The following is a 57,671-nucleotide window of genomic DNA, read 5'->3' on the forward strand; positions in this document are numbered from 1 at the left end:
GACATTTGCCAGTATTCTTATTTCCTGGGTCGAGAACTGAACTCGTTAGAGGAAGACATCGGGGCTTACAGTCATATTTTGGAAAATTTTAAGCAAGGCACGACCCTCAACTACTGCCGCATCTTCTGGCAAACAGTTTTGAACTTGCTTGGCAAAGCTGAAAATCCCTGCATTTTAACAGGTGAGGCCCTTAACGAAGCCAAATTTGTGACCCAACTGGTTAATGCCAATGAGTTGACTGGGCTTCACTACTTCTGGCTCCACAAGTTGATTCTCTGTTATCTGTTTGAAAACCTCTCTCAAGCAGTGGAAACAGCCGCTCAAGCTAGAAAATATCTACTTGCAGGCATGGGCTATGCCACTGTGCCGATGTTTTATTTCTATGATTCACTGACGGCTCTGGCAGAGTATTCTACGGCTACAACTTCTTGGCGAGAAACACTGCTGGAACGGGTGACAGACAACCAGGGAAAAATGCAGATTTGGGCGCACCACGCACCCATGAATTATTTGCACAAATTTGAACTGGTAAAAGCCGAACAATGCCGAGTGTTGGGACAAATCGCGCAGGCACTGGATCTCTATGATCGCGCGATCGCTGGGGCAAAAGTAAATGGATACATTCAGGAAGAAGCCCTCGCCAATGAACTGGCTGCCCGATTTTACCTGGAATGGAATAAACAGCCAATCGCTCAAATGTACCTGGCAAATGCCTATTATAATTACCTCAACTGGGGAGCGGTAGCTAAAGTCAAGCAGTTGTCACATCAATATCCTCAATTATTGGCTACGATCCAACAGCCGCAGGAAACTGGTTCTTCAACCCTCACCCAAACTACTACAATCGGATTGGGACACACTACTTCCAGTGGATCTGAAGCGTTAGATTTAGCAACGGTGATCAAAGCCTCTCATGCACTGGCTGGAGAAATTGAATTAGAAAAGCTGTTGACGACCCTGATGCAAGTCGTAATCGAAAATGCCGGAGCTGAAAAATCCGTACTCCTGCTGCTTCAAGAGGATAACTGGGTGGTTGTGGCTCAGAGAACCAGCAACCCGACTGGCAAAATGGCGATGCCGAAGGCAGCAAGCTACACAAATCCAATTCCCCAGTCAGAAGAGCAAGCGGGTGAAAAGCTTGGGATCATGAACCATTGCCCCTTTCCTCTTTCAGCCAGCCAGAATATTCCCAAAGCGGTTGTGAACTATGTCTCACGTACCTCCGAAACTCTGGTACTAGATGATGCTCGCACAGAAACCACCTTCGCCAACGATCCCTACATCATTCAATGGCAACCCAAAAGCTTGCTATGTATGCCCATTCACAATCGTGGCCAGCTCATTGGCATCCTCTACCTGGAAAACAGTTTGACGACTGGAGCCTTCACCCAAAACCGTCTTGAGATTTTGCGGCTGCTCACAGCACAAGCTGCCATCTCCCTGCAAAATGCTATGTTGTATAGCAATCTAGCCGTGGCAAAAGTTCAATTAGAGGACTACAGCCATACCTTGGAAGACAAGGTACAGCAAAGAACTCTTGAGTTGAATGAGAAAAATCAGCATTTGTCGGAAACTTTAGAGGAACTTAAACACACGCAAACCCAACTGATTCAAACTGAAAAAATGTCTTCCTTGGGACAAATGGTGGCAGGTGTTGCCCACGAAATTAATAACCCGATTAACTTTATTTATGGCAACCTCACCTATACCAATGAGTATTGTCAAGAGTTACTGCGCTTGGTTGAGCGCTATCAGCACTACTATCCTCAACCATTCGCTGAGATTCAAGAAGAACTAGAGGCAATAGATTTCAAGTTCCTCAAGTCAGACCTACAAAAATTGCTGCAATCAATGAAAGTGGGAGCGGATCGCATCCGCCAAATTGTCCTTTCTCTCCGCAACTTCTCGCGTCTGGATGAGTCCCAAACGAAACCTGTCAATATTCACGAAGGCATCGACAGCACCTTACTAATTTTACAGCACCGCGTAGAAGAGAAAGCACACCGCCCCGTGATCGATGTGATTAAGGAATATGCACAGTTGCCAGAAGTTAACTGCTATGCCAGCCAAATCAATCAGGTGTTTATGAATATTCTCAGCAATGCTATCGATGCCTTGGATTCATCATTTACAACAAATGAAAGAGCAATCACAACTGAATATGGACAAACAGCAATTCCCACCATCCGAATTCGTACCAACATGACTGATGCCGATACAGTAACCATTCAAATTGCAGATAATGGGTCTGGGATGTCTGAGGAAGTGAAGCAGCGTCTATTTGACCCATTTTTTACAACAAAACCTGTTGGTCGAGGAACAGGCTTGGGATTATCGATTAGCTACTCTATTATGGAAAAACATGGGGGACAACTAAGTGTAATATCGTCACCAGGAAAAGGAGCGGAGTTTTTCCTTTATCTCCCCTTAAATAATACCAATTCTCTGTGAGGCTAGTATCGGCTCAATTAGTCGGCGTAGGCATTGATTCTTGTTGCCATGACCAACCAAAAAGATTGAGAGAAGATTTATCCCGAATAATAGTGGCGATTGGGATTATTCCCCTATGAGAAATCCAATCACGCACATACTCAAAAAAGCTGATTCCCAACTGACGAGTAGTGGCAAAAAGAGACTTAAAAGTATCCCTCTCTTAGCTCGACTTTATCCATTTTCTCTGAACGCGATGCCTACGGCAAGCCGCTAAAAAGCTTCTCTGCTAACGCTGAAACCTTTGTGAGACTGTCGTTTTACTTTTTCGATTTCATCGAGAATCAGTGACGGGGAAAAAGTATTTGCTAAAGTGTTGGGATTTTGATTTGTCAGCTAGTGAGACGGGTTAGCGATCGCAACGAGAACACCGCAGGCATCGCGGATGAAAAATGGTAGCGATCGCAACGAGTCAGTTTAAGTATGCTGAAATTAATAATCATGCTATTATTAGACCAATATCAACTCGGTTCTGGTGGGGGTCAGCCATCAGACGCAAGGGGGAAAGTCCGGTGTAAATCCGGCGCTGTCCCGCAGCTGTAATGAAGCTCATGCTTCAAAGTCAGAATGCCCGCCGAAAGTAACAGACAAACTCACGCCCATCTGCGAGGTACAGGTGAAAATTGCCATAAATATTTCAGCGATAGATCAGTTTCACGTTCTCATAGTGCCAGAGGGATACCCCACGGACTACTCATAGCTATGAAATTATAAGCAGTTTATTGATCATTGCAATTACGCTTTGGTGTAACTGTTATTTACGCTAGTTTTTTGCTGGCGTGAAAGCTTTCGCAACATCATTTCTGCCAAATTTACTCAATAGCTGACGTTGCAGTTGCACCACTGCAACAAAGTGTCATATCTGCGATTCGGACTTAATCCTACACCTTCAAAATTAATGCTGGACAAACAACATACTTTATTTGTTTGCACGACCTGCGCCAGCGTGTGGCAAGACGGTAAACGAGTTGGTGAAAGTAAAGGTGAACAACTACTACAACAGCTTCAACAACTTGCACAAGATTGGGAATTGCGAAATAAATTCCTCATTCAGGGAGTTGAATGCATGAGTGCTTGTAACCATTCTTGTGTTATCGCCTTTACAGCAGAAGGGAAATCAACCTATCTCTTTGGCGATTTACCAGTTGATGGCTGTGCATCTGCTGTACTGCAATGTGCAGATCAATATTATACTAAGCCTGATGGTTTACTGCCTTGGTCAGAACGACCCGAACTTTTGAAAAAGGGTATTTTAGCAAAAATTCCACCACTAAGTTAATTCCGCTATACATAGGGGTTGCTGAATTAAAAATCTGGGAGTAGAAGAAGTGCAAATGCATGAACCTGCACTTGTTTTAGGTGATGCTAATTCTAAATTGTTCGGATAATCTGTGAGAATTCTTCTATCTAAGGCTAGCGATCGCTTCTGGCGGCTCTCGGAACTCTTGAATTGCTCAAATGGTAAATATCCAACTTCTCATAGCATCTTGCCCTAGTTACTGTAAGATTATTGCTAATAACTAGCATTAATTCTACGATCAATCGCCAGCTATAAATTGAATGATCAATCTCTGCTTTTTGAGATGCTCATTGCAAATAGTGTCAATAAAGTCAGGTTTAGCAAGCTGGTGTTTGAGGAGTGATGATGAAAAGTTGGTGGTTGTATAGGGGTTTTCAGTTGTGGTTGGCACTGAGTCTGTCACGATACTTAAATGCTTTAGTGATTATGCATGCATCGGCACAGGTTAAATCAGAAAGTAATGTAGATTCCCCTGCTTCATGATTTTACAAGCTCTATTACTTCCTAGTATTATTTAATTTTGTCCCAATAATTGATTGCTCTTTATCCTTGATGAGAAATTTAGAACTATTAATTCTAACAACTTCATAATTTTCTGCCATAAACACTGAACCTAAAGTAGCTACCATATCTGCAAGAGAAATCTTAAAAGCTAGTGGAACCTGTAAATTAAAAAATGATTTTGGCATACTTCTAAGATTCAAATACAATTTTTTTTGACTTACATACCATACCCCAGTAAATTTATTACCTGTTATAAGTTCTTTAGGTTTAGAGAAAAGCAATATTTGAACCCTGGTTTGCTCAAAAGTCATATCATCTTTAAATTCAGTAGTAATTTTTTCCGAAGACGTATCAAAACGCCATTTTCCCAAAAGTAAAATTTCTATTTCTGTATCAGAATGCTTACTATTACTCATGTATATCCTCAAATTAGCTTTAACTCTAATTTTTACTATTTTTAACAAATGTGCGATTAACGCATCAGAAAGTTTCGTTACAATTTTTTGCACGAGAAAAGAATAAGTGCATCTGCCAAACTAACCAAGACCTTACCCGCCAAGCTCCCATTGAAAGGTGTTCTGTAGATGATTTTGGGGATAAGTCAAAGCTATGTTGGTCATAGTGTAACCATTTGGCTGGTAGGTGTCCCATCGGTGTCATGGGGGACAATTTAAAAGTTAGTTGTTCATAGTCTAACCAGTTTCCCTCTTTTCGCCAACCAAGGCGATCGCCAAGTCTCTTTTCTGTTTCATAGTCTACTTGACCACCCATTTCGCTCCAGATAGTTTGCTGAATACTGAAGCCAAAATAACCATAACTATATTGTTCCCAAAGTTGATCAATGGTGTGAAGGTCTTGACAAGAAAAGTTATCAATATCTTCCTTATAAACTTCATTCCAATAATTTTTACTCATGACTTTTAGCATTAATTTAGTGGTTTCAATATCAGCCTCTTTCCACTTATGCTGCGCCAGGATATCCCGCAATTGGGTATAATCAATATCTTTATTGCTAGGAAATTTTTTTGTCAACGTAACATTATTAGTTAGTCCCATCAATCCTGTTTCTTCAACAGCAGATAGAGGCGCTGTAGAGACAAAATTTACTTCTGCTATACCTAGCACTTTTATTTGATCGGTGAGTTGCTTGGATATATAGTTAGATATTAAATCAATACCCTTGTCTAAAAAGACGCCATTTTCGCTCAAATCAAAATTATGGATTTGCCAATCTAATAATTGAGATTGAATAAAAGCATCTTTTAATCTGGCTTTTTTATCATAACTTGTCACCATGAAATCGAGAAAAGTTTCAGAAATTGCCTCGGTTTCTTCAAGGTTAAATAAATTTGACTGATACTTTAAAATATTATCTCCTAGATTTTTAATATCTCCAACAGTTGCATAAAAATATTCATCTACTTTTACAACTTCATCTATTAAAGATTGAAAGGGACTAAAGTAATCTTGTAAAGAATTTTCAAAATTGATTGCAGTATGGGCAATTTTTGCTATTTCTTGACGAATTTTATAGGCTTTTTTTTGATATTCGTAAATCTCTTGATAGACTTCTAAATCTTTAACTATTTGCTGAACAATTTCTTTTTGATTTTTGGTATCTTCTGCAAGATTTTTAATTCCTTCACCAAGCAATCCTATTTTTTCTAACATTAAAAAATAAGCATTACTCAACAGCAAAACTGCTTTAAAGTTTTCTTGCTTTTCCCACCTTAACTCATCCAGTATTTTCGGATTTTTGTGATTTTTTAGCTCTAATTTTATTCTTTCATCTTCTAAACTTTTTATTTCTAAATATTTTTGTTTAAATAAATTTTTCAAGTCGTCTGTAAGGGTTAACAAAAAATTCTGATAAATATCCTTATAATTTTCTAGAAAATCAATAATGTGACTGTAGTCTTTAATGAATAATTGGATTTCGTCAAAAATTTCTCCCTGGCTAAGTTCTTCTTTTCGCTTAATTATCCCGCCAAGCTGATGATGATATCGAACACCTTCTTTAATTAATTGTTGACGTTCTCTAATTTTTTTTTGAACTGTTTTTACACCCTGATTTTTTAAGATGGGTAATTGATAGGTTCGTTCGTAAATTGAAATAGCTTCGTAAGTAATTAGTTGTCTTTGCTGTTTAGTTAGCATGACCTTGATATCCAAAAGTATAAATAGTTGTTAAGCTCTTACCCATTTCAACACCTTCGGGTCTTTGTCATAGCGGTAGGTAAAGCCATCCTTAGTAGTAATGGACTTCCCAAGGCTAGCCTTGCTTCTGATGGTGTAAATGCTAGAGTCTGTTAATGTCTGGATTTCCTTATGAGAAAGACCTACGATCGCGTCTATCTCTGGCGATATTTTTGGTTGACTTTGGGATTCATTATTGGGTAAAACATCTATTGTGATTTCAGCATTATCGGGAAGATTTGTAACAACTTCTTTTGCTTTTTGAAGTCGATAATCCTGTACGCGAAGAAGTTGCCAACTTGAATCTTGTGATAGTTCTAAAACCCATTGATGATAATTAAACAAACTTTCTCTATGCCCAACACTGATAAAAGTTGTTTTTGTCTCTTGTAGCTGTTGATATAAATTTCCTTCATTACTCAAATCTAAAGCACTTGTTGCTTCATCTAATATAGTAAAGCTAGGACGAGTAACTAATAGTCGTGCGAATGCAAGACGTTGTTGTTCTCCCAACGAGAGTATACTCTCCCAAGGAACTTCTGTGTCAAAACCATCGACGCGGGTAAGCAAGTTTTGCAAGTTAACTTGTTGCAAAATTTCTTCGAGTTCTTGATCGCTCATTTTACGAGTTGTATTAGGATATATTAACTGTTCTCGCAAAGTTCCCAAAATTATGTAAGGGCGTTGGGGCAAAAACAACACTTCTTTTAGGGGAGGTCGCACCAGACGACCAGTCCCTGCGTTCCACAAACCAGCGATCGCTCTCAATAGAGAACTTTTACCTCGACCACTTGGCCCAACAATCAATAAACCTTCTCCAGGTTGAACAGAAAGTGATAAGTCTTCGACGATTACCTGTTCATAATTCGGTGTTTGTAAGGTGACATTCTCGAAAGCTAGACGGTTTTCTTCGATTGCTTTAATAGTACTTACATTCTCTGGTTCTTTGGTAACAAATTCTAACGCATCTGAAAACTCACCCAAACGCTCAACGTAACTCGAAAATCGTCCAGAAGTTCCAAATTCATTGATTAATTCTGCCAAAGCATTAGCAAACAGATTGCAAGCTAAACTGGCTTGGCCAACTTGTCCAAAATCAATCTCACCTCTAATCTGTAAAGGCCCGAGTACTATAAATGGAAATATTTGGATAACAGCCTGATATCCTCTGCTAAAAATATCCTTATTTCTCTCCCAATTAATTTTGCGTTCAGCACTTTTTAGAAGATTACTAAATCTTCGTTGAATTATATTTAATTCTTGGTTTTCTCCCTGAAAAAAAGCTATCGATTCAGCATGATTCCGAACATGAGTTAGGGCATAACTGTAGTCGGCCTTAAATTCGAGTTCCTCTTGAGTAATTTTATTCAATTCTTGAGTCAAGTAAACAGCAATCACATTGCCTACGATCGTATAAGCAACTAGACAAATTGCAACAAATTGGGAAATTGACCAGAGAATTACCAAAAAAGTCGCCATTTCCAGCACTTTTTCTAGGAAAGTAGCTGAAAAACTGACAGCATTTCGCGTAATAGGTTCGATTTCTTGGGATAAACGTTGATCTGGGTTATCAATATCAGATTTAAAATTTATTTTATAATAAGCACGATTGCTAAAATATTTTGCTAAAACCTGATTATTTAGCCAGTTGTACCAATCAAGAGCGATCTGTTTTCTGATAAATTTAGAAAATCCTACTAAGAGCGTTACGCAAACAAGGGCAGCGCCATAAACCCATAACGTATTAAAAAATTTAGTAAAATCTTTATCTTCAATAATGATATCTAGCAAATAGCGACTTACGAAGCTATTAAAGGCAGTTACACCTACGAGTGCGAGGATTAATAATATCAGGAGAAAAAGCATTCCCCATGCACGAATCACGTCTGAAAATGCTCTACCCCATGCCTCTGTGGGATACCAGTAAGGCGCTGCGATCGCTTTGATATCCTCCCAAAATTGAGTAAAAGCCGAAGGAGTCTTTGTTATGGTTTTATTATGAACAGTTTTGGATTGCATGTTGTAAAAATCAGTTAAGGCTCTTGAGGCTGACTGAATAACTTTGGTATTTTACTATATTGACTACATCCTTTGTTTTGCAATTATTTGAGATTTTTTACAGTAATTTGCAAACAAAGCCTATATGCTTTAGCTATGAGATGTAGATTGCAGATATTTTTTTGCATCCTACGAGAGCAGCGAGCTACTACACGACAAGATGGATTATTTAAAGACCCCATTTTTCCATAACTCCAATACCTCCTTGGCTGTAAAATAGCGTTCTTGCTCAACAGAAAGAGATTTAATCACTGAGCGCATTTTTTCATATTGCTTCCTTGGTTGAGGATTTTGCAGTTGCTTTTCAAATAGATATTGGAAATTACTGACTCCACTCCATTTGCCAAAGAGAACCTCTATGGTGTTGTAAGGGAAAACAGCATAGCTTTGAGGATCGCAAAACAAAGAATTGACATGGATACCTGATTCGTGGCGTTGAGCAGTTTGAGAGTAAGGTGCGGCTGGACGAACTCCCAATTGCTCAATGTAATCAGTCACAGCGGCCAGAGCATCATAGTTAATCCCCTTGACTTCAATTCCAAAACGGACTCGCAACCCATTTAACACCTGCTCAATGGCAACATTTCCAGCTCGTTCCCCAATCCCGCAAAATGTACCCGATACGAAAGTCGCTCCGGCGATGACGGACTGGAGAGTATTTTCGAGAGCCAAGCCCATGTCATTGTGGTAGTGTACCCCGAAAGCAACCCCTGTTGTCCGTTGGAGCAGGTCGTTAATCCAGACATAGCTCTTTTCTGGACTGAGGACTCCGACTGTATCACAGAGCATAAAATGTTCAGTATAAGGGGCAAAGGAGCGGATACATTGCACTAAAAAGTCAAAATCGGCTCTTGAGGCATCCTCGGCTGCAAAGTCTACAGTGAGTCCAGCAACCGTAGTGGCATAGCGCAAATTTTCGACAATTAAATCAATGGCGTTTTGGCGAATTCTATCGATTACTTTTGCTGGGATATCGTCATCAATAGTTTTTCCTTTAAACTCGTTCAACAGACGAATCTGAGGATCTCTTAGAAACAGCAGTCGATCAGAAAGTCCGTAAAAAAGGATGATGCGCTTAACTCCGTACATTTTGGCTTGATCAATGTGCTGCTTTCCCATTAAGGTACAAGCAGTAATCAGACTATCTAATCCCTCTGATACTAATGATTTGACTAGTTCTTCTTCTTGCTCACAAACACAGGGCATGATGGCTAGTCCATCAACTTCCGTTTGGGCAATTAAATGGGCGAGTTTTTGTTTAGTTGGGTAAGAGAAGAAAATGCCCGCTTGTTGTTCTCCATCTCGCAGGGTTTCATCAGAAATTTTGATAGGAAGTGTTTCCATTAGACCTCTTGCAAAATTATTTTATCGTGGGAGAAATAAGGATTCAGAATACTCTACTCTGCTCCATCTCCCATCAAGGCTTGTAATTGTGTAGCTAATAGTTTGACATTGGGTTCATAAAGCATTTGACCGTGGTTTCCAGGTACAGAAATCACCTTGACAGGCTTTTGAGTATAAGCCTGCCATCCCCAATCAGGTAAATCGTAATCAGAAAAAGCTTGGAGTTCTTGCACAACAATCTCCTTAACTTCTTGAGCGCGGAATAAAACAATGGGTGCAGAAATTGGATGAGTAGGCTGATAATTTGCGTAATTGAGCGTTAGCACTTTCATCACTTTTAGATTGGTTTTGAGTAAGGAAATAGTTGAGTGTTCTGGGAGGATATTATATCGGTACAAATATTCTGCGGCCAGATTCCACCTGCCTTGGTCATCGCTTTGAGCGGCTAAATCATCGTATTCGAGTCCTAAAGAAACTCCCTTTAAAGCTTCAATCCGTTGAATCGATTGCCAAATCCAATCAATATCTGTTCTATTAGTTAAATACTCAGGCTTAGAAACTAGTCCAGCGTCCAAGATAGCTAGTAAATCCACCGTTTCACCTTGCTGTTCGAGTTGGGAAGCTATTTCAAAAGCAACGGCACAACCTGAAGAGTATCCTACTAATATGTATGGACTCTTGGCTTGTTGTTGACGCAATATAGAAATCAGTTGACTCGCATGATCTGCTACTGATTCAGGGAGTGGGTTAGAGCCGTCTCGCCCTGGAGTTTCCAATCCATACACGGGGCGTTTAGTTCCTAAATTGATTGCCAAATCTCGAAAATAGAAGCCGTGTCCGTTTGCGCCAGGAAGAAAAAATAGAGGGTTTGCATCTCCTTGAGGTTGGAGTGAAAGTAAATCGGGATTGGACTGTTGAACCTCAGTATTACAAAGTTGTTCCGCTAGTTGAGCAATGGTAGGATTCTGAAATAAACTACTTAAAGAAAGTTGTTGCTCAAATATCTGTTGAATATTATTGAGCAGTTTGATTGCTAATAAAGAATGTCCGCCCAAACCGAAAAAGTTATCATGAATCCCAATATCTTGACGTTCGAGTACAGCAGACCAAACTTGCGCCAATTGTTCTTCGACTTCGTTGCGTACAGGTTCATATAAGCCCTCAATTACACCATTTTGAGCAGGTAAAGCTTTCCGATCAATTTTGCCATTGGGAGTTAAAGGTAACTCATCCAATACGATGATTTGAGCAGGTATCATGTAATCGGGCAGACGGGATTTGAGGTAATTCTTCAATTGGGTAGACAAATCATTGGTGATTCCCGTTAGATAGGCAATTAAACTCTGATTGCTCTCAGTTTTATATAAGGTGACAATTGCTTCTTTAACTGATGGATGTTGCAACAAAATCGATTCAATCTCACCGAGTTCAATCCGAAAACCCCGTAATTTAATCTGATCGTCTATGCGATCGAAATACTCAAGGTTTCCATCAAACCCCCATCTTGCTAAGTCGCCAGTTTTGTAAATTCGCTCAATTTTACCGAATAACTCAATGTTGATAAATTTTTCGGCGGTTAAATCGGGACGGTTGAGATAGCCTCGTGCTAAACCAACTCCAGCGATGCACAATTCTCCAGGTATGCCAGGGGGTAAGGGTTGATTGTGAGCATCCAATATATAGATGCGGATATTAGATAATGGTTGACCAATGGGTGGCTTTTGTCCATTAGGATGACAAAGTGCGATCGCAGCATTAACTGTAGATTCCGTAGGCCCGTAGCAATTAAACAAACGCCGTCCCGTTCCCCACTGTGCCACCAATTCTGCTGGACAAGCTTCGCCACCAACGGTTAGACATTGCAAATCGGGTAAGGTCGCTTGAGGTAAAACAGATAAGGCCGAAGGAGATAAAAAGCTATGGGAAATTTTATGATGAGTTAAGAAGTCAACTAAGATTTGACTGGGTAACAAAGTTTCTTTCCTAGCAAGATACAAGCAAGCACCAGTGACGAAGGTAGTAGCAATTTCAGCAACAGATAGATCAAAACTAAAAGAACCAAACTGAAGCAAACGGCTGTGGTGTTGAACTTGAAAAGTTTCAGCCCAGGCCAAGCTGAGATTGACAATTGCGCGGTGTTCAATCATCACTCCTTTGGGTCGTCCCGTCGAACCAGAGGTATAAATCACATAAGCCAAATCATTAGGCGTACTTTGGGGACTAGGATTTTCTTTTAATCTTTCGGCAAAAGTTTCCTCATCCAAACAAATTACCTGACAGGGGTTTTTGAGGTTAGCTAGGGGTAATTGGTCTAATAGGAAACTTTGGGTCAGCAACACCGATGTCCCAGAATCTTCTAACATGAACCCAATCCGCTCTTGAGGATAATTGGGATCAATGGGCACATAAGCACCACCTGCTTTCAGGATACCGAGTAAACCAATAATCATTTCTAAAGATCGTTCAACACAGATACCAATTAAAGTGTCTGGCTTAATTTGGTGATTTTGAATTAGATAATGAGCGAGTTGATTCGCTTTTTGATTAAGTTGCTGATAAGTTAGGCTTTGGGATTCAAACACCAAAGCAAGATGATTAGGGTTTTTAGCAACTTGTTGTTCAAATATCTCAACTAGAGTTTTATCGTGGGGATAGTCACTTTGAGTTCGATTCCAGCGTTGTAGTTGCAGAAGTTCGGGCGCTGTCATCAAAGGCAGAGTATTGATAGGTTGCCCAGAGTTATCGACAATTCCCTTCAGCAAAACTTCAAACTGTTCCGCCATCCTTTGGATAGTACTTTTCTCAAAGAGATCGGTAGCGTATTCCCAAGTTAAATTTAATTGGTTATCAGATTGTATGACCAGAAGTGCTAGGTCAAACTTAGCAAACGGATAAGTTAATGGAAGCCATTCAATCTCTAGTCCTGGCAAACTTAGATCGGGACTTTCATTATTTTCCAGTGCTAACATCACCTGGAATAAGGGGTTATGACTCATACTGCGTTCTGGTTGCAACTGTTCTACCAGATACTCAAAGGGAATGTCTTGATGAGAGTATGCATCTAAACAAGTTTGGCGAGTTTGTTGCAGGAACTCAATAAAGCTTTGTTCCGGCTTGATTTGGTTACGCAATATCAAGGTATTGACAAAAAAGCCAATTAACCCTTCTGTATAGCTATGGGTGCGGTTAGCGATCGGAGAACCAATACATAAGTCGTCTTGACGACTGTAACGAGAAAGCAGAACACTGAAAGCCGCCAACAAAGTCATAAACAAACTTGCCCCTTGCTGTTGACTTAAAGTTTTAATGGCAAGAGTTAAGTCAGGCGGTAAGGAGTAGGTTGAGCGATCGCCTCGGTAGCTTTGCAATGCTGGACGGGGATAATCGGTAGGTAATTCCAGTAATGGGGGAGCATCGCTGAGTTGATTTTTCCAGTAGTTGATCTGGGTTTCTAATACTTCGCCTTGTAACCAATTTCGTTGCCAGTTTGCGTAGTCGCTGTATTGAATAGGCAATGGTGCAAGGTTTGGGGTCTGATCTTGGGCAAAGGCGGTATAAACTTGTCGTAACTCACGGACAAATACCCCCATCGACCAGCCGTCACTAATAATGTGGTGCATATTGATGAGCAGCACGTATTTTTGCTCCTTCAGTTGCAGCAGTTTTGCTTTAAACAAAGGAGCAGTATTTAAGTCAAACGGTTCTTGAACATGAGTATCGATAAAACGCCGAACGGTTGGGGACTGGGGATATTCATCAAGGTTTCGCCAGTTTTGTATCGTTAAAACTTCGATGTCATCTAAATTTTGGATCGCAATTTGAGGTTGTCCCGCCACTGTAGGAAAATACATCCTCAGACTGGCATGACGGTTAAGCAGATAAGCCAAACTAGAATGCAAAGCATCAATATTGAGGTTTCCATCCAGTTGTAAAGCCATCGGCATATTGTAACTAGCTGATGGGCCTTGGAGTTGCGCTAAAAGCCAGAGGCGTTGTTGAGCAAAGGAAAGAGGTTTAGGGGCATCATCTGGTAAGGTCGGAATTTCTTCTGCCATGACAGATATGGCTCTAGCAGAATTTAAGAATGCTAATATATCTGCTTTGTTGGTTTGAATTTCCTGCTTTAGTTCAGTTGTTAAGGCATTTTTGGTTGTACGAAGCCGTAACTTATCATCTTCAGCCCAAATTCGGCATCCTATGTTTTGCAAACGAAGCATTAAAGAAACTACTTGCTCATTTTTTTTCATAATTTAGTTGGACACAATCAAAGTTGACTGTCGATACGAGGAAGGAACTTTGAAGAGTAAACAGTAAGTGTCTGAGAGTTTTTACAATCAATAAAGGGAGATTTAGTCCAATGGTGTTATGGGTGTCAGTTGTTCCCGCAATTGCGTAAACTTGCCCATCAATATATTCGGGTTTGATGTTGCTTTTTTCTTCTATTTGCAGATATGCTTCGAGAGTGAGACAAATGGAATCAGATAAGGCAATCATAGGTTAAGTTAAAGATAAATTTTACTTGAGGACGTGTTTTAAACCGTAGTACTTTAAAATTCGATTTCCTCTTCGTTTGAGTTGAGAGGCTGTATACTTTCATCATTGGAATTAACCCAAATACAGGTGTCAAGATAATTCGCTAATTCACTGATGATAGGGAATTCAAATACCTTCCGTAGGGGCATTTCCACCTTGAATTTATCACGGATACGGGCAATCAGTTGGGTTGCTAATAATGAATGTCCCCCTAAGTTGAAGAAGTTATCATGTCGGGCAATCGCTTCATATTTAAGCAGCTTCGCCCACAATTCGACAAGCAATTTTTCTGTCGAGGTTAAAGGCAATTCAATGTCTGTTGATGAAACAATTGCATTTAATGCAGGTAAAGCTTTACGGTCTACTTTTCCATTTGGTGTTAGTGGCAGTTTTTCTAAGACAGTGAAATGGCTAGGAATCATATAATCGGGGAGAGTTTTGCCCAGAAAATCTCGCCATTCATCTAATAAGGCTGGATCAACTTGATTGGTGCGATATTGCAACGGTTGATTTGCATAATGTTGCCAGGGTTTCAGCCGCAAATTTTTACCCTGAGCAAATCTTGGCAATATTGCTTGTCCGGGGATATTCTTTTGAAAAACAACATCGTAATCGGAAAAACCTGTGGGGTTATATTGGATGAAAAGGGTATAGGGCAAATCTCGCGCTAAAGTTCGGAAGGCTTCCGGTTCTATCCCTAATTTGGCTTGGGTAACTGCCGCTTTTAAGTCTGTAACAGTACCATCTAATTGAGCAATTTGTTTTAACAGCGCTATTTCGGAACTTAAACGCGCATTCGGAATATTCTTAATGCCTAGTAAATCTGGTTCTTGAGTTGTTAAAATTTTCTCGATTGTTTGCAGATTCAGTTGCTCAGTTTGCCAATCTAACCACTCTGGTTCAGCGACGGAATTATCTATCTGATCCAAGTATAAAACAACGTCATAACGAAAACGGCTCATTTCCGTTTGAGCATAACCCTGTTTCAATTGGATTTGTACATGACTAATCCGAGGAAATCTTTGTTTTAGGACAATAAAGAAATCAGGATCAATTAGTAATTCGCCTTCGGTGTCAATGCTTTTTTTAATCTGTTGACGCAAGTCCTTAATTGACAACTCATCGGGAGCATTATAAAACTCGACTGCTGTGTGAAAAGCCTCTAGTAAATGGAGATTTCGCACATCCCCAATAAAGATCGCTCCTTGAGTTGTCACAGTTTTAACAGCCCCTTCCAATACTTGTAAAAAGTAATCCAGAGAGGGAAAATACTGGATAACAGAATTTATAATTACCAAGTCGTAAGCATTTGTCTCAATACCATCAAACTGGTTGGCTGCACTAGTTTTTAAAGTAACTCTGTCGTTGAGAGACTGCTGTTTTAGATATTGCTCAATATACTGTAATGCTTCAGATGAAAAATCTGTACCTAGATAATGCTGACAATGGGGCGCAATTTTAAACAATAACATCCCTGTCCCGCAACCGATTTCCCAGATTCGTTTGGGTTTAAGTTCTAGAATTTGGGCAACTGTTGTATCTCGCCATTCCTGCATTGCCACTTGGGGAATTGCTTCTCCTGTATAGCTATCATTCCAACCGGCTAGATTGAGAGTTGGGTCATCGGTTGAGGCTTGTTCTTGAGAGTAGCTATTATTAAAAACTTGTTCCCACAATTCTACTTGTTCACCTTGGCTTGTGTGTTCATCTGTCGCTGTGGGGACGATATAAGCTACCAGACGTTGATCGAGATCAGTTTCTTCCCGAACAATGACAACCGCTTCCTGAATTTTTGGATGTTTGACTAAAGTTGCTTCAATTTCACCTAATTCAATGCGGAAACCACGAAGTTTGACTTGGTGATCAATGCGACCCAAGTATTGTAAATTGCCGTCAGGTAGCCAACGAGCTAAATCGCCAGTTTTATAAATCCGCTCAGTTTGGTTGAACAGTTTGAGATCAATGAATTTTTCAGTACTGAGATCGGGACGATTCAAATAGCCCTGTGCTAAACCCGCACCTGCAATGCAGAGTTCCCCTGGTATTCCTGGGGGAAGAGGTTGGTTGTAGCTATCTAGAATATAGATGCGGGTATTAGCGATCGCTTTACCGATAGTTGGTTCATGCTGGGCATTTTTGGCAACTTTCGTAAAAGTCGAGTAAGTTGTGTCTTCAGAAGGGCCATAGAGGTTATAAACCCCCGTTACTGATGTGGTTTGATATAAAGCCTGTACCAGACGATTTTTTAATGGTTCGCCAGCTAAGTTGATGATTTGAACACTTGCCGGAATAGCATTCATATTGAGCAGTTCCGCAGCAGCACTCGGCACAGTATTAATCAAGGTCATCGGCAAAATACTGTTGCGTGCTTGCTCAATGTAGAGTGCATTTTCTACCACAATCACACTACCACCTTGAGTCAGTGGGACAAAAATTTCAAAAATGGAGAGATCGAAACAAATTGAGGTTGATGCTAAGACACCTGCAAGCTGTTCTGCACTGTAGACTGAATGCGCCCATTTTACCAAAGCTATCGGGCTATATTGTGCAATGGCAACACCTTTAGGTCGCCCTGTGGAACCAGAAGTATAAATCACATAAGCCAAATCATCAGGGCTACTTTGCGAGTTGGGGTTGTCCGTTGGCTGATCAGCCCATGTTTCTTTTTCCAGAAACACTACTTGACAGGGATTTTTTAGTTTTTCTAGGGGAAGTTGCTTTTGAATAAGCTTTGTTGTTAGTAATGCTTCTGTATTACTATCTTCGAGGATTAAATGAATGCGATCACGGGGATAACTCGGATCAATCGGCACATAAGCCCCACCTGCTTTGAGGATACCAAATATACCGATGAGCATTGAGAGCGATCGCTCGACGCAAATAGCTATCAATGGATTATCAGGTAATTGTTGTTCTCTTTTGAGTTCCAACAAATAATGCGCTAGCTGATTGGCTTTTTGGTTAAGTTCTTGATAACTAAGGCTGCAATCTTCAAACACTACCGCAATGTTATCGGGCGTTTTTGCTACCTGTTGTTCAAACAGAGTCGTCAGCGTCTGGTCTTGAGAATAATCGATATTGGTTTGATTCCAGGTTCGCAGTTGTTGGATTTCTGCTGTTGTCATCAGAGGCAGGTTGCTGATAGGCTGTTGGGGATTTTTTGCGATCGCTTCGAGCAAGACTTCAAAATGTCCCGCCATGCGTTGAATCGTTTCTGCTTCAAATAAATCTGTGGCATATTCCCACATACAATGCAGTTGGTCGCCCCTTTCGCAAAAATCCAGTGTTAGGTCAAACTTGGCAAACGGTAAACTTTGCTCCAAGTATTGAATATCAAGCCCTGGTAAACTAACATTTTTCCCTGCTTCTTGAGTATTTTGCAATACCATCATCACTTGGAATAAGGGATTATGGCTCAGACTGCGTTCTGGTTGTAACTGTTCTACCAAATACTCAAAGGGAATATCTTGATGAGAGTATGCATCTAAGCAAGTTTGGCGGGTTTGTTGGAGTAACTCACTAAATCCTATCTCTGGCTTAACCTTGCTCCGTAATACTAAGGTATTAACAAAAAAGCCGATTAATCCTTCTGTGTAGCTATGGGTGCGGTTAGCGATCGCAGAACCAATACATAAATCTTCTTGACGACTGTAACGAGATAGTAAGATACTAAAAGCCGTTAACAGGGTCATAAACAAACTAACTCCCTGTTGTTGACTAATAGCTTTAAGTCTCTGAGTCAGTTCATTGCTCAAACGATATTCTTCACGCCCACCTTGGTAACTTTGTTGCGCTGGACGGGGATGATCGGTAGGCAAATCCAGCAATCGAGGAGCATCGCCTAGTTGTTGTTTCCAGTAATTTTCCTGATTTTCTAAAATCTCCCCTTGTAACCAACTGCGCTGCCAAGCTGCATAATCACTATACTGAATCGGCAACGGTGACAAATTCGGAGCATATCCCGCAGCAAAAGCAGAATAAGCCTGTTCCCATTCGCGCTTAAACACTCCCATTGACCAGCCATCACTAATAATGTGGTGCATATTAATGAGCAGCACATTTTTCTGTTCGCTAAGTTGCAGCAGTTTTGCTTTGAACAAAGGGCCAGTATTTAAGTCAAAGGGTTCTTGGGCATGAGTATCGGCTAACCGTTGTATGGTTTCTGCTTGAGTTTGGGGATCAAGTTCTCGGAAGTCTGCAATCGCCAGCACTTCTATATCCTCTGGATTTTGTCCAACTACTTGCGCCTCTCCCTCCAGTGCAGGAAAGTAGGTACGTAGAATGGCATGGCGTTCGAGGAGATAATCAAAACTTGCACGCAACCCTTCTATATTCAACTTGCCGTCAAGTTGCAGGGCTGTTGACATATTGTAGGTAGCCGAGGTTCCAGTGCCTTCAAGTTGGGCTAAAAACCAGAGTCTTGATTGAGCAAAGGACAGAGTTTTGGGAGTATTTTCAGGTTGTGGTGTGATGGGTGGTAGCGCGATCGCGCCAGCGGCTTTGTCAATTTCTGTTGCCAACTCAGACAAAACACTCTGCTCAAATACCTTGCGGACAGGCATTTCTACTCTAAAAATGTCACGAATGCGGGCAACTAATTGGGTTGCTAACAGGGAATGTCCCCCCAATTCAAAGAAGTTATCTTGGCGACCAACAGACTTAGCTTTCAGGAGAGTTTGCCATAAGCTAGCCAGCAGTTCTTCAGTTGGTGTAACTGGCATTTCAAAGTTAGTGGAAGTGGCTGTATCTGGTGTTGGTAATGCTCTACGATCTAGCTTACCGTTAGAGGTAAGGGGCAACTGATCCAATACCATAATCTGGCTAGGAACCATATAATTCGGGAGGCGAATTTTCAGGTAATCTTTGAGTTTACCCCCTAAATTGACGGATTTTTCTGCCGCCGTGAGATATGCTACTAACCTGGGATTATTATCAGTTTCAGATAAAATAACAACCGCTTCTTTCACTAAAGTGTGTTGCAATAATAGCGATTCAATTTCCCCAAGTTCAATCCTAAAGCCCCGTAATTTAACTTGAGCATCAATGCGGCCCAGATACTCAAGGTTGCCATCAAAACCCCATCTTGCCAAGTCGCCAGTTTTGTAAATTCGCTCAGTTTTGCCAAATAATTCCACTTCAATAAATTTTTCGGCGGTTAAATCGGGACGGTTGAGATAGCCTCGTGCCAAACCTACTCCCGCAATGCACAATTCTCCAGTTATTCCTGGGGGTAATGGTTGATGGTGAGCATCTAAAATATAGATACGGATATTAGATAACGGTTGCCCAATGGAGGGTTTTTTCCCATTCAGTTCGCAACTAGATATACTGGCGATAACCGTCGATTCCGTTGGCCCATAGCAGTTGAAAAAACGTCGTTTTGTTCCCCACTGTGCCACCAATTCTGCTGCACAAGCTTCACCACCAACGATTACGGCTTGCAAATCAGGTAATGAGGCTTGAGGTAATACAGATAAGGCGGAAGGAGGTAACGTGAAATGGGAAATTTTGCGATCGCGCAACAAGTCCACCAAGGTTTGACTAGGTAACAAAGTTTCTTTCTTCGCTAAATACAAACAAGCACCTGTGGACAGAGCCGTGGCAATTTCACCAATAGATAAATCGAAACTAAAAGACCCAAACTGAAGCCAACGACTGTGGTTTTTAACTTCAAAAGTTTCAGCCCAAGCTAAAGCTAGATTGACAATTGCACGATGCTCAATCATTACCCCTTTGGGTCGTCCCGTTGAACCAGAGGTATAAATTATATAAGCTAAATTATCAGGTTTACTTTGAGGATTGGGATTATCTGTTAACGCCGAATTAAAAGTTTCCCGATCTAAACAAATGATCTGGTGTTTCAGTTTATTTAGGGGTAATTGCTCTTTGAGGTGACTTTGGGTTAGCAACACCGATGTCCCAGAGTCTTCTAACATGAACTCAATCCGGTCTTTGGGATAATTGGGGTCAATTGGCACATAAGCAGCACCCGCTTTCAGGATACCGAGTACACCAATAATCATTTCTAAAGACCGTTCAACGCAGATACCAATTAAAGTGTCTGGCTTAATTTGGTGATTTTGAATTAAATAATGAGCTACTTGGTTGGCTTTTTGATTAAATTGTTGGTAAGTTAAGCTTTGGGATTCAAACACCAAAGCAAGATTATCAGGGTTTTTGGCAACTTGAGTTTCAAACAATTCAACCAAAGTTTGATTGAGGGGATAAACTACTTGAGTTTGATTCCAAATTTGCAGTTGCTGACGTTCGTCCTCTGTAATCAACGGTAGAGTATAGATGCGTTGTTGCGGATTATCGACAATTCCTTGAAGTAAAACTGCAAAATGTCCCGCCATCCTTTGGATAGTTTTGGCTGCAAACAAATCGGTGGCATATTCCCATTCTCCTGTTAACCCTTGGGGCGTTTCTCGAAAAATCAGCGACAAATCAAACAGAGTTGTGGTGTTTTCCCATGTGAAACGGGTAAGGGTTAATCCATTGGTTTCTAGTTGCTGCTGAGTTTCATTTTGCAAGCTAAAAGCCACTTGAAATAGGGGATGATGAGAAAGCGATCGCTCTAATCCCAATTCATCGACTAGTTTCTCAAAGGGTAAATCTTGATGGTCATAAGCATCGAGGGTTACTTGTTTCACTCGTTCAAGTAATTCTAAGAAAGTTGAATTTCCTTGCAGATTGGTACGTAATGCTAGGGTATTGACAAAAAAGCCAATCAATGATTCTGTTTCACGACGATTGCGATTAGCGATCGCAGAACCAACTACAATATCCTCCTGTCCACTGTAGCGCGAAAGTAACAGGGTAAATGCCGTCAGTAAGGTCATAAACAGAGTAGTTCCTGACTCCTGACTCAAACGCTTCAACTTCTGTGTTAAATCCTGATTGAGTTTCCCAAACTCGCTACGCCCTCTAAAACTTTGAACTGATGGGCGGGTTCTATCTGTGGGCAATTCTAGCAGAGGCGGAACTTCAGCTAATTGTTTTTGCCAGTAATTGAGTTGAGTTTCGAGTCCTTTTCCCTGTAGCCATTGTCTTTGCCAGTGGGCGAAATCGGCATATTGCAGCGGTAATTCAGTTAAGGGAGAAAGTTCTCCGGCGCAAAATGCGGTATAAAAGCTGAACAATTCACGGCGGAATATATCCATCGACCAGCCATCACAAACGATATGATGGATGACGAGCAACAATAGATGGGATTGGTCAGTCAGTTGCAACAACTTTACCCGCAGCAAAGGTGGGTTTGATAAGTCAAAGGGCTGTTGCAATTCTTCTGTCGCTAATTGCTGCGCTTTGCTTAACTGATTTTCTTCAGTCAATTGTCGCCAGTCTACTACTTGCATTGTCAGTTGAGGATGAGCGTGGATTATCTGTATCGGTGACTCATCGACAAATGAGAAAGTGGTACGTAGCACTTCATGACGTTGAACAATTGCTGTTATGGCTTGTTCTAAGGCACTTCTATTCAGAAATCCGTTAATCTCCCAGAAAAACGGGACATTGTAGACACAATTTTCGCCTTCTAGTTGGTCGAGAAACCAGAGTCTTTGTTGGGCAAAGGAGAGGGGAAGTGGTTGCTCTCTCGATACGGGTGTTAGGGGCGGAGTTAGCCTGCCATTATTTTGTGGAGATTGCTGTTGCTTTTTCAGTTTTTGTAGAACTAATTCTCGCTTTTCTGGTGAAAGGGCTTCTAGACGTTTTAGTATATCGCTCATAATAATTGTTGTTGAAAATTAGTTTTTTTTAATCGAACCATAGAGACACAGAGAGATAAAAAGTACAAGATTTTATTAATTTGTAGTTAATTCTCTATAAAAAGACTTTGCATCCCTTTGCGCTTACTTTGCGTTTAAAAATACTCATAAAAGCAATTGTTGCGTCACTTCTGCCTCTGATAACTGATCAACTTCCCCTAAAATCTGTGATAGAGCATCATTTTCTGCTTGTTCAATTTGTTGATCAATCACTTTTTGGGCGAGTTCAGTAATGGTCGGATTTTCAAACAGATAACGCAGAGGAAAATCTAGACAAAAAGCTTCTCTTAAACGAGAAATCACTTGGGTAGCCAATAAAGAATGTCCTCCTAACTCGAAAAAGTTATCATGAATTCCAACCTGTTTTAATTTGAGAACTTCAGCCCAAATTGTGGCTAATTCTTGTTCGGTAGGTGTGCGAGGAGCAACAAAATCAACCTCTAGATTTCTTTGGAAAGCATCTAGAGTAGGCAAAACACGGCGATTGATTTTACCATTAGGTGTTAAGGGGAATGCCTCCAGAAATATGAAAGCACCGGGAATCATGTAATCAGGCAGCTTTGTCTTGAGGAAGTTTCGCAGAGTGCTAGGAGTTGGTGGATTATCTTTGGCAACAAGATAGGCAACTAAGAATTTGTTTCCTGGGGTGTCTTCCCGTGCAATGACCACGACTTGATTTATATCAGGGTGTTGATTTAAAACTGCCTCAATTTCTGCTAATTCAATGCGGAAACCACGAATTTTCACCTGTGTATCAATTCGACCCAGAAATTCCAGATTCCCATCAGGGAGACGGCGGATTAAATCTCCGGTTTTGTAAAGTGTATCGCCCTCAAAAAAAGGATTAGGAATAAATTTTTCACTAGTTAATGTTGGTTGATTTAAGTAACCTCTAGCAACACTCGCCCCACCCACATAAAGTTCCCCAGGAATGCCAATCGGAACTCTGTGTAAATCTTTATCTAGTAGGTAAACTTTTCTGTCGCCGATGGGTTTTCCAATGGGAATTGACTGTACATTTTCAGCAAGTTGTTTGGGAATCGCGTAACAACAAGTAACTACGGTACATTCTGAAGGGCCATAACCATGAATTAATTGCGTTCCCGGCAATAATTTTAAGGCGCGACGAATATGAGGTACAGAAACGGATTCTCCCCCAGTCAACAGTTGTTTAACTCCTGACAAACCTTCCGGCATAGTGTCAATCATGAGATTGAATAGGGCTGTAGTCAGAAACAGGGTGTTAACCTTTTGCTCTTGGATGATGCGGCTCAAGTCTTCAGGTGTGGGAATTTTGCCTGGGTAAAGTACACAACACCCACCATAAAGCAAGGGCGGCCAAAGTTCTAGGGTTAGTGCATCCCAAGAAATCGATGAATGTTGCAGCCAAATCTGCTTTGCATCAAGGTGAATATAATCAACCCCAAACATAAAACCAATAATGTTACGATGAGCAACTTCTGTGCCCTTTGGTGTTCCCGTCGAGCCAGAGGTATAAATAATATAAGCTAAGTTTTCTGGATTAACATCACTGAGCAAATTGTCTTCTCTGTGTTGAGCAATTATTTCCCAATCTGAGTCAAGATTCACTACAGTTTGATTATGGATTGGGAGCCGAGCGCACAAATGATTCTGCGTTAGTAAAATTGGTGTCTGTACATCTTCCACCATGAATGCTAGTCTTTCTGAAGGATAAGCTGAATCTAGCGGAACATAAGCCCCACCCGCTTTGAGAATAGCGAGTATTCCTACCACCATTAAAAGCGATCGCTCGACACAAATTCCCACCCGTATTTCGGGTTTAACTCCCAACGCTTGTAAATAATGAGCTAATTGATTGGCGCTGTTATTTAATTCCCGATAAGTTAGGTGTTGCTTTTCATATACAAGTGCTACTGCATCGGGGCTTTTTTCTACCTGTTCTTCAAATAAACTATGAATACATTTATAATGAATAGAATCTATGTTTTGACTATTCTCTTGTAGAATTAATTCTGCCTCTTCGGCTGCACTGAGCAGAGATAATTGGGAAATATGTTGTTGTAGATTGGTTGCCATTCCTGCTAGCAATGTTTGGAAATGTCCAATCATGCGGACAATTGTCTCTTGCTCAAAACGACTGGTATCATAGACAATCCTTCCAGACAATTGTGATTCAGGATTAACCACCACCGTTAGCGGGTAATTCGTGCGTTCAAAACAACGAAGATGACTAATTTCTAAAGTTTTTTTGGTATCCTGTTGATCAGAATCTAGCGGATAATTCTCAAACACTAAAAGGCTCTCGAACAAAGGCATTCCTGGGGGAACATCACTCAATTGCTGAATTTCTGCCAGGGAATAATAAGCATACTGTTCCTGTTCAAATGCTTGGCTTTGTAAATGCTTGAGCCAGGGTAATAATTCCGCTTTTCCTGTAACTTGTACTCGTCTGGGCAGGGTGTTTATCAGTAGCCCCACCATCGAATCCACTCCCACAAGCGTCGGTGGACGACCGGATACAGTTGCACCAAATACCACATCGCTTTCTCCACTGTTTATAGTGAGCGAAGTCGAACTATAGCGGGAAAGTAGCAATGCCCATGCTCCTTGCACCAAATTATTCAGAGTTAAATGGTGCTGTCGAGCCGCATATTGCAATTTCTCAGTTAGCGTTTGAGATAATTGAAAAGTTTGCTCATCGTATATTCCCTGTTCCCTGTTGCCTATAAAAGGGGTATAAAGTTCTAAACCCTGGAGGGTTTTTTGCCAGAAGTTCTTTGCTTGAGCAATATCCTGTTGCTGTAACCAATTAATATATTCTCGATAGGGGCGAGAGGGTACTAAGCGTAAATGTTCGCCTCGCTGATGTGCTTCATAGAAAGCTAAAACTTCTTTGAGGATAATCTGCATCGACCAACCATCAAAGAGAATATGATGATGACTCCAAATAAATTGGTAAGTATATTCCTCTAGCTGGATGACGGTGAAGCGCATTAGAGGAGCTTCAGCTAGATCAAACCCTTTTTGGCGATCGCCTGACAAAAAATCCCCTAGATGCTGTTGTTGTTCATCGGGAGTTAAATTCCGCCAGTCCAGTTTCTCCCACGGCAAATTCACTTGCTTACTCACCATTTGCAAGGGTTTTTCTATCTCTTCCCAATAAAAGGAACTGCGTAAAACTGGGTGTCGCGCCACAACTTGCTGCCAAGCTTGTACAAACCCAGGAAAATTTAATTCTCCTTGGAGAATGCAAAGCAACTGCTCAAAATAAACTTCTGATTCTGGCGCATAAAGGGTATGAAACAGCATCCCCTGCTGCATGGGCGAAAGTTCATAAAGATCATCGATATTGTTCATGAGAATAGGGAGTGGGGAGTGGGGATTGGGGATTGGGGATTGGGAACAAATGACTACTTGGTTTTGTCTTTATTGATTTTGGCGATGAATTTATCAAGCTGTTTTTGGCTCAATCTGGCTGCTGAGAAGTCTGAAGGTGTATGACCGATCGCATCAGGGGATTGACAGTGGGCAATGAGCGATCGCAACGCCTCCATGAACCCAAAGGCCAAACCCTCAATGGTGTCTCGTTTATGAACTTTCTCGCTATAAGCCCAAGTCATTTCCAGCCTTCCTGCACGAATGAATCCGCTTACTCCTAACAGGTGGCTGCGCTTATTAAGTAAACTCTGTTCAGCTTTGAATTCTTGAGCCAAACCCAACACAGCAGATGCCCTAAGCACCTGATCTAACTGACCAAGGTAGTTAAAACTTACTTCCGCTTGCGGGAAACTTTGTAGCTTCCTGCGTATACTGTCATCCGGCTGCAAATATCGCAACACGCCATAGCCTATCCCTCGGTTGGGGATGCGCCGCAGTTGTTCTTTAACTAACTTTAAAACCTCTCCTGGATGGTCAACTTCTTCTAGCTGTAAATGAACGGGGAATAAGGTGGTAAACCAGCCCACGGTGCGCGACAAATCCACATCCTCAAACAAGTCTTCCCGTCCATGTCCCTCTAAATCAACCAGTAGAGAACGTTCTCCCGTCCATTGGGCAAAGCTTTGCACTAAGGCAGTCAACAGCACATCATTAATTTGAGTGTTGTAGGCAGAGGGTACATCCTGCAAGAGGGCGCGGGTATGTTCTTCAGTTAAAGAAAGTGACACAGAATCGGTTGAGGCTATGGTGTTATTTTCTTTAGCTGAAGGGTTGTACTGAGCGTTCGCATAGCGTCTCGCAGAGAAGTCTAAGTAATAGTCTACGGGCAAGGCGGTAACTTTCAAACTAGACTCACTAAGCCAGTAATTCAACTCATCTGATGATTGCGCGTATCCTCTTAGGCGATCGCTCCAATACTGAAACGAAGTTGTCTTAGGTGGTAGTTTAATAGCTTCGCCACGACTGATTTGCTGATAACCAGTAGCCAAGTCTTCGAGCAAAATTCGCCACGAAATGCCATCTACTGCTAAGTGATGGATGATGAATAGTAACCGACCAGGTTGATCCTGGCCTAATTGAAACAGTGCTACTCGTGCGATTGGCCCGGTGGATAGGTTTAGACTAGCCTGGAGTTCAGCATCCGCAGCTTTTATCGCTGTTTGTTGTTCTTCTGCCGACAGGTGCGACAAATCGATGAGGCTAAATGGCACAGATTCCTGGGCGGTGGCGTTAAACTGCTGCCAGTTTTCCCCTTTTTGCACAAACCGCGATTCTCCCTTCGCGTAGCGGATCGTAGAGAAGGGGAGACGGGCAAAGCCCGATCGCAAAGCATCGTGATGCACTAACAATTGTTGCACAACTTGCTGTAATAACTCTGGTTGCAAGTCTGGCGGCACTTCCAGCAGGACTGACTGGTTAAAGTAATTAGGTTCGGGCAATTTCTGTTCAAAAAACCACTGCTGGATGGGTGTCAGCGCCACAGAGCCAGTCACTAACCCTTGTTCGGCTGTAACTTGGCGAGTGATACCTGCCACGGCAGCTAACTCAGCAATGGTTTGGTACTGAAATAGCTGTTTAGGGGCAATTTGGATACCCGCCTGATTGGCTCTTGAAATTACCTGAATGCTGAGAATGGAGTCGCCGCCCAATTCAAAGAAGTTATCGTGGATGCCGACTTGTTTTAGTCTTAAGATTTCCGACCAGATCGCCGCTAATCTCGCTTCCGTAGGGGTCTGGGGCGCAACAAAATTATCTTCTGTGGGGGAGAGGTCGGGGGCTGGTAGGGCGCGGTAATCTACCTTCTGGTTCGGAGTCATCGGCAGCGCTTTCAGCAGCGCGATCGCCGAGGGAACCATATAATTAGGCAACTTCTGTTTCAGGAAATGGCGCAGTTCATTGGTGGTAGGTTGCGGCTCCTGTGGTACAACATAAGCCACTAGGCGTTTTTGTCCGGGAATATCTTCACGAGCAATGACGACAGCTTGAAACACCTGTGGGTGTTGTCTCAGCACCGTCTCGATTTCTCCCAACTCAATGCGGAAGCCCCGAATCTTCACCTGATCGTCAACCCGACCGAGATATTCTAGCTTGCCATTTGCGCGAAATCGTGCTAAGTCTCCTGTTTTGTAGAAGCGATCGGAATCTGAGGATTGGTCTTCTTTTGCTCCCCTGCTCCCCTGCTCCCCTGCTCCCCTGCTTCTTTGGAAGGGATTGGAGATAAATTTTTCGTTGGTTAACTCTGGACGTTGCCAATACCCTCTGGCTAATCCGGCTCCGCCAATGTGCAGTTCTCCGGGAACTCCTATAGGGACAGGTTGCAGATATTGATCCAGGACATAAACCTGAGCATTGCTGATCGGTTGTCCGATCGCAACAGAGGTGGCTGTTGGAGTTAAGCGATCTAAGGTGGTTATAACTGTTGCTTCCGTTGGCCCGTAACTATTAAGTAATTGGGGTGGATGCCAGAGGTGAGCAACACTACTGTGCCAGCACTTCACTTTTTCCAGTTGAGCTTCTTCTCCGCCAATAATCACCATTCTTAAACTTTCAGGAATTCGGGAGTCTTCAGGGGTAAGTTCTGCTACTAACTGATGCCAATAGGCTGTGGGAAGATCCAAAACAGTTAACTGCCATTCTTGGCAACACCGCCAAAATTCATGGCTGGAGTGCAACATCTGTTCGGTTCGCAACACTAATGTTGCACCGACTGAAAGACAAGGTAAGATTTCTTCAACAGATGCATCAAAGCAAATTGATGCAAATTGCAGAATGCGATCGCCTGCATTAATTCCATATTCGTGGACTGCGGTGATGACAAAATTCATCAGCGATCGATGTTCAATCATCACCCCTTTGGGTTTGCCTGTGGAACCAGAGGTGTAAATAATGTAGGCGAGGTTATGGGGTTGAACTTCGCTAATTGGGTTGGCTGTACTGTGTTGAGCAATTTGTAACTTCGCTCTATCTAAACAGATCGTTTTTCCGGCATAATCTGGTAATTTGTCACGAAATCTTTCTTGAGTCAGCAGAATGCTCAGTTGCGTATCTTCGAGAATATCAGCCAGCCGCTCTTTGGGATAGGCAGGGTCAAGGGGAATGTATGCACCTCCCGCTTTGAGAATGCCGAGTAAGCCGACAATCATCTCTAGAGAACGGTCAACGCAGATACCAACTAGGGTTTCTGGTTTTACTCCTAAACTTTGCAGATAGTGGGCTAATTGATTGGCGCGATCGCTCAATTCACGATAGGTTAAGTATTGATTTTCTTGTTGAATAGCTATAGTGTCGGGCGATCGCTCCACCTGAGCCGCAAATAACTTGTGGATAGACTCTTTAGCGGGATAGTCCCTGTGAGTCTGATTCCACTCCACCAGTAATTGCTGCTGAGTCTGCGTTAACAGTGGTAATTCCGAAACTCGCTGTTCTGGATTAGCTACAATCCCCTCTAGTAAAGTTTGATACTGCTCTACCATCTGCTGGATTGTGGCAGCGTCGAATAAGTCAGTATTGTATTCCCAAATAACAGTAATTCCCTTTTCTGCGCCATGTTGCGGAATCAGAACGACATCAAGATCAAACTTTGTTGATTGGTTACTGAGGGCTAAATTCGGTCTGATCTTCAAGCCTGGGAGAGTTAAATCTGGTTGGGGAGAATCATGGAAGCTGAACATTACTTGAAACAGGGGATTATAGCTCAAGTTCCGTATTGGCTTGAGAACTTCCACAACTTTATCGAAGGGTAAATCTTCGTTAGCAAAGGCTTCTAAACTTACTTGGCGGACTCGACCCAGTAACTCTCGAAACGTGGGATTACCAGACAAATCGGTGCGTAAAACCAGGTTATTGACGATCATGCCAATTAATTGTTCTGTCTCGCGCATCCGCCGATTGGCAACAGCTGTCCCCACACAGAGATCGTCCTGTCCGGTGTATCGGTGCAAGATTACTAAAAAAGTTGCCAGCGTCGTCATGAATAAGGTGATTCCCTCTTGACGGCTCAGAACTCTCAAGGATTCACACAAGCTAATGGGCAACTCTACCCTGACTTGAGCGCCATTGTAAGTTTGTTCTGCTGGTCGCGGGCGGTCAGATGGTAATTCCAACAGGGGCGGACTGCCGGATAACTGTTGTTGCCAATAGGCTAATTGAGCTTCGGCTTCCTGGCTTTTAACCCACTCTCGCTGCCAATGGGCATAGTCTCCAAACTGGAGGGTTAATTCCGGTAGTGGGGTTCGCGTAGCGTCTGTCTGCGACACGCTGCGCGAACGCAGAGAAGGATTACCCAAACAGAAGGCTTGATAAAGTTTCACAAACTCATTCAAGAACACATTGTTGAAAGACCAGCCATCATGAACCATGTGATGTTCGATGTGGATCAAAATATGGTCTTGGTCGCTCAACCTCAACAATAACCACCTGACTAATGGCAGTTGATTTAAGTAGAAGGGCTTTTGCACTTCTGCATCAAATAGGAGCTGAATTTCTGCTTCTTGCTCAGACTCAGGAAATGTCTGGAGGTCTATCACTGTTAAGCTGATTGCTTCGGCTGGGTGGACTACCTGAAATAAGCGTCCATCTACTGCCGGAAAAGTCGTGCGGAAGATTTCATGCCGTCGGACAATCTCACTGAGGCACTGCTCTAATGCTTCTACATCAAGTTTGCCGGTGAATCGCAGAGTTACCTGAGCTTGGTAAGCAGTACTTTCAGGAGCTACTTCTTGGATGAAATATACTCGCTCTTGAGCAAAGGAAGCAGGCAAGTATCCTGACCGTGAAATTGGTTGCATAGTAGGACGTTGCAACTGCTGCTTCAGGTGGCTGTGCTGTTCAATCAACCCAGCTAGACCCGCTATGGTAGGTTTGGCAAAGATATGGTGAAAGAATAACTCAACTTGGAAACCTTCGCGGATGCGGGAAAGAATCTGAGCTGCTATTAGGGAATGACCGCCCAAATTGAAAAAATTGTCATCGATTCCTATTTGCTCAAGTCCCAGTAACTCAGTCCAGATGCTTGCTAGTGTTGCTTCAGTGGAGTTACGAGGTGTGATAAAGGTTTCTTCGAGATTCGGACGTGAGCGATCGCAAGCTGGAAGATTTTGACGATCAACTTTACCATTGGGAGTAAGGGGCAAGGAGTCGAGAATCACAAAGACTGCTGGCACCATGTAGTTAGGCAGTTTTTCTTGAAGAAAGCGCTTAAGGGTAGTGGCGCTCACATCAAGTTTTTGCTTAGGGACAATGTAGGCGACAAGACGCTTATCACCAGGGATATCTTCACGTGCGATTACCACTGCCTGCTGTACATCCGAATGTTGACTCAAAAGCGCCTCAATTTCTCCTAATTCAATACGGAAGCCGCGAATCTTCACCTGATGATCGATTCGCCCCAAAAACTCAATGTTGCCATCTGGTAAGAAACGGGCTAAGTCACCAGTCTTGTATAATCTACTTCCTTCTGCTTTTGCAAAGGGATTGGGGATAAATTTTTCCTTGGTTAACTCTGGGCGGTTTAGGTAGCCTCTGGCCAAGCCGTCGCCACCAATATACAATTCGCCAGGAGTACCAATTGGAAATGGTTGCTGATGGTTGTCGAGGATATAAACTTGTGTATTAGCGATCGCTCGACCAATCGTCAGTTGAGTGTCACCAAAGGTATATTCTGCCACAGTAGCGCAGACAGTTGATTCCGTTGGCCCGTAAGCATTAAAAAAGCGCCGCCCTTTTGACCATTCAGCTATCAGTTTCGGATTACAAGCTTCTCCACCAACAATTAAGGTTTGCAAGTTTGGCAATTCTTCTTTTGGCAACGCTGCTAGTGCTGTGGGTGGTAGCGTTACCTGAGTTATTGATTGCTCACGCAAAAATTGCATTAAATCTGTTCCTGGGCGCAAGGAATCTTGAGTTCCAATATAAAGGCTAGCTCCTGAACACAGAGTCATGAAAATTTCCCAAACTGAGGCATCAAAGCTGAAAGAAGCAAACTGAAGAACACGGCTCTTGTGGTGTATTTCAAACAGCTTTATTTGTGCCTGGATTAGATTACACAAGCCTTGATGCTGAATCAGCACACCTTTGGGTGTTCCCGTTGACCCTGATGTATAAATTACATAAGCCAGATTGTCTGGTGCAACCCTACTACTGGAATTCTGGTTGCTCTGTCGGTTTAAAGATTCCCAGTTAGTATCTAGACAAACCAACTTCGCCCCGCTTACAGTCAACTCTTCAAAGAATTTTTCTTGAGTTAACACCACCTGGACTTGTGAATCTGAGAGCATGAAGCTTAGACGCTCTTTAGGATACGTTGGATCTAGTGGTACATAAGCTCCACCGGCCTTGAGGATGCCCAACATTCCTGCAATCATTTCTAGGGAACGCTCAACGCAAATCCCTACCAACATCTCTGGTTTTACACCCAAACTTTGTAGATAATGTGCTATTTTGTTGGCTTGGTAGTTCAAGTCTTGATAAGTTAGTTGTTGCTCTTTGAAGACAACAGCGATATTGTCTGGAGTTTTTTCTACTTGTGCTTCAAATAATTGATGTATAGATAAATGCTTAGGATAATCTATCTTTGTATCATTCCACTCAAATAATATTTTGTGTAGCTCTTGCTCAGTTAAAACAGAAGAATTATCAATAGATTGAGTAGAGTTAAGTACAGTTTCTTTCATAAATTTAGTATATATAATTGCGATAGTTCACTAGTAATACATTTAAGATTTGGTTTGATTTTTGTTAATTTTTGCTATAAATTTATCAAGTTGTTTTTGATTTATTCTGGCAGCATAAAAATCAGAAGGTGTATAGCCTTGGGAATCTTTTGACTGACAATGAGTAATTAGGGTTCTTAATGCTTCCATCAATCCAAAAGCTAACTGTTCAATAGATAGATTACGTAAGCCAGATTATGGGGTTGTACTACATCAACTAAATATGAGCTAAATATTGCAGAATGCAAATTGAGATTTTTCGCAAGTGCATCAAATTTACCTTTTGAAACATCTACTTTATGGGAATTATTTTAATGATGGACTTTGAGGGTTTAATCAATGCGATCGGACTCATAGTCCATTTTTTGTTTGACATAAATTAAGCGCGATCGCGCTTAATTTAGTACCATTTTGCCTGGAATTTAAACGAATGTAATAGTGAAATTATTCTTCGACAATTTCAATTGTTTTTGGCGGTTTAACCTCTTCAGTATCAGTAATAGCTTCTGGGCTAAGGTGATTTTTCAGTTTGAGTTTTAGCTCCTCTGAAATGGGTAAATCTTTAATTTCTTTCAGGAGGAATCTCACAGATTCGGTTTTACTGCGTTCTGTATAGACGGCCTTAAGAACAGCTTCAATTCCATATCCCGCGACAGTATCACCTAAAACCGTTATTAGACCAAGTATTCCTATACCTCCGACGATGCCAAAGGGCCCTCCCAACGCTGTGATGGCAGCTGCAACAGCGGCAGAACTACCCCCTGATGTGACTGTTAGAATCACGAGAATGACGCCGGGAAGACCCAGACCAGCAAGCTTTTTAACGATTTCGTCCATTGGAATTACCTAAAATCCTTTCTTGGTTAAAACATTACTAAGGGTACGAGAATGGAGTCTTTGTAAATAAAGAAACCTTTCTCAAAATCTAGACTAAGCTAAATAAGAGTCATTCGCGCTCAGATTGGGTTAATATTTTTTGAGTTTTATCTCTAATTTACCCCGCTCTGATAGTTCGATTTGGTTGGGGTTCCAATCGCCATTCAATTCTTCCCAGTCCCCAGTCCCCAATCCCCAGTCCCCAGTTCAATCAAAGCGATCGCTAATTTTTCCATTTACAGCAGAGATAGCTACTGTTCTTGGTGAGGCCAAATAATTTTTGCCCGTTGGATCGCCGCTACGTCCTTTAAAATTGCGATTGGTTGCATAAATCCCTGTTTCTTCTTTTGCCAAAACTCCAAGTCCAGAATTGATACAAGCTCCACAACCTGTCTTGAGAATTTGCGCCCCTGCTTGTTCAAAAATGTCGAGGTAGCCTAACTCTTGGGCTTGTTCTCGAATTTCAATGGTTGCAGGTACAATAAACAAGTTTACACCATCTGCCAGTTGGCGACCGTTCAAAACTTCGGCTGCCTGAGCTAAATCGTAGAGTTTGCCCCCAGTACAAGAGCCAATAAAGGCTTTGGTAATTGGAATGTCTTCTAACTGACTAATAGCAACTACTTGATCCGGTTTCGGAGGACGTGCGACTTGCGGTTCTAAATCACTGAGGTCAAATTGATAAACCTTTTCGTACTCAGCATCAACATCGCCGCTAATCTCTACAAATTCTTCTGAAGTTCGGTTTTTTACATACTCACGGGTCACTTCATCAGGAACAATCAAACCACAGATTGCACCACACTCCACAGCCATATTGGCTAAAGTCAACCGTTCATCAAAAGGCAGTTGTGCGAGGATTGACCCTCTAAACTCCATTACTTTACTGGTAGCTCCAGCACAGCCGATTTGTCCCAGGATAAACAGGATAATATCTTTGGCACTGATTTTAGGCGGCAAGGTTCCAGACAACTCAAATACTAGAGTTGGAGGAACACGAATCCACATATCTCCTGTGGCATAAATATTAGCCATATCGGTCGTTCCTACGCCTGTGGAAAAGGCTCCCAATGCTCCGTAGGTGCAGGTATGGGAATCTGTACCGGCAATTAGCATTCCTGGTCGGACAAATCCTTTTTCTGGGAGTAAAACGTGACAGATGCCTGCTGCTTCACCTGGGGAAACCATATCAAATAAGTGGCATCCTTGGACTTTAGCAAACTCAATCATCTGTTCATACATCAGATATGCTTTGTCATCAGCCCGGATGTCGTTGACTTGGATAAAGTGATCTGCTACTAAAACCACCTTTTGGGAGTCCCATAACTTTGCCCCTTCTCCATACTGTTTATAAAATGTCTTGGCCACAGGCCCGGCCACAGCATCATGAGATAATGCTAAATCGACTTGGGCAAACACTACCTCTCCCGGCTGGACGGAGGAATTGCCAGAGGCTTTGGCCAAGAGTTTTTCCACTAAAGTCATCGGTCGTGGCGGAGTCAGGCTGCGAGGAATGGTGATCTGACCCTGACGACGCAGCTGATTAAAAGACATTAACCCACCGGCTGCTGCGATCGCATCAACTACAGGATTTTCCTGTTTTTCCCCCAGAATTTCTAAGGGCAGTCCAATATTAATGCTATTACGATAAAAAATTTCAGCAAACGATCGCGCCCGAATCTTTTCAATTCCAGCAGCTTGCAGGGCAATGGGGGCAACTTCTCGACTGGAACCACAGCCGAAATTTTCTCCTGCTTCAATCACATTGTATTTTAGCAGTTCACCTGCTCCAATAACATGTTCTAAAGCATAGTGTTTTAAGTGATCGGGGTGATCATTTGTCGCCCGATTGGCAGGAATAATATCATCGGTATTGATATCATCTCCAAGGTGCAAAACGTTATTTGCGTGACTCATGAAGCACTCCTAATTCAGAATGTTGCACAACTGAAAGTTCTTCCAGTAAAAGGTCAACTAAAGTTGCAGTGTTGACTAAAATTTCTTCTCCTTGGGTAAACAAATCAGCTGTTCGGTATCCTTTAGCTAAAATTCGGTCTTGCGCTACAATAATCCGTTGGGCAGCCTGCACTTCCCCCCATTGCTGAAGCATTAAAATACAGGCTCCGAGGGTTCCGAGGGGATTAGCAATTCCCTTGCCGGCAATATCTGGGGCTGTACCGTGAATCGCTTCGTACAGACCAAATCCATTAGCATTAAGACTCGCCGATCCTAATAAGCCAATTGAGCCAACTAATGCACCGCCAATATCGCTCAGAATATCTCCAAATAAATTCCCCGCCAAAATTACATCAAACCGCTGCGGATTGAGAACCATTTGCATAGCTAAGTTATCTACCAGTAGGGCTTCGACGACGACGCCAGGAAACTGTGTAGCTTCTTCTTGAACTAGACGAGTCCAAGGCAAATGAGGCAAGGCATTTTCTTTGTGGGCTACTGTCAGTAATCCTCGGCGGTATTGGGCTTGTTCTAGGGCCTTACGAGCGATCCGACGAATCTCCTCATCGTAATAGCGCATCGTATGGTATCCGTAATTTCCTCGTTCATCTGAGGAGCGTCCAGATGGCCCAAAATAGATTCCACTGACCAGTTCTCGAACTATGAGAATATCGAGTCCTTGAATTTTCTCTGGTCGAAGGCTAGATTTATGCAGGAGACTTTTAACGCTACGGATCGGGCGAAAATTACAAAAAAAGTCGAAGTGCTTTCGGAGTTCTAGCAGTCCGCCTTGAGTAACCGCACCAAATACAATTCCATCGGCTCCATCGCACAGTTCGATAGTTGCTTGAGGTAAATAACTACCCAGTTGCTCAAAAGCAGTTGCTCCGAGCCAGCCATAGTCCATCTGTAAGGTAAAGCCTTCAATTTTAGCAACGTGTTGCAGAATTTTTAGGGAAGCTTCCACAACTTCTGGCCCAATCCCTTCCCCAGGAATAGCGATGATCCGATAAGATGGCTTAATTAAAGACCCCATTTTGCCATAACTCCAATACCTCGTTGGCTGTAAAATAGCGTTCTTGCTCAATAGCAAGAGATTTAATCACTGAGCGCATTTTCTCGTATTGGTTTCTGGGTTGAGGATTGTGCAGTTGATTTTCAAACAGATATTGAAAATTACTGACTCCACTCCATTCTCATTCATAAAAGCTCAGATTTAGTTTGATAAAATACTACACAACTCATCGATTTCTTTACTTTTTTCTGCAATCAGTGTATTAGCTAAAGCTTGTAGCTGTCGCAGATTTTCTAGTTTGGCATTATCTATTGCTTCGAGTTCGCTTTTTAAGAATGTTTGAAATCGATAATAAGAAGTTTTATTACCTTTATTGCTAGACTCAAACAACCGTTCTAATTCTCCAGCTACTACTTCACTTCCACCGTCAAGCACAATATTTAACAGCGGTTTTGCCCATTGCAATAGTCCCCATTTTTTAACTTCGTCATAAGGGTAGACACTCGTCAAGGAACCAGTACCTAAAGATACTACCAAGACATCCTCTGTATTCAAGACTTGTCGGTTTTCTTGTCTACTAATTTGCGCTTCTAAAATAGCCAAATTAGCTGGATTATTAGCGACTACTCCGCCATCAACTAAAGTATAGAAGCCGTTGGGATTATGGGAACTCCCAACGCGATAGGGAGCAAAATAAGTTGGAGTTGCACTAGTTGCCAATGCCGCATCAGTGAGCGTAAAACCTGCACATAACTTGCGAAATTTTTTCGATTCTGTCTGTTGTTTTTCCAGTTTGTTAGTAAAGAATATCGGAATTCGCTGCTCGATATCGTAGCTAGTTACGAAAACTTCTTTGAGATTATTTTCTAGAGGAGTGTCGCCAAAATATTGCCTGATAATTTCTTCTCTCCCCTCGGAAGAATATTTTGGTTGAACGAATATATCTTCTAGCTGACCGAGTATTTGTTCCCAAAATGGCTCGTAAAATATCTCAGCCCCGTACTCAAGATATATTTGGAGGAGATCCTGAGCACTATATTGGGCGACGGGCGAACTATCAGTTGCCTCTAAATCTAATCGGGGTTTGGTTAATCCGAGTGCCAGAATTCCTCCGCTGGAAGTGCCAGAAATTAAATCGAACAAACTAAAAATCGGCTTTTGTGTCCGCCTTTCAATTTCTGCCAGGATCATTGCTGGGATAATGCCTCGAATACCCCCGCCATCAATGGCAAGTATTTTATATTTGGGATTGGCTTTCGTATTCATAGTTTTTGGCGATCGCTCCTGAGTTGATGTTTGCGGTTGTTCCTGCTGTTGTATATTGACTGGAACTTGACTTTCCCTAGTTTGGGCTGTTTCAGCTTTCTCTCCCTTTGGCTGGGGAGTTTGAATGTTCGCAGATTTTTCGCTCTGTCTTTTTGTCTCTTTTTTTCCCTTTGGGTGACGCTCGTTCCTTGCTACCGCTGGCGCTAACACAGTTGTCACCTCTGTCGGGATGCCAGTTTCTACAATAGGGGGAACCTCAACGGACATTTGCTGCAACTCGCCCTCAGCGATCGCAGTTACTTCACTTGAGAGAACTTCTGCAATCAACTGGCTTTCTTCGTCCAGCACTACAGTTTCCGCAGGTTTCTCCTCCTCGGAACTACTTGCTGTCTGGCCTTGTATCTCAGCCTCGTTCGATGATTGTGTAATTCCAAATGGAAGTTGTGCTACATCCCAACTGGGATTGCCACGCAAGTTTCCATCATGGCCATTTCCAGTCTGGTCTTTTACAGTTGCCCCTTGCCCTTCGTTTAATGGCCAGTAAGCGATTAATCCCTGTTCATTCCCAACTAGAGGCTGATAGCGATGCCTCTGGATTTCCACTGGGGGACAGGGGTAATTCCAGACGCTAATGCTAGCTAATTGACCTGTGAAATATATATTGTTGTGTAAAGTCGCGCCCAGAGTCACAGAACTAGTTGCTTTGTTTAAAGAGTCACCTGTAAAATAGCCAAAATACTCATACTCATCAAGATATATACTCAGTTGACCTTTACTAAAAACAATGGCAAAGAAGTGCCATTGTCCGACAGTTAATTCTCCATTGCCAAAAGTTTTAATTCTCTTCTCAAGATTCTCATCAATGTATACATCTAGGTTCCCTAACTCACTGATGCCGAACTCAAAATTATCACTATATCGATCTGAAGAACGGGCAAAAAAAACGTTGCGCGTCCCGTATGTAGTGGCTTTATTTGTTAGCTGATGAGGATTCACCCATCCTGAAATCGTAAAGGCTGAACTTCCCTGAGCAAAAACACCACCAAAATCATTTTTGCCAAAATCTATGTAATCATTTTGACCATCAAATGTCAGAACTGATTGGCTATATACCTGGTTTGTCACGATATTTTAATCTCCAAATAAGATCATTCGGTAAATGCAATAAATAGATCAGTTATTTCTAAATACTAGCAAGTATAGCTGATTGGTAAATATTTTAACAACCTCTAGTAAACGTACTTTTGTTTTACAAACTATCATTAGTGAACAAATTAATTGTAGAGATAAATTTTATTTTTATTAAATGCTCAGTCATTTTTAAGCAAAAAAATTTGGCCGGCATAATGTAAACTATAAATTATCAAGTGAATGAATCTGAAATTTTATTTTTGTTTTCCTGCTTAATATTAGTTACCTCTTAAGTAGATATTTCTTATTATTTCAATTTATTATATAGGACTGCGATTTAATTTTTAAAATATCTTGAGACTGAAAAGCCCGTTTAAGTAAGGTTTCATTTGAAATAGTATTCATAAATAAGACATGAATCCTATAGACAATTTTCAGTAAATTAGAATGTATTTATTAGAGCCAAAGATTAATTTTTTGATAAAATAAACTAGCTTTTTTAAAACCAAGTGCTTAACCTAGACTTTTAAATAATGTCAGCTTTTTCAAGAAAATGCAATAGCAGGTAAGACAATCCGAGTAGACAGTTAAAACAGTTAAGTAAATAATTAAGACAGTTAAGACAGTTAAGTGGACAGTTAAGACAGTTAAGACAGTTAAGCAGATAATTAAAATATTTAAAACAGTTAATAAAGAATAATTACTAACTGTAACTTCTTTGCATCTAGAGAGCCGCACAATTGACGATCTGTTTAACCTGGACGATCTCATTAGGAGATGAATCGACATGAAATACTGAAATATCCAACTCTGCCCAGGTATTATTTCATGGCCCAGTCGATAGCACAAATAATACCGCAGGAGAAATTTTCAGTTTGGCCTGGAGTTGATAGCGAACTAACTGATATACCGTTTTATACGCTATGTTGAGTCCCAATTCGGTATTGAGCCATTGTTGAATTTGACTATAGTTATGAAATCCTTGTGGCTCGGACAATCTTTGTTTTAAACGCTCCAAATTTTCTCCTTGAACAATTGACTCTTACAAGAGCGTATGTTTCACCGACAGTAAGCCTTCTCGTCCCCGATCTTTATATTTTCTCATCTAACGAGTTATGGTTGCTTTGACTTTTTCCACAGCCTAATTCTCAATAGCTCTAAGTTAATGAAAATAGCTAAGGGAAAAATTAGGGCTTGGGAAACCCTGAAAATGACCTTTTCCACATACCGTGAAAAGTCAGAATTGGTATCACTTACAAATTTTTTGTATTAATTTAGGCGTGTCACGCCACTAAGTATATTTCAAAAATCAAATATGAGTCCTAATAGTACCCTCAAGGGTACTATTATAGGCAGGCTAAACATGGCTCAATACTTTTGCGTTAAGGGGGAAAATGATTTCGGACTGCTATAACTCAAGCTGATCTTAGAAGAGAACTGGATAGATAGCTGTTTTCCCTAAGGAGAGCGATGTCTACAACGGGCTACGCCTATGCATTTTCTTGTCTCATCCAGCAGATTTCAGCTTGGTGCATTACACAAATTAGGTCTCAAAGTCAGATATAAAGCCTGTTTTACTCCTGACTCCTGAATTATGCTGTATTTACCCTAAAAATTGTTAAAGGAAAATTTGTAGTTTTACTAAATAAAATCTATGTCTGAACAAAAGCCCGCAAGTCCCTGGAATTACAAACCTTGGTGGTGTCAACCCTGGTCTATAGTTCTCACAGGTTTAACACTGATTGGTGGTAGCTGGTTACTATTTAAAACTATCTGGCTAACAGTTCTCGTCTCTATCCCTGTAGCTACGTGGATGGGATTTTTTGTGTTGTTTTGGCCGCAACTAATTATTCGCAGTGGTATTTTGGAGTCGTATAAAGATTAATTCGAGCTTGATGTGTTACTGGAAATTGCTCTAGGAGGAGAAAATTCTTCCACCGTGTTAATAGATTTAGCAACAAAGTTACGTGCAGCAGAAGAGAGGAGTGCCAACTCCCTTGAAACTATAATAGACGGGAAGGAGAAGTTCCGAGGGTTGGAAGCCGTCCCTCGGAACTTCTGTGCATCTATACAAATTAGCGGTATCAAAAATGTCAAGTTTTGACGAAGAACTCTGGCAGCTTGATAAGTTTTGATAATTTTTAGTTTACATTGATAATTTTCAACCTGCTTTGGGCAAAAGACCTTGTAAGCATCTACATACTCAGGGAATTTGCACAGTGAAAGCTAGGGTGACATGAACAACAGAGCAAACCAAAGGCATGAAAAATATCATGCAATACAATATTTCTGTATATTCAACCGAATGTTGATTTTTTTTGCAGAGATGTTTATATCGCGCAGCCTTGATGCTGGAGAGGGAACCCTGCGGTTGTTGCAAAATTTCCAGCGTACCAGACTTTCTTGGCTAAGGCTCAGATACTCATCCGTGAAAACGCCAGCTGTTCCTCTACCTGAAAATGAAGCAGAAAGGCTCAAAGCATTGGCGGACTACAATATTCTGGATACTCTACCCGAACAAGCATTTGATGACCTAACTGCTCTTGCTGCCTACATTTGTAAGACGCCAATTGCTTTAATTAGCTTAGTAGATACCGATCGCCAATGGTTTAAATCTAAGGTTGGACTAAAAGCTAGGGAAACACCCAGAGAGTTGGGTTTTTGTGCCCATGCCATTCTTCAACCAGAGGATATATTAGTGGTTCCCAACGCCATCAAAGATGATCGCTTTAATAACAATCCCCTAGTCAAAGGTAATCCGAAAATTCGTTTTTATGCTGGTGTCCCATTAGTTACGCCCAATGGGTTTTCCATCGGAACGTTGTGTGTGATCGATACCATTCCTCGTCTCCTAAGTTACCAGCAGTTGGATGCACTGCGCCGCCTAACTCGGCAAGCGATCGCTCAGATGGAACTCATTCAGGAAGTTCGCAAGCGCAAACAAGCAGAGATGGAAGGAAGGCAGTTATCGCTGACCGATGAACTAACAGGTTTGCATAACCGGCGTGGCTTCTTCCTGATGGCTGAACAACAGTTAAAAATTGCTCACCGCATGAAAGTTTTGTGCTGGGTGATCTTCATTGATTTAGATGGGCTAAAACAGATTAACGACACCCTTGGTCACGACATGGGAGATGCCTTGATTGTTGATGCTGCTCAATTACTAAAGCAAAGTTTTCGGAACTCAGATATTGTTGCCCGCTTGGGTGGAGATGAGTTCATTGTTTTCATCTCCAGCTACTTTAAGGACGCTGATAGCATCCAAGTGTGTCTGCAAGCAAATATCGCTAACTTTAATCAACAGCAAAACCGTAGTTATGAACTTTCGATGAGTATGGGAATAGAGGGTTACTCACCAGAAAGCAATATGTCACTAGAACAACTAATCGCCAAGTCTGACGAATTAATGTACGCTCATAAGCGTCTCAAGCGGGAATCTATTGCATGAAGGGGACGGGAAAACTCGGTCATTATGCAGAGGAGAGAGCTTGATTCAAAAAGAAAATAAAGACACTCTATCCCAAGGGGCATCCTTCGCTTTATCCGATTGAATAAATAACGATGAAAATGGGTAGGGTTTTATATTTTTTCTAGGCTAATTTTGTCACAATTATAGACTATAATGGCACTCTAAATTTTTTATTAAAATTATCTATAACTTGCTTTCATCCACTTCTGTCATTGAACGGTTAAATGTTGAATATACAGAAAAAATGCTTTTATAAAGCTTGTTTTATTGTCTTATGTAATACATAGTCAAACAAGCATTTTAGCCATCTATTATAGGCTGTAATTTATATGCTTACTCAATAAGTAAATTCTGATGATATTTCGCAGTTTATACCCTGATATTCATATCCCTGAACAGCCACTAAAAAAATTTGTATTGCAAAGAACAGTAGAATTAGCAGACAAACCAGCCTTCATTGAAGGAATGAGCGATCGCATAGTAACTTATGGACAATTCAAGTTGGTGTCATAACAAGTTCGCTTGATTAATTATGATTGCTGCATCTGTGCAAAAATCTGAAAACCCTCTTCCCCCTAGCCCTTACAGCCATTTTCAGACGTATAGACTATAGCTAGCTAGGGTAGGGAGTGGTGGAGTCTATTAATGTGAAAACTGCTGTCGGGTCTGAAATTGATTTTAATTTACCACTTGGCTGCCATGACTGCGGGGATCATCTTGATTAGCCGTTGGTGCTACTGGGGCTGAAAATTTGGAAACTTTCCCGCTAGCTTGGGCATAGGGGAGAGATGAACCAGTAACCAAAGCTTCTAAGTTGCTAGCCATAATCGTGCGGGGTTGATCACCGATCGCTTGGGCTATGGTTTCCCCTTGCTGAGTCAAAAATATAAAATGGGGAATCCCATCCACCCGATATTTCAACATTTCTGGTAGCCACTTGGTATTATCCACATTCAGCATGACAAAATTCATCTTGTCAGCATACTCTGTTTCTAGTTGAGCGATATCTGGTGCCATTTTCTGACAGACAGTACACCAATCAGCATAAAACTCTACTAAAGATGGTTTGCCGTTGCTGACGGCTACTTCTAGCGGTGTGGACGACTCGCTTAATTTGGCAAGAGAAGCCGAGGTTGTTTCAGTTCGCAATCCTAAGACTAGGGCAACGCTAAGGGCGATCGCTACCATTACAATTAAGAAGTTTCTCAAACGCTTCCCTAATGTAGATTCAGACTTATCGGGAGAATTAACAGGTGAATCGGTACTCATAACAGAATTATTAAAACTTATAAAGCCATTTCTTCTTCAGTTTAGCTGACTCCAACCGCTCTTTAATACTTATCACAATCTATCAAAACTGACCTTCAATGGGGACTTGGGGTGAAATAATGGAATTGTTGCGATCGCTCACTATTTCCGATTTAGAACCGTTTCTAGCTGAACCGACACAGCTTAATACTCAACCCGTCGCCTTACAACTAGCAGTGGCGAGTTATTCCCAAACGCCACGCCCCTTACTAGAAGTCTTAGTGAATAGCCCCTACGCGCCCGTTGCGGAAGCCGCACAATTACACATCAACTGGGCAGGAGAAATCAGTGAAGATGGGCAGAATGCCGTTGAGGAAGTGTTAAAATCACGCTATCTAGGGCAGAATGACAAATTAGCAGTTGAACTGCTCAAAATTGCGCCTGTTCCCCATTTCTTCCTCAGTGAGTGGGTTCCTAGTCAATATCTCATTCAAGCCCTCAGCAACCCCTATTTACCGCCACGATATCACCTCAAGTTGCTGGAACGCTTGGCACAAGAACCCAGCCTAGAACCGCGTTTACAAGTCGCAGAAAGCCCAGAAGCCCCCCTAGCAATTTTAGAATCTTTGGCGGGAGACTTGGAGTTAGCTATTCGCCTCGCTGTGCAATATAATCCTAGTTGTCCGCCGGAGTTGGTGCGCTTGGTGCAAGGACAGTATGCGATCGCGTGTGATTGCGATACAGATGCAGAACAATTAGCGAATTTAGCACAAAGTCGTTGGGATTCGATACGGTTAGCGGTGGCACAAAATCCCTCAACTTCTGAAGAAACACTGCTGGTGTTGGCAGAGGATAAAGTTTTTAAGATTCGGTTAGCTGTGGCGAAAAATTCGGTTACTTCAGCCCAGGTTTTGGCAGTATTAGCCGAATCTGATGAAGAAATTCAAGCTGTGGTGGCAGGACATGACAATGCTACTGAAGAAATTTTACATCGTTTGTTTACGACACAACAGGGAATTATTAAAAGTCGTTCCAATTTACCAGTCAGTATTTTAGAGCGGATTTTTAATAAAGTGACAACAAGTAATAATTACCGCGATTTCTTTTTCAAACAACCGAATACACCCACTTGGATTTTAGAACGATTTGCAAATGTGGATGTAGAAGCTATCAGACAAGAAAAAGCTGCACTCCGTCCTCACAAACCAGAATTAGTAGAGAGATGGACGGCAGAAGCTTTAGAATTTCTGGTAGATATTGCCAAGCATCCGCAAGTTTCTGAAGAGATTTTAGTCAGGTTAAGCTAAAACACATCTAATTTGCATATTAAAATTTTCTCAATATCTTGTGGGGTGGGCATCTTGCCCGCCCTGATTATGCAACTTGAATGCCGATTAGCTTAGTATGTCGAACATGGGCTGTGTGTGGCTTTTGAGTTGTCGTTTTGGAAGACTATAACTCTACTACATCAGCCCTATCTCTTCATACTCTTTTTTTGGCTAAGGTATTGATACTCAAAATGGGTATTACAAATAAGTACTTTAGATGAAATAGGTTTTAAAAGATGATTTTAAGCTTGAGAAATACCAGTGCTGTGTGTGGCGTATTTTTATTAGTCAGCGTTACCAGCTTTCACAAGTCAGCCATAGCCACTATAAACAACCAGTCCCAAGTGATAGCACAGCAAAATAAAATCCAGCTACACCCAGTTTTTAAATCTATTCTGCCCAAATTAAAGCAAAAGACTCAAATTAAGATTTTATTGCCGAAGTTTATTCCTGAGTCGGATGGGGAAAATCCAATTTACGCGATTGTAGAAACTGCTACGCAAAAAAAGTATGAGATTTTGCTGGGTTTCAGTCCCGACTGTTATGGTGCTTCTGCTTGTCGTTTGGGCGTTGTTTCTGCTGAAGCCGTAACCCACAAAACACCCCGCCTTAGTGGTAAACGTGTATCCTTAGCTAAGGGAATCACTGGCTATTTTGTAGATTTTACTTGTGGTGCTGGTTGCTCAGATGCTACCTTGACTTGGAGACAACAGGGTGTAGAATATGTTGTTGGAATAAAAGCAGGCGATCGCACTTCTTTGGTAAAAATGGCTAATTCTGCGATTAATCCCTAGCTAACGTCAGAGTTTGATTTTACTTCCCAGCGAAACAGCCGTGGCAATTGAGACACATCTATGGCGTAGTTAACAATCCACATCACCAATTCAAAAACCAATAAATATCGTACCCACAGCAACTCGCTTTTAGAATCCAAAAGTGTCAAACCCTCATACAACTGCCAGAATCGGTAAGGCAGGTATATATAAGGAACCATCACCCAGACTACATTTTGCAACTTCCTGAGCGTTACTGACTCAGAGATGATTTGCAACCCGAACACGATAAAATACCAACCAAGCACTGTTAACACACTGCGATCGCCCCACCACACACCCCACAATAGCATGACCACTAATGGCGGCACTATTCCAAGGAGTATCACTGAGCCAAACCAGATTTTATACCAAGGTGGAAATGGTAAAGGTAGAGTATAAGGTTTTGTGTGTTTCCACCCCCAGTTCACAACCACAATAAAAAGTGTGGCAATTAAGAAAAAGACGAGATTTTCTAGGAACAGATAGAGGTTGATGTTTAAGGAAGTCACGTCGCTTCTCTGCGAGACGCCAAGGGCGAACGCTCCGAATCCAAAATTAATAATCCCCATAAATTACGAAAAATCTTTCAACTTTTGTTTGCTCTATTTTCTTGTATTACATGAATAATCGATGGCACTAAAGAAATAACTATAATTAATCCAATAATCGGTAACAAATACTTATCTACCTGTTCAGGTGGCAGAGATTTTCCTAAGAAAAACCCTAACATGGTGATGCCGAATGTCCAAAGGAAGCCACCAATTAAGTTGTAAGAAAGAAATGTCCGATAATGCATAGCACCAATCCCAGCTACAATCGGCGCAAAAGTGCGAATAATCGGTGTAAATCTCGCCAAAACTAGCGTTTTTTTGCCATGCTTGTCATAAAAATTCTGGGTTTTTACCAGGTGTTTTTTATGAAACAACCATGAATCTTCTTTCTGAAATAACTTTCTGCCAAATCTGTATCCTGTAGTGTAGCCAACATTATCACCAAGGACTGCACAAACAAAAGAACCAAAAATCAGAACCCAAATGTTAAACACGGGTTCTGGAACAGATGCGAGAAATCCAGCAGTAAATAGCAAACTATCTCCCGGCAGAAAAAAACCAATTAGCAAGCCAGATTCAGCAAAGACAATTGTCCATACCCCAAAGTAGCCAATTTTTGTAATTAGGTCTGGTAAATTTAAATGCATAAAATCTTTTACCGTTAAAGAATAAGCCTAAAATATCTTAACGTTTAGCAATTTTCCTGAATAAAAAGTAATATTAAATTTACGTAAAGTTATTGTGTAATCTTGGGAAATGTAATGACAGATGGCAGGTTTTAGGTTATAGGTGCAAGATGCAAAGATATTTGAAAGTACTAAGACTATTTTGGGGTGCTGCGATCGCATCTGAGTTGGAATATCGGATTAACTTTTTTATAGCTACCCTCAGCAGCTTGGGAAATCTTGCAGGCAGCCTCTTTGGACTATTCTTGTTTTACCGCACTGGCTATACTTTTAGTGGCTGGTCATGGGAAGCAGCTTTAGTAGTTATAGGAATTTTTACCTTACTGCAAGGATTTTCTGCTACTTTTCTAGCGTCGAACTTGAATCGCATTGTCCGCCATGTCCAAGAAGGCACTTTGGACTTTATATTATTAAAACCTATCCGCAGTCAGTTTTGGCTTTCCACTCATACCCTTTCACCTTGGGGACTGCCGGATCTAGTTTTTGGTAGTATTATTATTGGCTATGCAGGTAAACGCCTTGGTGTAGGGATAGACGACTATCTACTTAGTGTGCTGCCGTTATTGTTCAGCTTCGTGATTTTATATAGCCTGTGGTTTATGCTGGGAGCAACGAGTATCTGGTTCGTCAAAATATACAACGTTACGGAAGTGTTGCGTGGTTTATTGGAAGCTGGACGATATCCCATCGCCGCATATCCCACTGCTTACCGCTTTTTCTTCACCTTTGTAATGCCAGTGGCTTTTTTAACTACTGTACCAGCCCAGGCGTTGCTGGGTCGCAGTGAAATTAGCTGGTTGATAGGTGCGGCAATATTAGCACTAGCGTTGTTTTTCGCTTCTACTTGGTTTTGGCGATTTGCGTTGCGGTTTTATACCAGTGCTTCGAGTTAGAGAGAGGAGCGTAAAGAAGGCAGCACCTTGCCCAGAGTTGTTGGAGTAACATGAAAAGTAATCAAATTCCTCCTGGAAGCTTTGGTATACCTGTATTAGGTGAAACACTATCCTTTGTTTTTGACCGTGACTTTGGCAAAAAGCGCTATCGCCAGTATGGGCCTATCTTCAAAACTCATCTTCTTGGCAGACCGACTGTAGTCATGGTAGGGCCGGAAGCATTAGAGTTGGTTTTGTCAAGCCAAATGGAAATGAAGATTATTGCTGCCCATCTTCTACGCAGCTATGATTGGGAAATCTTACCCAATCATAGTTTAGATACAATGGGAATTCCTAATCGCCCCAAAGATGGGTTGCGGGTTCGATTTCAACCTCTGTGAAATGTTTTATGGAATCCCAAATAGACATACATTTGCCTAACGGAGTTTTACAACGCTTGCAAAATGTGAAAGATTTTGTGGGCGGAAGCGTTAACTCTCTAAGTAACTCAGCACAACAAGTTGGGGAGTCTTTGAAGGCAACAGCCACTACAACGACTGATAAAGCAATTGATACAGTTACGACAAGCTTAGAGCAAACTTGGCAAACTGCTGATAAATTTAAGAGTACAACATCGGGAGCAGTTAAAGATGCAATGACATCTTCTGTAAGTGATTGGCTGACACAACACCCGATATTTTTTCGGTTAGTTCAAATACTAGGTTGGGCGGCTAATCACCCAATTATTAGTATAGTGATTTTGCTATTTGCACTTGCTCTCATTTGGAGCATCATCAAAGCAATTGTCCGCTTGATTGAAACAGCTAGTTGGTCAATACTCCAAGTACCGATAAAATTAATTCAAGCTTTTATTCAAGTTAGTTTTCTAACCTTAGTTAAAGTTGGCAGCTTTGGTGTTAGACGAATCACAGGTGCTAAAACAACTGATAGCCTGCATACTTTACTACCTGAAAATTTTCAACCAAATAAACAACAACGATTAGTAGAAATTTCTAGTCGCTTAGAAGCAATTCAAAAGGAACAGAATGAGCTTTTACAAGAAGCAGCAAACTTGATTGCTTCAGATACAATCGATATAGAAATATCAAAAATTAAACAGCTAAAAAGCGCTGAATCACATCTTGGCTGAGTTCAGTGGTGGAACCGGAAGCGACAATACCACCTTTTTGCATAGCGTAATAGTAATCAGCCTGACGGACAAAGTGCAAATGTTGCTCTACCAATAAAACAGAAATACCTGTGGTTTCAACGATACGACGGACTGCGGCTTCAATTTCTAGGATAATGGAGGGTTGAATACCTTCAGTGGGTTCATCTAAGACGAGTAATTGAGGTTCTCCCATTAAAGCACGGGCGATCGCTAATTGTTGCTGCTGTCCCCCACTCAAATCACCACCCATCCGCGAAAGCATCGTTTTTAACACCGGAAATAAGCTAAAAACTTCCTCTGGAATTTCTGATTTTTTTGCCTGCTTCTTTCTTGCTTCCAACCCCAACAGCAGATTTTCTTTGACTGTCAACCGGGGGATAATTTCTCGTCCTTGGGGGACATAACCAATTCCTAACTTTGCCCTTTGGTCAGGCGATTTCGAGTTGATTAATTCTCCAGCTAAGTTAATTGTACCACTGCGGGGTTTGAGTAAACCCATAATTGTTTTGAGTAATGTAGATTTACCTACACCATTGCGTCCAATCAGGCATATCATTTGCCCAGATGGTACGCTTAAATCTACATTGCGGAGAATATGGCTTTCGCCGTAATAAACGTTAAGGTTAGAGATTTTTAGCATTAGAAAACTGACTGCAAATGAATTTTACTTATGTTTCATCCACAACCCGATAACACCAGCAACTACTATATCACCGAGCGAAAGGGGTTCAGGAATAGGAATGGCAATAACAGACTTGCATGGAATCAGTGGTAATTGCTGATTGGGCGCTAACAGTAGAGCAGGTGTTTAACAGCGCAAACCGACCAGAATTACCAGATGAATAGAAAGTGCGTTAGCGTAGCGTCTCGTTGGCGCAGCCTCTCGTAGAGAAGAGAAGTTATCAAGTTTTTCATTCTTGCTGTTGTCCCAAATATACTTCAATAACACGGGAATCATTTTGAACTTCCTCAAAATTGCCTTCGCACAGCACCGAACCTTCATGTAAGACTGTCACCTTCCGAGCAATTTGACGCACAAATTCCATATCGTGTTCAATGACTAAAATTGAATGACTCTGAGCTAGTGCTAAAAGTAACTCGCCAATATTGTAAGTTTCTTCATCTGTTAAACCCGCAACTGGCTCATCAACAAGTAATAAGTCTGGTGACTGTGCTACTAACATCCCAATTTCTAAACGCTGCTTTTCTCCATGAGAAAGTAAAGCTGCTCTGAAGTCTGCTTTAGGAGTTAAACCGATAGTTTCTAATAATCCTTTAATACTATTCTTTTCGGCAGTATTAGAACGCCCAAACAAAGTAGAAAAGACATTTTTATTTTTATTACTGGTAATTTCTAGATTTTCACGGGGCGTTAAATTTAAGTAAATTCGGGGTGTTTGAAACTTGCGCCCAATTCCTAACCGCGCAATTTGATGTTCAGGTAAAGAACGTAGGTTTTTACCTTTGAATAAAACTCGCCCAACGGTTGGTTGTACTTTCCCTGTAATCACATCCAGAAATGTTGTCTTTCCCGCACCATTGGGGCCAATTACTACCCGTAATTCACCCACATCCATGCTAAAGTTTAGCTGATTTAAAGCCTTAAACCCGTCAAAACTAACAGTTACGTTTTCAGTTTCCAATATTTTCGCGTTCATGTTGCACTTCGGGGTCTTCTTCCAAGGTGGGATATGTAATAATTTCTTGACGACGGTTGAAAAGAAGGATATTATGACCGCGCAACCATCCAACTATGCCGTCAGGAAGCACTGTGACGACTATCAAAAATAGTGCGCCTTGGAAAAATAGCCAGATTTCTGCAAATTGTTCACTTAAAAAAGTGCGGGCATAATTTACTAACAAAGTTCCGACAATTGCGCCAATTAAAGTAGCGCGTCCGCCTACAGCTACCCAAATCACCATTTCAATCGAAAAGGCAATATCCATTGCTCTCGGTGAGACAGAACCACTTTGAATGGTGTAAAATGCTCCTGCTATGCCTGTGATCGCACCTGAAACTGCAAACACCAATACCTTATAATCTGTAGGGTCGTAGCCAGAAAATCTTACCCGACTTTCATCATCACGAATCGCTATCAACAATCTGCCAAAGCGTCCAGTTGTCAACCAGCGACAAATGCCGTAGGTGGCTGCGAGAAACACTACAGTCAGCGTGTAGAAAACAAATTGCGTTTTTGCATCGCTAACCGTTGCCCCAAACAAAGTTGTAAAATCTATGAGTCCGTTTGTACCGTTGAAAAGTTGTTGTTGACCGTTAAAGAAATTGAAAAATACAATAGTTCCGGCTTGAGTCAAGATAGAAAAATAAACTCCCTTGAGGCGATTTCGGAAAACCAAATATCCCAACAATCCCGCCAATAACCCTGGAATTAGTACCACAAAAGCTATTGTCAAAGGAAACGAATAAAAAGGTTTCCAAAACACGGGAAGTTCCGTGACGCCATAAAGCCCCATGAAATCAGGCAATTCACCAGTAGGGACTTGGAGTTTCAGGTACATTGCGATCGCATATCCACCCAAACCAAAGAAAATACCATGTCCCAAACTTAGTAAACCAGTATAACCCCAAATCAAATCAATACCCAAAGCCACAATCGCCAGCGACAAAAATCGCCCCAACAAATTCAGGCGAAACTCCGAAAGTACCACTGGCATAATAATTATAAGGAAGAGTGCGATCGCAAGCACCACACCCACCTCAATTAATAACCCTCCTCCCCTGTTCCTCATTCTCTGGGCCCTCCGCGCCTCTGCGGTTTAAACATCAACAGTACGTCCCTTCTGCGGAAAAATTCCCCCAGGCTTCCATTGTAAAAACACAATAATCAGCGCAAATACCATCACCTTCGCCATACTCGTCGTCGCAAAAAAAGTAAAAAAATCAGCCAAAGGTTTAACAGGAGTCAACAACAAAGCCAGAGTACCAGAACCAATTAAAAAATTAGCCGTACCAATAGCCAAAGCTGCCACAATAGTACCTGCTAAATTGCCCACACCCCCAACGACAACAACCATAAAAGTATCAATAATATAGTTTTGTCCCGTATTTGGCCCTACAGAACCAAGTAAACTAATAGCACATCCAGCCACACCAGCTAAACCAGAACCCAGTGCAAAAGTGATAGCATCAACCTTTTGAGTTGGGATACCCAAACAAGCACTCATACTCCGGTTTTGCGTCACAGCCCTAATCCTTAAACCCCAGCTAGAACGTTGTAAAAATAAATAAATTCCCGCCACACAGATTATTGTTAAAGCAATAATAAATAACCTGGCAAAGGGTAATTGTACACCACCTAAAGACATCCCCGCTTGTAACCAAGTAGGTGCAGTTACATCCACATTTTGAGCGCCAAACCAAGGTTGAGTCACTGCTAACTGATAAGTTTGACTCAATAAATTGCCCGTTGTGATTGTCACCCCTAGCGATAATAAAAATATCACCGCCACTATCCAGTTACGAACTCTTCCCAAATCTGTGCGAGAATTTAAAATCCATAAACCTCCAAAAAATAACAGAGAAAATATAGCTATGCCAATTATCAATACCCAATTCACGCTGCGAACAAACTGTTGAAAAATTAAACTTACTCCCCAAGTTGCTAGTAGGGTTTCTAAAGGGCGTCCATAGAGATAACGAATCACGCCTCTTTCTAAGATTAATCCCACAGCAGCCGTGAACATAAAAGCAATAATCAAAGCCAAAAATATATAAACTTCAAACCACATCCCGCCCAATTGTTTACAGCCATTTTGGACAACAAATGTTGTATAAGCACCGAACATCATCAATTCACCATGCGCCATATTGATGACACCCATCAATCCAAATATAATCGCCAATCCCAACGCGGCAATTAATAATACAGCGCCGATACTAATACCATTAAATACAGCTTCTAAGAATCCTGTTAACACTTATTTCTCCACAACAGCTATTAGCTAGTAGTTAGTACCTCGTTCGCAGTCTCTGACTGGGAATGCCTATTGAGAGGCTCCGCCTCCTGTAGAAATGGCAGAGCCGCAATAAGGCGCATTTCCAGGTTCTACCTGGAAACGAGAATTTCAAAGAGATTTTTACAAATTAGATTTTCTTGTACTTACCACCCTTAGCAGGGTCACTCCAATCACAAGCAAATCCCTTAGTCTCTTTTACAAATTGATTCCAAGGAACTGGCTCAACTGCTGTCGGAGTAGCATAAACAATATCAAACAAACCATCTTGCCTTACTTGACCAATCCGCACAACTTTGGATATGTGATGATTGACGTCCATTGTTACTTTACCTTCAGGTGCATCTATGGTTTGACCATACGCCGCAGCACTCACTTTAGCTATGTCTGTAGTACCAGCTTTTTCTACTGCTTGCTTCCACAAATAAACTGCAATGTAGGCTGCTTCCATTGGGTCATTTGTTACCCGATTTTCACCGTACTCTTTTTTGAAAGCTGCAACAAACTTCTTATTAGCAGGTGTGTCTACTGTTTGGAAGTAATTCCAAGCTGCGTAGTGACCTTTGAGATACTCTACACCAATTGCTTTAACTTCTTCTTCGGCAATACTGACAGACATGGAGGGATATTTTTCTGGTGTCAATCCAGCCCCTTTTAATTGTTTAAAGAAAGCAACGTTGCTATCACCATTTAGAGTATTGTAAATTACACCTCCATTAGGCAAAGCTTGCTTAATTTTAGTGATAATCGGTGTAACTTCTGTGTTACCTAGCGGTAAATAATCTTCGCCAACTGTTTTACCACCTAAAGCTTCTAGTTGGGCTTTAATAATTGTGTTAGCTGTGCGGGGGAAAACATAGTCCGAGCCAACTAAGAAGAATTCTTTTCCCTTATTTTTCAACAGCCAATCAACAGATGGTTCGATTTGTTGATTTGGCGCAGCGCCAGTGTAGAAAATATTTTTAGAACACTCTTGACCTTCGTACTGCACAGGATACCAGAGCATATGGTTTTTGCTCTCAAATACTGGCTTAACATTCTTGCGGCTAGCAGAAGTCCAACAACCAAAAACTACAGCGACTTTATCTTGATCTATTAGCTTAGTTGCCTTTTCCCTAAAAGTATCCCAGTTAGAAGCACCATCTTCAGTAATTGCTTCAATTTGTTTACCTAAGATACCACCGGCGGCGTTAATTTCTTTGATTGCTAATTTTTCAGCATCGACAACGCTTTTTTCACTAATAGCCATTGTGCCACTCAAAGAGTGCAAAATACCTACTTTGATTGTGTCACCAGCAGTAGCAGCCGCTGGGGAAGCAGTAGGAGGTGCGACTGGACTCTCTGTAGCAGTTGGGGAATTATTCGCGCAAGCTTTTAAAAAAAAGCTGCTTCCGAAAGTTAGAGAACCGTAGATCAAAAACTTACGTCGGTTAAATTGTCTTCTCATATCTTTATGAATTTTCCTCTTGATGAATCAACTAACTTAATAGAAAGCTGACAACATCAAACTTTAAAGTGTGATGATAGTGCGATAGTTTACTAGTAAAAAGTTACATCTTATACAAAATGTTTGTTTTTGTAATAAAAAAATAACTTTACAATATTAATCTTTGTTAAGCTTAGGATTGTGAAATTATTGTCAGCGATGAAGAGATAACTGGATAATAATTTCATCTTCCTTGCCAGATGCAAAATTAGCAAAGCGCTTTGCCAAAGGTGGTATAATCACCAAAGGATTGCTAAACCCAGAGAATAGATAAACACTCTCAAATCCTGGGATAGTACCAATCAAGGCCAGGCGATCGCTACTAAATGCCACCAAGCAATGATGCCAAGTTCCTGCTAAATTCTCCAAAGCTGGTAACACTTCACCGACACTTCTTCGCAACCATTTTTCACTTACCTCTGAGTTTATCTTGGCATGAGGATCTGTGAGAACGCGGCTAATTTGACCGATGCGAAAGCTACCATCTTGAAACTGAATCGCACCCGCATCTAAAATTGGCGGTACTGGCTCATTACCTGGTTGATTCCACAATTCATCAACTTGAGTAGATTCAGCTTCTAGTTTAAACCGTTGCACATTAGCTGGCATAACTAAGGTGCGTAACTGCACATCTACAGATGGAGTTTCAATTATTTCTGCGTGGGTAAAATACAGCTTGATGGGAATACTAGCAGATTTTAAAAGCTGGCGGCTGAGTCCACCCGCACAAATGACAACGTTAGCACTGTGGAAAGTTGCAGTAGTTGTTTTTACACCATCTTGCAGTACTTGTAATACTTGGGTAATCTGCATTTCACCCCCAGCCCGTTCAAAGGCTTGGATGTAAGCTTTTGCTGTTTTTTCTGGGTGAATATGACCGTGTTTAACAGTTAAAGCACCAGATATCGCCTCTCGATTTAGCTGCGGTTCCAACTCACAAGCTTCTTGGACACTCAGTAAACGGGGTGGAATGGCAAAATCATTATATGATGCAGCAGTTGCTTCTGGGTCATTGGCGGCTGAAATAGTTAGTAATAAATCTAATTCCCGAAATTCGATATCAGCGTCTAACTCTTGAGATAGGATATGGTAACGCGCGATCGCTTCTTCGCATAATTGACGAGTTAGTGGTGTATTTGCCGACCAATAAGCAAGCCCACCATAACTATAGCGAGTTGCATTTTGTGGTCTGCTGTATTGCTCCAACAAAAGTACAGAAAAGCCAGTTTTAGCAAGTTCGTAGGCGAGTGCAGCACCCGTAATTCCACCGCCAACTACAATCCAGTCGTAGGTTTTCATCTAATATGTAGCTTGTAAACGACTTAAAAGATACTCTCCCGCAAGGATAGGGGGATAAATAGGCGATTGTTCTTTTTGGCAACTTTCCAGACAAGCAATTTTTGTATCATCATTGGGATGACAGAAAAAAGCAATAGAATACCGGGACTGGTTCACCCTGTTATCACCGGGAATCATTACCCGATGCTTGGTTGAGCAAAATATATTATTTGTCCACCGTTGCATTAAATCGCCAGTATTAACTACCATAGTATCAGGAATCGCAGGTGCGGCAATCCACTCTCCAGATGCTGTCTGTACTTCCAACCCGCCAACGTCATCTTGGAAAAGTAAAGTAATACTGCCATAATCGCAATGCTCACCGGCACGCACCTGTCCGGGTTTCTGTGGTGTCTGCAATGGGGGATAATGGAGCAATCGCAAGGTATGATTTTGTTGATTGTGTCTTGTGATAAAAAAATCTTCTGGCAATTCCAATGCCAAAGGAAATGCTTGCAGTATCGTGTTAGCAAGTTCTGTGCAACTATCATAAAAGGCGAGAATAGAAGTATCTATCCCTACAACCGCTTGTTTGTTTACATTAAACGCCTCTTTCAGGTCGCCTGGTTTGTTGGGGTCAAGACGTTCTCTCTCAAGACCAACATAACCCGTGTTACTAAACTCATCACTCCAAGCTTGCTTTTGCTTAACTTCTAAGGGTAAATTGAAGAAAGATTTGCTGTGAGTGAATACTTGCCTGATTAGGTCTTTTGATATTTTTGAATTCTGTAAGTACATGAAGCCAATTTCATGGCAAGCTTGATAAATTTGTTTGATAACAGTTTGCCGAGTTATTGTGTTGCCAGTGGTAAAAGCAGTTAAATCTATTACTGGAATTGTAACCATTTATATATAATTAGAAAATTTGTGTTTTATTAACAGTATTATACTCAATACTTAGGTACGGAAGTTTACAATGTCTCTTGCTCCTTGGCGAAGCGCGATCGCTCATGCACTCGATCGCAACCGCAGCCTTGTTTATGCCCGTTACCTCCAACTAGCAACGGTGCAGGCTAACGGTCGCCCCGCTAATCGTACCCTAGTCTTTCGCGGCTTTCTGGAAGATACAAACCAGCTAAAATTTATCATAGATAGCCGTAGCGCTAAAGCCGACCAGATACAGCAACAACCTTGGGCAGAAATTTGCTGGTACTTCCCCAATACACGAGAACAATTCCGTATTAGTGGCTGTTTGACTCTGGTAGGAAATGATGATTCTCACCAAGATTTACAGCCAGCCCGCATTTCCATTTGGCAAGAACTGAGTGATGCAGCACGTTTACAGTTTGCTTGGCCTCATCCTAGCAAACCCAGAGTTGAACCTCCAGAAACCTTTGCACCACCAGCACCCGACCCCGTGCAGGCAGTGCCTAATTTTTCCCTACTGCTACTCGACCCAGTGCAGGTAGACCACTTAGAATTACGCGGCGAACCACAAAATAGAAGATTTTATGGCCGCGATGAAAATCAAGAATGGTTTTGTGAAGAAATTAATCCTTAATTTTGTCCGTTAGGAGTTATGACTTGGAAGGTGCAAAGATAATTTTTATTCCTCACTCCTCACTCCTAACTCTTAACTCCTAACTTTCTTTAAATACCTGCACCATCTAGAAACTGCTGTATTGCCTTATCTTTAAGGCTGCACACAGGAGCATCTTGTGATAAATAAGCTTGATTAGAAGCTACACAACCTACCAATACAGGAGTTTTTTCAGAAGAGTTGGTGCGCCCAAGAGTTTGTATTTGTTCTTCCAGCGCCTCAATCCGGTCTACTAAAGCACGAATCACTTCGGCTTCCGAATCTGGTAAGTTATTGTGTTCAAGAGGTGCAACCCGGACTCCAGAACGATATATAATCCGCCCAGGCACGCCTACCACAGTACAGTCAGAAGGGACATCCCTGAGAACAACAGACCCAGCGCCAATACGGACATTATTGCCAATTTGGATATTGCCCAGTACCTTCGCTCCAGCTCCAAATACGACATTTTCACCCACAGTCGGATGGCGCTTGCCACATTCTTTACCAGTACCTCCAAGGGTGACACCTTGATAAATTAGGGCATAGTCTCCCACGATCGCAGTTTCACCAATTACGACACCCATGCCGTGGTCAATAAACACACTTTGCCCAATTGCTGCACCAGGATGGATTTCAATTCCA

37 protein-coding genes, 2 pseudogenes and 1 riboswitch (2 of these 40 cut by a window edge) are annotated in these 57,671 nt (G+C 41.6%); of the genes and pseudogenes, 12 read left to right on the forward strand and 27 right to left on the reverse strand.

The window, feature by feature from the left end; translation table 11 throughout:
* Together V7K30_RS26810 and V7K30_RS26815 are read left to right on the forward strand one after the other, a co-directional pair.
* Positions 1 to 2,451: the 3' end of an ATP-binding sensor histidine kinase gene (locus V7K30_RS26810; RefSeq protein WP_335004527.1), read on the forward strand. It extends 3,288 nt beyond the left edge of the window; the window shows 2,451 of its 5,739 coding nt (coding positions 3,289-5,739); its start codon lies off the left edge, out of view; it ends in the stop codon at positions 2,449 to 2,451.
* A gap of 489 nt (positions 2,452 to 2,940) precedes the next feature.
* A riboswitch (cobalamin riboswitch) is annotated at positions 2,941 to 3,083 on the forward strand.
* A 305-nt stretch (positions 3,084 to 3,388) separates the two neighbouring features.
* Entirely contained in the window at positions 3,389 to 3,769 is a 381-nt protein-coding gene (locus V7K30_RS26815; RefSeq protein ID WP_335004529.1) for a DUF1636 domain-containing protein, read from the forward strand.
* A 518-nt stretch (positions 3,770 to 4,287) separates the two neighbouring features.
* Here the strand turns inward: V7K30_RS26815 and V7K30_RS26820 are convergent.
* The 16 genes and pseudogenes from V7K30_RS26820 to V7K30_RS26890 form a co-directional block, all read right to left on the reverse strand.
* Positions 4,288 to 4,710, reverse strand: a complete 423-nt coding sequence (locus V7K30_RS26820; protein WP_335004531.1) for a hypothetical protein — start codon at positions 4,708 to 4,710, stop codon at positions 4,288 to 4,290.
* A gap of 64 nt (positions 4,711 to 4,774) precedes the next feature.
* Positions 4,775 to 6,451, reverse strand: coding sequence for a GUN4 domain-containing protein (locus V7K30_RS26825; RefSeq protein ID WP_335004533.1), 1,677 nt, complete (start codon positions 6,449 to 6,451; stop codon positions 4,775 to 4,777).
* A gap of 30 nt (positions 6,452 to 6,481) precedes the next feature.
* Entirely contained in the window at positions 6,482 to 8,509 is a 2,028-nt protein-coding gene (locus tag V7K30_RS26830; protein ID WP_335004535.1) for an ABC transporter ATP-binding protein/permease, read from the reverse strand.
* A gap of 204 nt (positions 8,510 to 8,713) precedes the next feature.
* The gene (locus V7K30_RS26835) at positions 8,714 to 9,892 is read right to left on the reverse strand and encodes a 2-isopropylmalate synthase (protein ID WP_335004537.1); all 1,179 of its coding nucleotides are present in this window, start codon (positions 9,890 to 9,892) and stop codon (positions 8,714 to 8,716) included.
* Positions 9,893 to 9,945: 53 nt separating this feature from the next.
* Positions 9,946 to 14,139 (reverse strand): non-ribosomal peptide synthetase, encoded by a 4,194-nt coding sequence (locus V7K30_RS26840; RefSeq protein WP_335004539.1) that lies wholly within the window; start codon positions 14,137 to 14,139, stop codon positions 9,946 to 9,948.
* Positions 14,126 to 14,386 carry a hypothetical protein gene (locus V7K30_RS26845; protein ID WP_335004541.1) on the reverse strand — a complete coding sequence of 87 codons (261 nt, stop codon included), beginning with the start codon at positions 14,384 to 14,386 and terminating at the stop codon, positions 14,126 to 14,128. Before V7K30_RS26845 ends, V7K30_RS26840 begins: the two co-directional genes overlap by 14 nt.
* 53 nt (positions 14,387 to 14,439) lie before the next feature.
* A complete protein-coding gene (locus V7K30_RS26850; RefSeq protein ID WP_335004543.1) occupies positions 14,440 to 22,155 on the reverse strand; it encodes an amino acid adenylation domain-containing protein in 7,716 nt (2,571 codons plus the stop codon).
* A 144-nt stretch (positions 22,156 to 22,299) separates the two neighbouring features.
* Positions 22,300 to 25,533 carry a non-ribosomal peptide synthetase gene (locus V7K30_RS26855; RefSeq protein ID WP_335004545.1) on the reverse strand — a complete coding sequence of 1,078 codons (3,234 nt, stop codon included), beginning with the start codon at positions 25,531 to 25,533 and terminating at the stop codon, positions 22,300 to 22,302.
* 53 nt (positions 25,534 to 25,586) lie between these two features.
* Positions 25,587 to 32,285: an amino acid adenylation domain-containing protein gene (locus tag V7K30_RS26860; protein ID WP_335004547.1), complete on the reverse strand. Its 6,699-nt coding sequence runs from the start codon at positions 32,283 to 32,285 to the stop codon at positions 25,587 to 25,589.
* A 483-nt stretch (positions 32,286 to 32,768) separates the two neighbouring features.
* Positions 32,769 to 33,161 (reverse strand): hypothetical protein, encoded by a 393-nt coding sequence (locus tag V7K30_RS26865; protein ID WP_335004549.1) that lies wholly within the window; start codon positions 33,159 to 33,161, stop codon positions 32,769 to 32,771.
* 246 nt (positions 33,162 to 33,407) lie between these two features.
* Entirely contained in the window at positions 33,408 to 34,754 is a 1,347-nt protein-coding gene (locus V7K30_RS26870) for a 3-isopropylmalate dehydratase large subunit (protein WP_442941111.1), read from the reverse strand.
* Between the two features lie 63 nt (positions 34,755 to 34,817).
* Positions 34,818 to 34,961, reverse strand: a pseudogene (locus tag V7K30_RS34405) (3-isopropylmalate dehydratase); the annotation flags it as partial.
* 139 nt (positions 34,962 to 35,100) lie between these two features.
* Positions 35,101 to 36,192, reverse strand: coding sequence for an isocitrate/isopropylmalate dehydrogenase family protein (locus V7K30_RS26875; RefSeq protein WP_335004553.1), 1,092 nt, complete (start codon positions 36,190 to 36,192; stop codon positions 35,101 to 35,103).
* Positions 36,176 to 36,352: pseudogene (locus tag V7K30_RS26880) on the reverse strand (2-isopropylmalate synthase); the annotation flags it as partial. The gene V7K30_RS26875 and the pseudogene V7K30_RS26880, both read right to left, overlap by 17 nt.
* A 20-nt stretch (positions 36,353 to 36,372) precedes the next feature.
* Entirely contained in the window at positions 36,373 to 38,562 is a 2,190-nt protein-coding gene (locus V7K30_RS26885; RefSeq protein ID WP_335004555.1) for a patatin-like phospholipase family protein, read from the reverse strand.
* Positions 38,563 to 39,394: 832 nt separating this feature from the next.
* Positions 39,395 to 39,586 (reverse strand): hypothetical protein, encoded by a 192-nt coding sequence (locus V7K30_RS26890; RefSeq protein ID WP_335004557.1) that lies wholly within the window; start codon positions 39,584 to 39,586, stop codon positions 39,395 to 39,397.
* Between the two features lie 636 nt (positions 39,587 to 40,222).
* Between V7K30_RS26890 and V7K30_RS26895 the strand changes: the two genes are divergently transcribed.
* The 4 genes from V7K30_RS26895 (at position 40,223) to V7K30_RS26910 (ending at position 42,550) form a co-directional block, all read left to right on the forward strand.
* A complete protein-coding gene (locus V7K30_RS26895) occupies positions 40,223 to 40,453 on the forward strand; it encodes a DUF6737 family protein (protein ID WP_335004559.1) in 231 nt (76 codons plus the stop codon).
* A 12-nt stretch (positions 40,454 to 40,465) separates the two neighbouring features.
* The gene (locus V7K30_RS26900) at positions 40,466 to 40,672 is read left to right on the forward strand and encodes a hypothetical protein (protein WP_335004561.1); all 207 of its coding nucleotides are present in this window, start codon (positions 40,466 to 40,468) and stop codon (positions 40,670 to 40,672) included.
* A gap of 201 nt (positions 40,673 to 40,873) precedes the next feature.
* Positions 40,874 to 42,016 (forward strand): sensor domain-containing diguanylate cyclase, encoded by a 1,143-nt coding sequence (locus V7K30_RS26905; RefSeq protein ID WP_335004563.1) that lies wholly within the window; start codon positions 40,874 to 40,876, stop codon positions 42,014 to 42,016.
* Between the two features lie 375 nt (positions 42,017 to 42,391).
* Positions 42,392 to 42,550 (forward strand): hypothetical protein, encoded by a 159-nt coding sequence (locus V7K30_RS26910; RefSeq protein ID WP_335004565.1) that lies wholly within the window; start codon positions 42,392 to 42,394, stop codon positions 42,548 to 42,550.
* A 165-nt stretch (positions 42,551 to 42,715) separates the two neighbouring features.
* On the opposite strand, the gene V7K30_RS26915 is transcribed toward V7K30_RS26910, so the two are convergent.
* On the reverse strand, positions 42,716 to 43,306 hold the full coding sequence (locus V7K30_RS26915; RefSeq protein WP_335004567.1) for a thioredoxin family protein: 591 nt from the start codon (positions 43,304 to 43,306) through the stop codon (positions 42,716 to 42,718).
* A 98-nt stretch (positions 43,307 to 43,404) separates the two neighbouring features.
* On the opposite strand from V7K30_RS26915, the gene V7K30_RS26920 reads away from it, so the two are divergent.
* Together V7K30_RS26920 and V7K30_RS26925 are read left to right on the forward strand one after the other, a co-directional pair.
* Complete coding sequence (locus V7K30_RS26920) at positions 43,405 to 44,592, forward strand: hypothetical protein (protein ID WP_335004569.1); 1,188 nt, start codon at positions 43,405 to 43,407, stop codon at positions 44,590 to 44,592.
* A gap of 257 nt (positions 44,593 to 44,849) precedes the next feature.
* The gene (locus tag V7K30_RS26925; protein WP_335004571.1) at positions 44,850 to 45,407 is read left to right on the forward strand and encodes a hypothetical protein; all 558 of its coding nucleotides are present in this window, start codon (positions 44,850 to 44,852) and stop codon (positions 45,405 to 45,407) included.
* On the opposite strand, the gene V7K30_RS26930 is transcribed toward V7K30_RS26925, so the two are convergent.
* Together V7K30_RS26930 and V7K30_RS26935 are read right to left on the reverse strand one after the other, a co-directional pair.
* A complete protein-coding gene (locus V7K30_RS26930; protein ID WP_335004573.1) occupies positions 45,404 to 45,937 on the reverse strand; it encodes a hypothetical protein in 534 nt (177 codons plus the stop codon). The genes V7K30_RS26925 and V7K30_RS26930 overlap by 4 nt on opposite strands.
* Positions 45,938 to 46,014: 77 nt before the next feature.
* A complete protein-coding gene (locus V7K30_RS26935) occupies positions 46,015 to 46,626 on the reverse strand; it encodes a DedA family protein (RefSeq protein ID WP_335004575.1) in 612 nt (203 codons plus the stop codon).
* 149 nt (positions 46,627 to 46,775) lie between these two features.
* Between V7K30_RS26935 and V7K30_RS26940 the strand changes: the two genes are divergently transcribed.
* From V7K30_RS26940 to V7K30_RS26950, 3 genes are read left to right on the forward strand one after another with little or no spacing between them, the layout of a single operon-like run.
* Positions 46,776 to 47,558: an ABC transporter permease gene (locus tag V7K30_RS26940; protein WP_335004577.1), complete on the forward strand. Its 783-nt coding sequence runs from the start codon at positions 46,776 to 46,778 to the stop codon at positions 47,556 to 47,558.
* A gap of 50 nt (positions 47,559 to 47,608) precedes the next feature.
* Entirely contained in the window at positions 47,609 to 47,938 is a 330-nt protein-coding gene (locus V7K30_RS26945; protein WP_335004579.1) for a hypothetical protein, read from the forward strand.
* 8 nt (positions 47,939 to 47,946) lie between these two features.
* Positions 47,947 to 48,687: a hypothetical protein gene (locus V7K30_RS26950; RefSeq protein WP_335004581.1), complete on the forward strand. Its 741-nt coding sequence runs from the start codon at positions 47,947 to 47,949 to the stop codon at positions 48,685 to 48,687.
* Here V7K30_RS26950 and urtE read toward each other — a convergent pair.
* The 7 genes from urtE to V7K30_RS26985 all read right to left on the reverse strand — a co-directional run bounded on the left by urtE (position 48,650) and on the right by V7K30_RS26985 (position 56,353).
* Positions 48,650 to 49,348, reverse strand: a complete 699-nt coding sequence (urtE, locus tag V7K30_RS26955) for an urea ABC transporter ATP-binding subunit UrtE (RefSeq protein WP_335004583.1) — start codon at positions 49,346 to 49,348, stop codon at positions 48,650 to 48,652. The genes V7K30_RS26950 and urtE overlap by 38 nt on opposite strands.
* 271 nt (positions 49,349 to 49,619) lie before the next feature.
* Positions 49,620 to 50,366 (reverse strand): urea ABC transporter ATP-binding protein UrtD, encoded by a 747-nt coding sequence (gene urtD / locus V7K30_RS26960; RefSeq protein ID WP_335004585.1) that lies wholly within the window; start codon positions 50,364 to 50,366, stop codon positions 49,620 to 49,622.
* Positions 50,341 to 51,459 carry an urea ABC transporter permease subunit UrtC gene (gene urtC / locus V7K30_RS26965; protein ID WP_335004587.1) on the reverse strand — a complete coding sequence of 373 codons (1,119 nt, stop codon included), beginning with the start codon at positions 51,457 to 51,459 and terminating at the stop codon, positions 50,341 to 50,343. The genes urtD and urtC overlap by 26 nt, the downstream gene beginning before the upstream one ends.
* A 27-nt stretch (positions 51,460 to 51,486) precedes the next feature.
* The gene (urtB, locus tag V7K30_RS26970) at positions 51,487 to 52,647 is read right to left on the reverse strand and encodes an urea ABC transporter permease subunit UrtB (RefSeq protein WP_335004589.1); all 1,161 of its coding nucleotides are present in this window, start codon (positions 52,645 to 52,647) and stop codon (positions 51,487 to 51,489) included.
* A gap of 166 nt (positions 52,648 to 52,813) precedes the next feature.
* Positions 52,814 to 54,130, reverse strand: a complete 1,317-nt coding sequence (gene urtA / locus V7K30_RS26975) for an urea ABC transporter substrate-binding protein (protein ID WP_335004591.1) — start codon at positions 54,128 to 54,130, stop codon at positions 52,814 to 52,816.
* A gap of 192 nt (positions 54,131 to 54,322) precedes the next feature.
* Entirely contained in the window at positions 54,323 to 55,468 is a 1,146-nt protein-coding gene (locus V7K30_RS26980) for an NAD(P)/FAD-dependent oxidoreductase (protein WP_335004593.1), read from the reverse strand.
* Entirely contained in the window at positions 55,469 to 56,353 is an 885-nt protein-coding gene (locus V7K30_RS26985) for an isopenicillin N synthase family dioxygenase (protein WP_335004594.1), read from the reverse strand. It abuts the gene before it with no gap.
* 70 nt (positions 56,354 to 56,423) lie between these two features.
* Here V7K30_RS26985 and V7K30_RS26990 point away from each other — a divergent pair, with 70 nt between their 5' ends.
* Complete coding sequence (locus tag V7K30_RS26990; protein WP_335004596.1) at positions 56,424 to 57,008, forward strand: Npun_F5749 family FMN-dependent PPOX-type flavoprotein; 585 nt, start codon at positions 56,424 to 56,426, stop codon at positions 57,006 to 57,008.
* Between the two features lie 89 nt (positions 57,009 to 57,097).
* Here V7K30_RS26990 and cysE read toward each other — a convergent pair whose 3' ends face one another.
* Positions 57,098 to 57,671, reverse strand: partial view of a serine O-acetyltransferase gene (gene cysE, locus V7K30_RS26995; protein ID WP_335004598.1) — the 3' portion only. The gene runs 191 nt beyond the window's last position; 574 of the gene's 765 nt are visible here — the last part of the coding sequence; the start codon falls outside the window, past its right edge; the stop codon is at positions 57,098 to 57,100.

This window comes from Nostoc sp., from assembly GCF_036917655.1.
GTDB lineage: Bacteria > Cyanobacteriota > Cyanobacteriia > Cyanobacteriales > Nostocaceae > Nostoc.

Coding starts and splice junctions, on each gene's coding strand:
- V7K30_RS26935 (WP_335004575.1), bottom strand. CDS start 46,626: ATGCATTTAAATTTACCAGACCTAATTACAAAAATTGGCTACTTTGGG.
- V7K30_RS26875 (WP_335004553.1), bottom strand. CDS start 36,192: ATGGGGTCTTTAATTAAGCCATCTTATCGGATCATCGCTATTCCTGGG.
- V7K30_RS26905 (WP_335004563.1), top strand. CDS start 40,874: ATGTTGATTTTTTTTGCAGAGATGTTTATATCGCGCAGCCTTGATGCT.
- V7K30_RS26950 (WP_335004581.1), top strand. CDS start 47,947: ATGGAATCCCAAATAGACATACATTTGCCTAACGGAGTTTTACAACGC.
- V7K30_RS26925 (WP_335004571.1), top strand. CDS start 44,850: ATGATTTTAAGCTTGAGAAATACCAGTGCTGTGTGTGGCGTATTTTTA.
- urtE (WP_335004583.1), bottom strand. CDS start 49,348: ATGCTAAAAATCTCTAACCTTAACGTTTATTACGGCGAAAGCCATATT.
- urtA (WP_335004591.1), bottom strand. CDS start 54,130: ATGAGAAGACAATTTAACCGACGTAAGTTTTTGATCTACGGTTCTCTA.
- V7K30_RS26815 (WP_335004529.1), top strand. CDS start 3,389: ATGCTGGACAAACAACATACTTTATTTGTTTGCACGACCTGCGCCAGC.
- V7K30_RS26945 (WP_335004579.1), top strand. CDS start 47,609: ATGAAAAGTAATCAAATTCCTCCTGGAAGCTTTGGTATACCTGTATTA.
- V7K30_RS26865 (WP_335004549.1), bottom strand. CDS start 33,161: ATGGACGAAATCGTTAAAAAGCTTGCTGGTCTGGGTCTTCCCGGCGTC.
- V7K30_RS26860 (WP_335004547.1), bottom strand. CDS start 32,285: ATGAAAGAAACTGTACTTAACTCTACTCAATCTATTGATAATTCTTCT.
- V7K30_RS26835 (WP_335004537.1), bottom strand. CDS start 9,892: ATGGAAACACTTCCTATCAAAATTTCTGATGAAACCCTGCGAGATGGA.
- V7K30_RS26920 (WP_335004569.1), top strand. CDS start 43,405: ATGGGGACTTGGGGTGAAATAATGGAATTGTTGCGATCGCTCACTATT.
- V7K30_RS26850 (WP_335004543.1), bottom strand. CDS start 22,155: ATGAGCGATATACTAAAACGTCTAGAAGCCCTTTCACCAGAAAAGCGA.
- V7K30_RS26840 (WP_335004539.1), bottom strand. CDS start 14,139: ATGAAAAAAAATGAGCAAGTAGTTTCTTTAATGCTTCGTTTGCAAAAC.
- V7K30_RS26845 (WP_335004541.1), bottom strand. CDS start 14,386: ATGATTGCCTTATCTGATTCCATTTGTCTCACTCTCGAAGCATATCTG.
- urtC (WP_335004587.1), bottom strand. CDS start 51,459: ATGAGGAACAGGGGAGGAGGGTTATTAATTGAGGTGGGTGTGGTGCTT.
- V7K30_RS26820 (WP_335004531.1), bottom strand. CDS start 4,710: ATGAGTAATAGTAAGCATTCTGATACAGAAATAGAAATTTTACTTTTG.
- V7K30_RS26910 (WP_335004565.1), top strand. CDS start 42,392: ATGATATTTCGCAGTTTATACCCTGATATTCATATCCCTGAACAGCCA.
- V7K30_RS26940 (WP_335004577.1), top strand. CDS start 46,776: ATGCAAAGATATTTGAAAGTACTAAGACTATTTTGGGGTGCTGCGATC.
- V7K30_RS26895 (WP_335004559.1), top strand. CDS start 40,223: ATGTCTGAACAAAAGCCCGCAAGTCCCTGGAATTACAAACCTTGGTGG.
- V7K30_RS26830 (WP_335004535.1), bottom strand. CDS start 8,509: ATGCAATCCAAAACTGTTCATAATAAAACCATAACAAAGACTCCTTCG.
- V7K30_RS26990 (WP_335004596.1), top strand. CDS start 56,424: ATGTCTCTTGCTCCTTGGCGAAGCGCGATCGCTCATGCACTCGATCGC.
- urtD (WP_335004585.1), bottom strand. CDS start 50,366: ATGAACGCGAAAATATTGGAAACTGAAAACGTAACTGTTAGTTTTGAC.
- V7K30_RS26870 (WP_442941111.1), bottom strand. CDS start 34,754: ATGTCTTTTAATCAGCTGCGTCGTCAGGGTCAGATCACCATTCCTCGC.
- V7K30_RS26985 (WP_335004594.1), bottom strand. CDS start 56,353: ATGGTTACAATTCCAGTAATAGATTTAACTGCTTTTACCACTGGCAAC.
- V7K30_RS26915 (WP_335004567.1), bottom strand. CDS start 43,306: ATGAGTACCGATTCACCTGTTAATTCTCCCGATAAGTCTGAATCTACA.
- V7K30_RS26980 (WP_335004593.1), bottom strand. CDS start 55,468: ATGAAAACCTACGACTGGATTGTAGTTGGCGGTGGAATTACGGGTGCT.
- V7K30_RS26825 (WP_335004533.1), bottom strand. CDS start 6,451: ATGCTAACTAAACAGCAAAGACAACTAATTACTTACGAAGCTATTTCA.
- V7K30_RS26855 (WP_335004545.1), bottom strand. CDS start 25,533: ATGAACAATATCGATGATCTTTATGAACTTTCGCCCATGCAGCAGGGG.